This is a genomic window from Shinella sedimenti (genome assembly GCF_022601905.1).
GTDB lineage: Bacteria > Pseudomonadota > Alphaproteobacteria > Rhizobiales > Rhizobiaceae > Shinella > Shinella sedimenti.
Map to the genome: position 1 here is coordinate 1 of NZ_JAKVIN010000006.1, position 55367 is coordinate 55367.

General features: G+C 63.0%; 58 protein-coding genes (1 of these 58 running past the window's edge). 17 read left to right on the forward strand and 41 right to left on the reverse strand.

What is annotated here, in order from left to right; all coding sequences use genetic code 11:
• The first annotated feature begins 213 nt into the window (after positions 1-213).
• Positions 214-774 carry a DUF2793 domain-containing protein gene (locus tag MKI86_RS14315; RefSeq protein WP_241601597.1) on the forward strand — a complete coding sequence of 187 codons (561 nt, stop codon included), beginning with the start codon at positions 214-216 and terminating at the stop codon, positions 772-774.
• Positions 775-987: 213 nt separating this feature from the next.
• On the opposite strand, the gene MKI86_RS14320 is transcribed toward MKI86_RS14315, so the two are convergent.
• From MKI86_RS14320 to MKI86_RS14345, 6 genes are all read right to left on the reverse strand, one after another.
• Positions 988-1710: an ABC transporter ATP-binding protein gene (locus tag MKI86_RS14320; protein WP_241601598.1), complete on the reverse strand. Its 723-nt coding sequence runs from the start codon at positions 1708-1710 to the stop codon at positions 988-990.
• Position 1711: 1 nt separating this feature from the next.
• Positions 1712-2473 (reverse strand): ABC transporter ATP-binding protein, encoded by a 762-nt coding sequence (locus MKI86_RS14325; protein ID WP_241602502.1) that lies wholly within the window; start codon positions 2471-2473, stop codon positions 1712-1714.
• A 2-nt stretch (positions 2474-2475) separates the two neighbouring features.
• Positions 2476-3450, reverse strand: a complete 975-nt coding sequence (locus MKI86_RS14330) for a branched-chain amino acid ABC transporter permease (RefSeq protein WP_241601599.1) — start codon at positions 3448-3450, stop codon at positions 2476-2478.
• Positions 3447-4325: a branched-chain amino acid ABC transporter permease gene (locus tag MKI86_RS14335; protein WP_241601600.1), complete on the reverse strand. Its 879-nt coding sequence runs from the start codon at positions 4323-4325 to the stop codon at positions 3447-3449. The genes MKI86_RS14330 and MKI86_RS14335 overlap by 4 nt, the downstream gene beginning before the upstream one ends.
• Positions 4326-4420: 95 nt before the next feature.
• Positions 4421-5548, reverse strand: a complete 1128-nt coding sequence (locus tag MKI86_RS14340; protein WP_241601601.1) for an ABC transporter substrate-binding protein — start codon at positions 5546-5548, stop codon at positions 4421-4423.
• A gap of 219 nt (positions 5549-5767) precedes the next feature.
• A complete protein-coding gene (locus tag MKI86_RS14345; protein WP_241601602.1) occupies positions 5768-6667 on the reverse strand; it encodes an NAD-dependent epimerase/dehydratase family protein in 900 nt (299 codons plus the stop codon).
• A gap of 187 nt (positions 6668-6854) precedes the next feature.
• Between MKI86_RS14345 and MKI86_RS14350 the strand changes: the two genes are divergently transcribed.
• Positions 6855-7913 carry a Gfo/Idh/MocA family protein gene (locus MKI86_RS14350; RefSeq protein ID WP_241601603.1) on the forward strand — a complete coding sequence of 353 codons (1059 nt, stop codon included), beginning with the start codon at positions 6855-6857 and terminating at the stop codon, positions 7911-7913.
• Positions 7914-8001: 88 nt separating this feature from the next.
• Here the strand turns inward: MKI86_RS14350 and MKI86_RS14355 are convergent, their stop codons facing one another.
• Positions 8002-9903, reverse strand: a complete 1902-nt coding sequence (locus MKI86_RS14355; protein ID WP_241602506.1) for a bifunctional sugar phosphate isomerase/epimerase/4-hydroxyphenylpyruvate dioxygenase family protein — start codon at positions 9901-9903, stop codon at positions 8002-8004.
• A 110-nt stretch (positions 9904-10013) separates the two neighbouring features.
• On the opposite strand from MKI86_RS14355, the gene MKI86_RS14360 reads away from it, so the two are divergent.
• On the forward strand, positions 10014-10697 hold the full coding sequence (locus MKI86_RS14360) for a TetR/AcrR family transcriptional regulator (protein ID WP_241602508.1): 684 nt from the start codon (positions 10014-10016) through the stop codon (positions 10695-10697).
• A gap of 9 nt (positions 10698-10706) precedes the next feature.
• Here the strand turns inward: MKI86_RS14360 and MKI86_RS14365 are convergent, their stop codons facing one another.
• From MKI86_RS14365 to pcaD, 5 genes are all read right to left on the reverse strand, one after another.
• Complete coding sequence (locus MKI86_RS14365) at positions 10707-11771, reverse strand: 3-carboxy-cis,cis-muconate cycloisomerase (RefSeq protein ID WP_241601604.1); 1065 nt, start codon at positions 11769-11771, stop codon at positions 10707-10709.
• Positions 11772-11882: 111 nt separating this feature from the next.
• On the reverse strand, positions 11883-12503 hold the full coding sequence (pcaG, locus tag MKI86_RS14370; RefSeq protein WP_241601605.1) for a protocatechuate 3,4-dioxygenase subunit alpha: 621 nt from the start codon (positions 12501-12503) through the stop codon (positions 11883-11885).
• 1 nt (position 12504) lies between these two features.
• Complete coding sequence (gene pcaH, locus MKI86_RS14375) at positions 12505-13245, reverse strand: protocatechuate 3,4-dioxygenase subunit beta (protein WP_241601606.1); 741 nt, start codon at positions 13243-13245, stop codon at positions 12505-12507.
• Entirely contained in the window at positions 13242-13661 is a 420-nt protein-coding gene (pcaC, locus tag MKI86_RS14380; RefSeq protein ID WP_241601607.1) for a 4-carboxymuconolactone decarboxylase, read from the reverse strand. Before pcaC ends, pcaH begins: the two co-directional genes overlap by 4 nt.
• Positions 13658-14461: a 3-oxoadipate enol-lactonase gene (pcaD, locus tag MKI86_RS14385; protein ID WP_241601608.1), complete on the reverse strand. Its 804-nt coding sequence runs from the start codon at positions 14459-14461 to the stop codon at positions 13658-13660. The genes pcaC and pcaD overlap by 4 nt, the downstream gene beginning before the upstream one ends.
• Before the next feature lie 87 nt (positions 14462-14548).
• Between pcaD and pcaQ the strand changes: the two genes are divergently transcribed.
• From pcaQ to MKI86_RS14415, 6 genes are all read left to right on the forward strand, one after another.
• Positions 14549-15487 carry a pca operon transcription factor PcaQ gene (pcaQ, locus tag MKI86_RS14390; protein ID WP_241601609.1) on the forward strand — a complete coding sequence of 313 codons (939 nt, stop codon included), beginning with the start codon at positions 14549-14551 and terminating at the stop codon, positions 15485-15487.
• 96 nt (positions 15488-15583) lie between these two features.
• Positions 15584-16375, forward strand: coding sequence for a shikimate dehydrogenase family protein (locus MKI86_RS14395; RefSeq protein WP_241601610.1), 792 nt, complete (start codon positions 15584-15586; stop codon positions 16373-16375).
• A gap of 7 nt (positions 16376-16382) precedes the next feature.
• A complete protein-coding gene (locus MKI86_RS14400) occupies positions 16383-17195 on the forward strand; it encodes a sugar phosphate isomerase/epimerase family protein (RefSeq protein WP_241601611.1) in 813 nt (270 codons plus the stop codon).
• 163 nt (positions 17196-17358) lie between these two features.
• Positions 17359-19173 carry an FAD-dependent oxidoreductase gene (locus tag MKI86_RS14405; protein ID WP_241601612.1) on the forward strand — a complete coding sequence of 605 codons (1815 nt, stop codon included), beginning with the start codon at positions 17359-17361 and terminating at the stop codon, positions 19171-19173.
• On the forward strand, positions 19151-20899 hold the full coding sequence (locus tag MKI86_RS14410) for an FAD-binding protein (RefSeq protein ID WP_241601613.1): 1749 nt from the start codon (positions 19151-19153) through the stop codon (positions 20897-20899). The genes MKI86_RS14405 and MKI86_RS14410 overlap by 23 nt, the downstream gene beginning before the upstream one ends.
• A complete protein-coding gene (locus tag MKI86_RS14415) occupies positions 20886-21497 on the forward strand; it encodes an NIPSNAP family protein (RefSeq protein ID WP_241601614.1) in 612 nt (203 codons plus the stop codon). The genes MKI86_RS14410 and MKI86_RS14415 overlap by 14 nt, the downstream gene beginning before the upstream one ends.
• A gap of 62 nt (positions 21498-21559) precedes the next feature.
• Here the strand turns inward: MKI86_RS14415 and MKI86_RS14420 are convergent, their stop codons facing one another.
• From MKI86_RS14420 to MKI86_RS14435, 4 genes are all read right to left on the reverse strand, one after another.
• A complete protein-coding gene (locus MKI86_RS14420) occupies positions 21560-22354 on the reverse strand; it encodes an IclR family transcriptional regulator (protein WP_241601615.1) in 795 nt (264 codons plus the stop codon).
• Between the two features lie 143 nt (positions 22355-22497).
• Entirely contained in the window at positions 22498-23703 is a 1206-nt protein-coding gene (pcaF, locus tag MKI86_RS14425) for a 3-oxoadipyl-CoA thiolase (protein WP_241601616.1), read from the reverse strand.
• A 13-nt stretch (positions 23704-23716) separates the two neighbouring features.
• Positions 23717-24406: a CoA transferase subunit B gene (locus tag MKI86_RS14430; RefSeq protein ID WP_241601617.1), complete on the reverse strand. Its 690-nt coding sequence runs from the start codon at positions 24404-24406 to the stop codon at positions 23717-23719.
• Positions 24403-25110 carry a 3-oxoacid CoA-transferase subunit A gene (locus tag MKI86_RS14435; RefSeq protein WP_241601618.1) on the reverse strand — a complete coding sequence of 236 codons (708 nt, stop codon included), beginning with the start codon at positions 25108-25110 and terminating at the stop codon, positions 24403-24405. The genes MKI86_RS14430 and MKI86_RS14435 overlap by 4 nt, the downstream gene beginning before the upstream one ends.
• A 136-nt stretch (positions 25111-25246) precedes the next feature.
• Here MKI86_RS14435 and MKI86_RS14440 point away from each other — a divergent pair, with 136 nt between their 5' ends.
• Positions 25247-26008, forward strand: a complete 762-nt coding sequence (locus MKI86_RS14440) for an IclR family transcriptional regulator domain-containing protein (protein WP_241601619.1) — start codon at positions 25247-25249, stop codon at positions 26006-26008.
• Here the strand turns inward: MKI86_RS14440 and pobA are convergent, their stop codons facing one another.
• The 3 genes from pobA to MKI86_RS14455 all read right to left on the reverse strand — a co-directional run bounded on the left by pobA (position 26009) and on the right by MKI86_RS14455 (position 28752).
• Positions 26009-27175, reverse strand: a complete 1167-nt coding sequence (gene pobA, locus MKI86_RS14445; RefSeq protein WP_241601620.1) for a 4-hydroxybenzoate 3-monooxygenase — start codon at positions 27173-27175, stop codon at positions 26009-26011.
• Positions 27176-27194: 19 nt separating this feature from the next.
• Entirely contained in the window at positions 27195-27761 is a 567-nt protein-coding gene (locus MKI86_RS14450; RefSeq protein WP_241601621.1) for an NIPSNAP family protein, read from the reverse strand.
• A 91-nt stretch (positions 27762-27852) separates the two neighbouring features.
• The gene (locus MKI86_RS14455) at positions 27853-28752 is read right to left on the reverse strand and encodes a helix-turn-helix domain-containing protein (RefSeq protein WP_241601622.1); all 900 of its coding nucleotides are present in this window, start codon (positions 28750-28752) and stop codon (positions 27853-27855) included.
• Between the two features lie 117 nt (positions 28753-28869).
• On the opposite strand from MKI86_RS14455, the gene MKI86_RS14460 reads away from it, so the two are divergent.
• Genes MKI86_RS14460 through MKI86_RS14470 form a run of 3 tightly spaced genes read left to right on the forward strand, consistent with a single transcriptional unit; the run spans position 28870 to position 32112 of the window.
• Entirely contained in the window at positions 28870-30582 is a 1713-nt protein-coding gene (locus tag MKI86_RS14460; protein WP_241601623.1) for an FAD-dependent oxidoreductase, read from the forward strand.
• Positions 30579-31358, forward strand: a complete 780-nt coding sequence (locus MKI86_RS14465; protein ID WP_241601624.1) for an SDR family NAD(P)-dependent oxidoreductase — start codon at positions 30579-30581, stop codon at positions 31356-31358. Before MKI86_RS14460 ends, MKI86_RS14465 begins: the two co-directional genes overlap by 4 nt.
• Positions 31351-32112 carry an SDR family NAD(P)-dependent oxidoreductase gene (locus tag MKI86_RS14470; protein WP_241601625.1) on the forward strand — a complete coding sequence of 254 codons (762 nt, stop codon included), beginning with the start codon at positions 31351-31353 and terminating at the stop codon, positions 32110-32112. Before MKI86_RS14465 ends, MKI86_RS14470 begins: the two co-directional genes overlap by 8 nt.
• On the opposite strand, the gene MKI86_RS14475 is transcribed toward MKI86_RS14470, so the two are convergent.
• The 6 genes from MKI86_RS14475 to MKI86_RS14500 form a co-directional block, all read right to left on the reverse strand.
• Positions 32109-32834 (reverse strand): aspartate/glutamate racemase family protein, encoded by a 726-nt coding sequence (locus MKI86_RS14475; RefSeq protein ID WP_241601626.1) that lies wholly within the window; start codon positions 32832-32834, stop codon positions 32109-32111. The genes MKI86_RS14470 and MKI86_RS14475 overlap by 4 nt on opposite strands.
• Before the next feature lies 1 nt (position 32835).
• Positions 32836-33558 carry an ABC transporter ATP-binding protein gene (locus tag MKI86_RS14480; RefSeq protein ID WP_241601627.1) on the reverse strand — a complete coding sequence of 241 codons (723 nt, stop codon included), beginning with the start codon at positions 33556-33558 and terminating at the stop codon, positions 32836-32838.
• A gap of 3 nt (positions 33559-33561) precedes the next feature.
• Complete coding sequence (locus tag MKI86_RS14485) at positions 33562-34344, reverse strand: ABC transporter ATP-binding protein (protein WP_241601628.1); 783 nt, start codon at positions 34342-34344, stop codon at positions 33562-33564.
• Positions 34341-35312, reverse strand: a complete 972-nt coding sequence (locus tag MKI86_RS14490) for a branched-chain amino acid ABC transporter permease (RefSeq protein ID WP_241601629.1) — start codon at positions 35310-35312, stop codon at positions 34341-34343. The genes MKI86_RS14485 and MKI86_RS14490 overlap by 4 nt, the downstream gene beginning before the upstream one ends.
• Before the next feature lie 4 nt (positions 35313-35316).
• Positions 35317-36186, reverse strand: coding sequence for a branched-chain amino acid ABC transporter permease (locus MKI86_RS14495; protein WP_241601630.1), 870 nt, complete (start codon positions 36184-36186; stop codon positions 35317-35319).
• A 92-nt stretch (positions 36187-36278) separates the two neighbouring features.
• Positions 36279-37466 (reverse strand): ABC transporter substrate-binding protein, encoded by a 1188-nt coding sequence (locus MKI86_RS14500; RefSeq protein ID WP_241601631.1) that lies wholly within the window; start codon positions 37464-37466, stop codon positions 36279-36281.
• A gap of 222 nt (positions 37467-37688) precedes the next feature.
• On the opposite strand from MKI86_RS14500, the gene MKI86_RS14505 reads away from it, so the two are divergent.
• Positions 37689-38387 (forward strand): GntR family transcriptional regulator, encoded by a 699-nt coding sequence (locus MKI86_RS14505; RefSeq protein ID WP_241601632.1) that lies wholly within the window; start codon positions 37689-37691, stop codon positions 38385-38387.
• A gap of 28 nt (positions 38388-38415) precedes the next feature.
• On the opposite strand, the gene treY is transcribed toward MKI86_RS14505, so the two are convergent.
• The 3 genes from treY to treZ all read right to left on the reverse strand — a co-directional run bounded on the left by treY (position 38416) and on the right by treZ (position 43311).
• Complete coding sequence (gene treY / locus MKI86_RS14510) at positions 38416-41022, reverse strand: malto-oligosyltrehalose synthase (protein WP_241601633.1); 2607 nt, start codon at positions 41020-41022, stop codon at positions 38416-38418.
• Between the two features lie 77 nt (positions 41023-41099).
• Positions 41100-41471 (reverse strand): CBS domain-containing protein, encoded by a 372-nt coding sequence (locus MKI86_RS14515; protein WP_306424463.1) that lies wholly within the window; start codon positions 41469-41471, stop codon positions 41100-41102.
• Between the two features lie 67 nt (positions 41472-41538).
• The gene (gene treZ / locus MKI86_RS14520; RefSeq protein ID WP_370879979.1) at positions 41539-43311 is read right to left on the reverse strand and encodes a malto-oligosyltrehalose trehalohydrolase; all 1773 of its coding nucleotides are present in this window, start codon (positions 43309-43311) and stop codon (positions 41539-41541) included.
• 211 nt (positions 43312-43522) lie between these two features.
• On the opposite strand from treZ, the gene glgX reads away from it, so the two are divergent.
• Positions 43523-45604: a glycogen debranching protein GlgX gene (gene glgX / locus MKI86_RS14525; RefSeq protein WP_241601635.1), complete on the forward strand. Its 2082-nt coding sequence runs from the start codon at positions 43523-43525 to the stop codon at positions 45602-45604.
• 101 nt (positions 45605-45705) lie between these two features.
• Here the strand turns inward: glgX and MKI86_RS14530 are convergent, their stop codons facing one another.
• The 4 genes from MKI86_RS14530 to MKI86_RS14545 all read right to left on the reverse strand — a co-directional run bounded on the left by MKI86_RS14530 (position 45706) and on the right by MKI86_RS14545 (position 46934).
• Positions 45706-45978, reverse strand: a complete 273-nt coding sequence (locus tag MKI86_RS14530) for a DUF2934 domain-containing protein (protein WP_241601636.1) — start codon at positions 45976-45978, stop codon at positions 45706-45708.
• An 84-nt stretch (positions 45979-46062) separates the two neighbouring features.
• On the reverse strand, positions 46063-46326 hold the full coding sequence (locus tag MKI86_RS14535; RefSeq protein WP_241601637.1) for a DUF982 domain-containing protein: 264 nt from the start codon (positions 46324-46326) through the stop codon (positions 46063-46065).
• Positions 46323-46715: a CBS domain-containing protein gene (locus tag MKI86_RS14540; RefSeq protein ID WP_241601638.1), complete on the reverse strand. Its 393-nt coding sequence runs from the start codon at positions 46713-46715 to the stop codon at positions 46323-46325. Before MKI86_RS14540 ends, MKI86_RS14535 begins: the two co-directional genes overlap by 4 nt.
• A gap of 12 nt (positions 46716-46727) precedes the next feature.
• On the reverse strand, positions 46728-46934 hold the full coding sequence (locus MKI86_RS14545) for a hypothetical protein (protein ID WP_241601641.1): 207 nt from the start codon (positions 46932-46934) through the stop codon (positions 46728-46730).
• A 134-nt stretch (positions 46935-47068) separates the two neighbouring features.
• On the opposite strand from MKI86_RS14545, the gene MKI86_RS14550 reads away from it, so the two are divergent.
• Positions 47069-47851: an SDR family oxidoreductase gene (locus tag MKI86_RS14550; RefSeq protein ID WP_241601643.1), complete on the forward strand. Its 783-nt coding sequence runs from the start codon at positions 47069-47071 to the stop codon at positions 47849-47851.
• Between the two features lie 12 nt (positions 47852-47863).
• On the opposite strand, the gene MKI86_RS14555 is transcribed toward MKI86_RS14550, so the two are convergent.
• A complete protein-coding gene (locus MKI86_RS14555) occupies positions 47864-48712 on the reverse strand; it encodes a LysR family transcriptional regulator (RefSeq protein ID WP_241601644.1) in 849 nt (282 codons plus the stop codon).
• Positions 48713-48843: 131 nt separating this feature from the next.
• On the opposite strand from MKI86_RS14555, the gene MKI86_RS14560 reads away from it, so the two are divergent.
• On the forward strand, positions 48844-50031 hold the full coding sequence (locus MKI86_RS14560) for a cyanate transporter (RefSeq protein ID WP_241601647.1): 1188 nt from the start codon (positions 48844-48846) through the stop codon (positions 50029-50031).
• Positions 50032-50074: 43 nt separating this feature from the next.
• Here MKI86_RS14560 and MKI86_RS14565 read toward each other — a convergent pair whose 3' ends face one another.
• From MKI86_RS14565 to thiO, 8 genes are all read right to left on the reverse strand, one after another.
• Positions 50075-50911 carry a bifunctional allantoicase/(S)-ureidoglycine aminohydrolase gene (locus MKI86_RS14565; protein WP_241601649.1) on the reverse strand — a complete coding sequence of 279 codons (837 nt, stop codon included), beginning with the start codon at positions 50909-50911 and terminating at the stop codon, positions 50075-50077.
• Positions 50912-50985: 74 nt separating this feature from the next.
• Positions 50986-51654 (reverse strand): ankyrin repeat domain-containing protein, encoded by a 669-nt coding sequence (locus MKI86_RS14570; RefSeq protein WP_241601651.1) that lies wholly within the window; start codon positions 51652-51654, stop codon positions 50986-50988.
• Positions 51655-51837: 183 nt separating this feature from the next.
• On the reverse strand, positions 51838-52284 hold the full coding sequence (locus MKI86_RS14575; RefSeq protein ID WP_241601653.1) for a pseudoazurin: 447 nt from the start codon (positions 52282-52284) through the stop codon (positions 51838-51840).
• Positions 52285-52418: 134 nt separating this feature from the next.
• On the reverse strand, positions 52419-53126 hold the full coding sequence (locus tag MKI86_RS14580; protein WP_241601655.1) for a fumarylacetoacetate hydrolase family protein: 708 nt from the start codon (positions 53124-53126) through the stop codon (positions 52419-52421).
• 108 nt (positions 53127-53234) lie between these two features.
• Positions 53235-53840 (reverse strand): thiamine phosphate synthase, encoded by a 606-nt coding sequence (locus MKI86_RS14585; RefSeq protein ID WP_241601657.1) that lies wholly within the window; start codon positions 53838-53840, stop codon positions 53235-53237.
• The gene (locus tag MKI86_RS14590; protein WP_241601659.1) at positions 53837-54610 is read right to left on the reverse strand and encodes a thiazole synthase; all 774 of its coding nucleotides are present in this window, start codon (positions 54608-54610) and stop codon (positions 53837-53839) included. Before MKI86_RS14590 ends, MKI86_RS14585 begins: the two co-directional genes overlap by 4 nt.
• A gap of 1 nt (position 54611) precedes the next feature.
• A complete protein-coding gene (gene thiS, locus MKI86_RS14595) occupies positions 54612-54809 on the reverse strand; it encodes a sulfur carrier protein ThiS (protein WP_241601661.1) in 198 nt (65 codons plus the stop codon).
• A protein-coding gene (gene thiO, locus MKI86_RS14600; protein ID WP_241601663.1) for a glycine oxidase ThiO crosses the window boundary here: on the reverse strand, positions 54806-55367 show its 3' portion. The gene runs 419 nt beyond the window's last position; only the last 562 of its 981 coding nucleotides appear in the window; the start codon falls outside the window, past its right edge — the gene reads right to left on this strand; it ends in the stop codon at positions 54806-54808. The genes thiS and thiO overlap by 4 nt, the downstream gene beginning before the upstream one ends.

Consider the following 55367-nt stretch of genomic DNA (forward strand, 5'->3'; position numbering starts at 1 on the left):
AGGCCGCAGGTTCAAATCCTGCCCCCGCAACCAAATCAAAAAGCCCCGCAGGCGTAAGCCGCGGGGCTTTCTCGTTTGGGGCTGGAAAGCGCCACCGCATGTCTTCGTCAGGCAAGACAACCGTTTCTTCCCCCGTAACGAAAACAGCGCGGTATCGTCCCCGTGTTCGGCAGCGGCCCCATAATCGTTCTCCCTGAAACAGGAATGGACGACATGGACAAGACCGACAACCTCAACCTCCCCTATATCCTGCCTTCCCAGGCGCAGAAGCACGTCACCCATAACGAGGCCATCCGCGCGCTGGACGCCGTGCTGCATCTGGCGGTGCTCAGCCGTGCTCTCGCAAACCCGCCCGAAAACCCCGCCGGCGGCGACCGCTACATCGTGCCCCCGGGCGCCACAGGAGACTGGAGCGCAAAGGAAACAAGCGTGGCGGCGTGGCAGGACGGCGCCTGGGCCTTCTATGCGCCGCGCGAAGGCTGGCTCGCCCATGTCCTCGACGAAAACCGTATCCTCGTGTTCAAGGCCGGCAGCTGGAGCCCCGCCGCCTTTGCCGTCGCCATTCCAGACCAGGTCGGCATCAACACCTCCGCAGACGCAACAAACCGCCTCGCCGTCGCCTCCCCAGCCTCCCTCTTCACAAATGAAGGCGCAGGACACCAGATCAAGATCAACAAAGCCGCAACCGCCCACACCGCATCACTCCTCTACCAAACAGCATGGTCCGCAAGAGCAGAATTGGGACTCGCTGGGAATGGGAGAAACCTCTGTTGATGCTGCGGCGAAACCCTCCTTCTCTGTGTGAATCATCACGTAACGAAATTCACGGCGCCGTGGGCGCAAAGAGTAGGGACCGGGCGATGTGCCGGTTTCCTTCAAATTGGACTGTTTCAACGGGCCAAGTCGCCGGAAAGTCCGCGTAATATACGACAAGGCCCGGCAGGTGGTCCTGCCGGGCCTTTCACGCATTGCGCCTGCGGAGGAGCGTCAGGCGGCGTCCTCGATGTGGCCGCCGAGGAAAAGCTGGCCGACCCGGGGATCCTTCAAGAGCGCATCGGCCTTGTCGAACATGCGTGTCTGGCCAAGTTCCAGCACCAGGCCGTAGTCGGACATGGCGAGCGCCGCCTTGGCGTTCTGTTCGACCATGAGGATTGTCACGCCTTGGTCCCGCAGGCGGATCAGCGTCTGGAAAACCTCCTGGACGAGATTGGGCGATAGGCCGATGGAGGGCTCGTCGATCAGGATCAGCTTGGGGTCTAGCAGCAGCGCACGTGCGATTTCCAGCTGCTTCTGCTGGCCACCGGACAGTTCGATGGCCTTCTGATCCTTCCGCTCGCGCAGCATCGGGAACTGGTCCATGACCTCGCCCATGCGCCGTTTCACCTTGGTTTGGTCCTTGGACGTGATGCCGCCGAGCTCGAGATTGTGCAATACGGAAAGCTGCGGCACGACATTGCGGCCCTGCGGCACGTAGGTGACACCCCGGGCGATCATCTGGGCTGGCGACTTTCGCGTCACCGTCTCTCCGTCAAGCCGGATTTCTCCCGACTGGATGTTCAGCAGGCCGAAAATGGCCTTGAACACGGTGGACTTGCCTGCGCCGTTGGGGCCGATCACGGTGGTGATCGACGCCTTGGGAATGGCGAAGGACGTGCCGTTGAGAATGGTGATCCGGCCGTAGCCGCCGGTGATGTTCTTCAGTTCCAGCATGTCAGCCTCCGAGATAAGCGTCGATGACCATCTGGTTCGACCGGATCTCGTCCGGGCTCCCCTCGGCAATGATCTCGCCCTGCGCCAGCACGATGATGCGCGTGCACAGCGACATCACGAACTCCATATTGTGCTCGATGACGACGAAGGTCGTGCCGTGCTCGCGGTTGTAGGTGATGAGCCGTTCCTTGAGATGGCCAAGCATGGTGAGGTTCACGCCGCCTGCCGGCTCGTCGAGCAGCACAATGCCGGGCCCGGCCATGAAGGCCATCGCGGCATCCACGAGCTTCTGCTGGCCGTAGGACAGCGAACCCGCCTCCGTATCGCGGTAGGGCGTCAGGCGGAAGAACTCGATCAACTGCTCGGCTTTCTCCGTGAGCCCCGCATCGGATTTGCCGAAGAGGCGTGAGAGCATCGATCCCTCATGCTCCTGGCCGGCAAGGATGATGTTGTCGAGCACAGACATTTTCGGGAAAACCGAAAGCTGCTGGAAGGTGCGCCCGACACCCATGAGGGAAAGGTCAGCCGGGCGCACGCCATCTGTCGATTGGCCGTTGATCTCGCAATGGCCTTCCGTCGGGCGCAGCTGGCCGAGGATGCAGTTGAACAGTGTGGACTTGCCGGAGCCGTTCGGGCCGATCAGTCCGAGGATCTCGCCGCGCTGGACATCAAAACTGACGCCGTTGACGGCGCGGATGCCGCCAAATTGCTTGGAGATGTTGCGGACCGAGAGGATGGGGCCGTTGTGGTGCTTGGTGGGCATGTTCACAGCTGGGCTCCCTGCTTGAGATCCCGACGGGCTTCGTGTTTCGGCTTGAACGTCTCGAACAGCTTATGCCCAAGGCCGATCAGGCCGTTTGGCGAATAGACCATAAGAACGATCACGAGGAAGGCGTAGATGATGAGGTAGTAGCCCTCGGTGAAGCGCAGCACTTCCGGCAGCAGGATGACAACCGCTGCCCCCAGCATCGGTCCGAAGAAGAAGCCCGCACCACCGACGACGACCATGAGCAGCAGCTTCAGCGAATGCATGAGGGCGAAGCTCGACGGTTCGATGAACTGCACCAGCGGCGACTGGAGCGCACCGGCGAGACCGCCGAAGGCCGAGCCGATGGCAAAGGCGAGCAGCGTCTGGCGGCGGACCTTCAGGCCGAGGCTTTCGGCGCGGATCGGGTTCTCGCGCAAGGCCTTGAAGGCGCGACCCCAGGGCGAGCGCAGGATCCACCACATCGAAAAGGCGGCGATCAGGAAGCAGACCAGTGAGAAATAGTAAAAGGCGAGGTTGCTGTCCGTCGACAAGCCGAAGAACGACGGGCGCTCCATGCCGCTGAGGCCGAAGGAGCCGCCGGTAATGTCTTCCTCATTGCGCAGCACCAGGAACAGCAAGGTATTGAAGGCAAGGGTTACGAAGGCGAGGAAGTGATGCTGGACGCGCAGGGCCGGATAGCCGAGCAGCAAACCGACGGCAAAGCTGGAGAGGATCGACGCGATGACCGCGACGCCCCAGTGCATGCCGGCAAGCGTCATCAGCGCGGTGATATAGGCGCCGATGCCCATGAAGCCGGCCTGGGCCAGGCTGACCTGGCCGGCATAGCCGAGCGTCAGGTTCAGCCCCATCGCGGCGATGGAAAACAGGAGCCACGAGCAGAGCGTATAGACGATGTAGTTGCCTTGGCCGATCGGCGCCAGGATGAGTGCCGCGACGCCGGCGAGGAGAAGAAGGGGGCGAAGGCGGGTCATACAGTTCTCCCTTCCGAGGTGCCGAGCAGGCCCTGCGGGCGCAGCAGGATGATGACGATGAGCAGGATGAGCGGCATGGCCGAGCGATACTGGGCGGAGATGTAGACCGCCGAGAGATTGTCGATGACGCCGATAAGCAGGCCGCCGACAAGGGCGCCGCGGATCTGGTTGAAGCCGCCCACGATAGCCGCAATGAAGGCGACGAGGCCGAGCGTTTCACCGTTCGAGAATTTCGCCAGATAGATAGGCGAGATCAGAACGGAGGCGATGGTGGCGAGCGTCGCGTTGATAAGGAACGTGTAGAGCACCATGCGCTTGACGTTGACGCCGAGGATTTCCGCGACGGCCGGATTCTGCGCGCTCGCCTGCATGCAGCGGCCCGTTCGGGTGCGGCTGAGGAAGAGCTGCAGGCCACCGATGGCAAGCATGGAGACGACGAGATTGCCGATATCCTGCACGGAAACGCTGGCGCCCGCGATGTGGTAGACATCCTGCGGGAAGATGGCGGGGAAGGGCTGGGCGGTCGCGCCGTAGAACTCCTTCACGCTTTCCTTCATCAGAAGGCCGAGCGCGATGGTGGCGATGACCAGCGGCAGCGTGCCGTGCGGCAGCATGGGCTCGACGATCAGCCGCTTGAAGGCGACGCCGAGAATGAGGAGCGAGAGCACTAGCGCGAGGATGACGGACGTCCACATCGGCAGGCCGAGCATGGTCATGCCGATAAGGACGAAGAACGCCGGCAGCATGACGAACTCGCCCTGGGCGAAATTAATCGTCTGCGACGCCTGCCAGAGCAGCGTGAAGCCGACGGCGGCAAGCGCGTAGATGGAGCCTGCGGCAAGGCCGGAGATCAGGATTTGGAGAAGCTCGGCCATGATGAAGTCCTCAAGGGCTGGTGGTCGGCTTGGCGATGTTGGATGGGCATGCCGGTGGCGCAATGCGCCACCGGCGATGGGACCGGTCGTGCCGGTCAGTTCGCGGGCAGGATGGCCTCGACGACCTGATTGCCGTTCTCGACCTTCACGAAGAAGCTCTCGCGCGACATTTCACCCGTTTCGTCCCAGCTCACATCCATCAGGACGCCAGGATATTCAGAGGCCTTGAGGGTGAGGCCATGCATTTTCTCGGCGATGGCCTTGCTGTCCGGCGAGCCGACCATTTCGGTAACGTATTTTAGCGTCCAGGCGGCAGTATAGCCCTTGAAGGCGTTGTGGTCCGGCGTGTATTTGAACTTGGTCTTGAAGCGCTCGACCATGTCCTTCAGGGCGGGCACATCGGCATCCGGTGTCAGTCCGACATGGCCCATGGCGCCGTTTGCGGCATCGCCGGCAAGCTCGATCACCTTGTGACCGATGAGGGTGGTTTCGCCGATCAGCGGCTTGTCGATGCCCTGCTTGCGGGCCTCGCGCAGGAAGCGCGCGCTTTCCTCTTCGGTGTAGTAGACGAAGAAGGCATCGGCATTGGAGTTCTTGAGCTTCAGCACGTCGGCGGAGAAATCGGCCTGGGCCTGTTCGGAAGGAACGTCCACGACGATCTCGAGGCCGGCCTTGGCCGCTTCATCGATAAAGGCCTGATGGCCACCCTTGCCGAATTCGGTATTCGCCCAGGCGACGCCGACTTTCTTCACGCCCATTTTCTCGACCATGTACTTCACCATTTTCGGTACGCCCTTCTGCGAACCGAAAGCAGTGCGGAAGATATAGGGGTTGCCCTTGGCGGTGATCGACGGGGCTTCGGAACCGGTGAACTGCGGAATGCCATACTGCTTGGCGACGATCATGTTAACGACAGTCGAAGACGAGAAGACGGTGCCCATGATGGCGTAGACTTCATCGTCGATCGCCTTCTGGACCATGGCGCGGGACACCTGCGGATCAGTCTGGCTGTCATATTCGATAACCTTGACCGGCTCCTTGAGGATGCCGCCCTCGGCATTGATTTCCTCGAAGCCCATATTCACGCCATCACGGAAATTCGTGCCGGCGGCAGCGCCGGGGCCGGACAGCTCGACGATCGAGCCGACCTTGAGATCTGCCAGCGCGGGTGCCGCGCCAAGCGCCAGCACCATTGCGGTTGCGGAAAGCAGTTTCTTGATCATCGTGTTCCTCCCTTGAATGATCATATGCCGAAATCCGAAAGCGCACCCGAATGGCTCGTTTTCGAAACGCAGTCTCCAGGTCTCCTCCCCGGCAGGCCGCGATTTGTCTTCCTCCTGTCACCCTATGTCCGCGCGCGACGGTTCGTCTTGTCCGGCGGGCTGTCGGCTTGATGATTGACAAGACCATGCGAACGGTAGCGGGGAAATGGACAATGGGGGTTAAACATTGGATGATTCCGCATCGCCTGTGCCGGTGATTTCGGCAAGCGACAAGCGGATGCCGGTCTTGATATCGGTGATCGGCTGGGCACCAAGCAAGGCCGGGACCGGGTCCGAGGCGAGATCGGCGGGGATGCGCAACGGTGGTCCATCAATGGTGATGTCCGACCAGCCGGTCTGTATCGACAGTTCGGTCACGAAGTCTTCCATCTCGGCGGTATCGCCGGCTATCGTCAGCGCGGTCGCACCCGCCAGCGGCGCCGTCATCGCTGTGGCAAGCAGGCGGGCGACATCATCGACGAAGACGAACCCAACACGGCCGGAAAAGCGGATCTGCGCCGGTTTGCCGTTCGCAGCAGCCGCAAGGGCGATGGACGGGCCGGCGGCGATGCCCGCGCTGATGCCCGGCCCGTAAACGATGTAGGGACGCAGGCCGAGGCTCGGCACGCCATGGTCGAGGAAGAACGCACGGGCAGCTCCTTCCACCGCAAGCTTGGTCGCGCCATAGATGGTCATGGGCTGCGGATGGATTGCATCTTCCGGCCCGAACACGCCGGCCGTCGAGAGATAGGCGACCGGAAGACGGCTGGGTTTTGCGGCCTCGAATACATTGAGGCTGCCGATAAGATTCACGCGCGCGCCAAGCACCGGGTCGCGGGCACAGTCCACCGTCATAAGCCCGGCAAGATGGACAATTCCATCACAGCCATGCACTGCCTCGATAACGGAGGCGGTATCGGTTATATCGCCCGAGACGATTTCCACATCGAGCCCCGGCGGAAGCCGTTCGGGGCGGGGTGCGAGATCGAAGACGCGCACGGAATGGCCTGCGGCCGCGAGGGCCGCGGCAGCGCGCGCCCCTACGAAGCCGGTCCCGCCGGTCAGGAGGATGTGGCTCACGTCCGCTCTCCAATATGTCCGACGTGGCAGAGTCCGGTAACCCGTTCTGTTCCAGAGTGCTGCATGCGGTCTCCTACTACTCTATCGATCTTGATCATTGCAAAAAATGGAATGACGTTCAATATTAAACTTGAATTCCAATTTATTTTTGTTCTGTTACGTTTTTGGAATGGCCAGGGAGGACCTTATGACAAAGAAGATCGGCATCGCCGTGATCGGTGCGGGCGTTATCGGCAAAACGCATATCGATACATTGGCGCGTATGGACGGTGTGCAGCTTTCGGCGATTGTCGACCCGGCACCCATGGGGCGCGCGCTTGCAGAGGCCCATGGTGTGCCGTGCCTGCCCGATGTCGCCGCGCTCATCGATGCCGGACTGGCACAGGCTGCCATCGTCGCAACGCCGAATGAAACGCATCTTCCGGTATCGGAAACTCTCATGCGGGCCGGCATTCCTGTGCTCCTGGAAAAACCCGTTGCCGAAAGCCTTGCCTCGGCCCTGCAGCTTATTGCGGTGGCGGAGGAAACCGGAGTGCCGCTTCTCGTCGGCCATCACCGCCGCCACAATCCGATCATCCGTGCCGCCCATGCTGCGATCCATGCCGGCCGGATCGGCGATCTCGTCATGGCGACCGTCACCTGCGCGCTGGCAAAGCCCGCCTCCTATTTCGAGGCGGGATGGCGGCGCGCGCCCGGGGCCGGCGGGCCGCTTCTCATCAACCTCGTTCACGAGATCGACCTGATGCGCCATTTCTTCGGCGAGATCGCCACCGTGCAGGCGATCGCCAGCAACGCGCGGCGCGGCTTTCCGGTGGAGGATACGGCCGCGGTGGCGCTGACGTTCGCGCGCGGCGGGCTTGCCACGCTGTGCATTTCCGACGCGGCGACGGGTCCCTGGGCCTGGGACCTGAGCGCAGGCGAGAACCTTGTGCGTTTCCCGGCCCATCCCGTCAGCGCTCATCACTATTCCGGCAGCCGTGCGGGGCTTTCCCTGCCCGACCTCACGCTGTGGGAGCCCGATGGCGAACCGGACTGGACGCGCAAGCTCACGCCATCCGTCCTGGCGGTCGAGGCCGCAGACCCCTACGAGGCGCAGATCGCGCACTTCGCCACGCTGGTCCGCGAAGGTGGTGCGCCGCTCGTTTCCGCGCGTGACGCCACCGCAAACCTTATCGTTCTCGATGCGATCCGTGCGGCCGCGCAAAGCGGCAGGACTGTCGCGGTCGATCTCTCCGCGCTGGGCTGACGCGAACCCGGGCGTCGGATCTGGAACAGGAGCAGGCTCAGAAAAAACCGGGCCTGCTTCCGATCCTGCGCGCAGGCTCGCGCATTGCTCAGCTCTTCGGCATGCCGTCAGGGCGCAGGAGGCGCCGTTGGGCTGCGATGCGAAACGGCGCATTCAACGCGCCGTAGCCGGCATAGGCGCCACGCCGTTCCACGACCTCGAAGAAGAAGCCCTCGCCGAAGGTGCGGCTGTAGATCTGGAAATATTCGCCGTTGTCGTCGCGGTCGTAGAGGATACTTGCCTCCCGCAGCGCGTCGGAGAATTCGGGTTCGAGGCCGAAGCGGGCTTCCAGGTCGTCATAGTAGTTGCGCGAAATCGGCAGCGCCTGGAAGCCGCGGGCTTCGAGTTGCTTTGCCGTTGCGAAAATGTCGTCCGTCGCCAGCGCAATGTGCTGGATGCTGGTGCCGAAGCCTTCCGCCAGGAACTTGCCGGCAAAGGTCTTGCGGCTGTCGGCGCCGTTCATGGTCAGCCGGAAAGCCGGCTCGGGGACGCTTTCGATCGCCTGGCTGCGCACGAGACCGCCCGGATCGACCACATCGACCATCGGCGTGCGCCGCGTCGAGAAGATCGACGTGTAGAACAGAAGCCAGGTCAGCATCTCGTCGTAGCGGGTCGTCTGGGCCAGATGGTCGATGCGGGTGAGGCCGGCGCCGGCTGCCTCGGATTTCTCGTCGATCGCAACGAACTCGTTGTCCCAGATGCCTGACAGCGCCGGCGTGTCATCGAGAAAATAGACCACTCCGTTGCCGACGCCCTGAATGGCCGGTACGGCGGCCTCACCGGGCTGGCGTGGCTCCGCGAAGGTCGGTGCGCCGAGCGCAGCCGCACGCTTCAGCGCATCGGCGGCATTCTCGACCTTGATTCCGAAGGCATAGGCATTGGTGCCATGCACGGAATAGGAGGCGCTGGCGAAGCTGTCGCTCTCCGTGTCGGTATTGATCACGATGCGGATGTCGCCCTGTGTGTAGAGATCCACGTCGCGGTTGCGGTGACGGGCCGAGCGGGAAAAGCCGAGTGTGGAAAGCAGGGCGCCGAGATCGTCCTTGTCCTCTGCAGCCGTGGTGAACTCAACGAATTCCACGCCCTGCGCGTGAATGCGGTCGGGCATGTCGGGTGCCGTGATGGCGATATCGGGCTCCAGCCGCCGAACCTGATCCATGATGTAGACAAGAGAACGATGGCCGTCTTCGGCGAGCGCGCGGGCCGAGCCGCCGCGGAACTGGTCGTTGAAGATTTCGAGCGAGAGCGGGCCGTTATAGCCGGTGGCGGCAACCGCGCGCATGAAGTCGACGACCGGTAGGTCGCCTTCGCCCGGCATGTTGCGGAAGTGGCGGCTCCAATAGAGCAGGTCCATGTCGAACAGCGGTGCGTCGGCCAGCTGCACGATGAAGATCTTGTCGCCGGGGATGGAGCGGATCGAGTTGGGGTCGATCTTGCGCGAGAGGGTATGGAAGCTGTCGAGGATGATGCCGACATTGGCGTGATCGGCGCGGCGCACCACTTCCCATGCGTCGCGGTGGTCGCTGACATGGCGGCCCCAGGCCAGCGCCTCATAGCCGACACGCACGCCGTGTCGCGCGGCCAGTTCGCCGAGTTCGTGAAAGTCCGCCGCGGCGCGGTCGATTCCGCCCAGCGAGATTGGCGAGACATTCGAGCAGATCAGGATGAGATCGGTGCCGAGTTCGCCCATGATATCGAACTTGCGCTGAGCGCGATCGAAAGCGCGGGCACGGTGCGGCTCCGGCATGCCCTCGAAGTCGCGGAAGGGCTGGAAAAGCGTGATGTCGAGCCCGTGATCGGCGGCCATCCTCGCCACTTCGCGCGGCGAGGCATCATAGGTCAGGAAATCGTTCTCGAAGATTTCGACGCCCGTGAAGCCCGCCTTGGCGATGGCCGCCAGTTTTTCGGGAAATTCGCCGCTGATGGAGACAGTGGCGATCGAGGTCTTCATTGCCGCGCGTGCTCTGGCTGTGTCGACGGGGGCCATATTGCCTTCCTTTCCGGCGTTATGTACGATTCAGTTAATAATGTGACATGCGCGGGCTTGGCCGGCAATGGATGATGATGAAACAGGGCGCTGCGACGAGAGAAGAAAAGCAGGTGCGGCAGGCCAAGCGCGATCCCGAGGGCGTGCGTCGCGATATTCTCGCTGTTGCGATGGAGGAATTCTCGCAGAACGGTCTTTCGGGCGCGCGCATCGACGAGATCGCGGCACGAACGCGCACATCCAAGCGCATGATCTACTATTACTTCGGCGACAAGGAAGGCCTGTACCAGCGCGTTCTGGAAGAAGCTTACGCGGAGGTGCGCGGCGGTGAGAGCGAGCTTGAACTCGATGGGCTCGATCCCGTCGCGGCGCTGGTGAAGCTCTGTCGCTACACGTTCGACCATCATCGCCGCAACCCGTCCTTCATTCGCATGGTGATGATCGAGAATATTCACCACGGCCGGCACATGCAGCTTTCGGAAAACATCAGGGGACTGAACCGTCTGGCGATCGAGGCGCTGGAAGCCGTGCTGAAGCGCGGGCAGGAGGCCGGCCTGTTCCGCAAGGGGCTCAATCCGCTGGAGCTGCACTGGCAAATCAGCGCTCTGTCCTTCTTCAACGTGTCGAATGCGGCCACCTTTTCCTTCATTTTCGGCGACGCGCTGTTTACGCCTGATGGTCAGGAGACGCTGTCCAGCCATGTCGCCGATATGGTGCTGCGCTACGTCAGGGTAGAGCATCCTCGTCCTGGAGCTTAAGCCGCCGTTTCAATCATGTCCTTCGCGGCCCAGCCGCTCGATCTGGCCGAGAAGCCGTATTGCCGTCGAAAGCGCGACGCCCGTCGCCGCCACCATCTGCGGCAGCACGAGCCATTCCAGCGTCCAGGCAGCGCCGGACCGCTCCTGTTCGTGCACCAGCGAGTGATGCATGGCAGAAAGCTGCACGGCGTTGAAGCGCGCGAGCGAGACGAGAAGTTCGGCTGCGACCGGATTTTGCTTGTGCGGCATGGCAGACGAACCGCCGCCGCCCGATAGGCGGATCTCGCCGCCGACTTCTGCCAGGAGCGCCACGTCCTGTCCGAATTTTCCGAGGCTTCCCGAAATGAGCGAAAGGATACCTGCGAACTCCGCCAGACCATCGCGCTGGTTGTGCCATTGCGGCCGGTTGGCAAGATCAAGCTTGCGGGCTAGTGCCGCCCTCACATCCGCGCCCTTGTCGCCAAGCTTTTCGAGGGTGCCGGCGGCCCCGCCGAACTGTACGGCAAAGCCTTCGGCACTGAACAGCGCCAGCCGCTGTGCTGAGCGATCAAGCGGCTCGCGCCAGCTTTGAACCCGGTCAGAAACGGTGATGGGGATCGCCGCCTGCATGCGGGTATGGCCCATCAGCGCGTTCTGGCCATCACGCCTCCGAACGGTGTCGAGGCCAGCGATCGTAGATGCTAGCCTCTTTGCGAGAAGGCCCGTTGCGGTCTTCAGCCTGAGCAAGAGGCTGGTGTCGATCACATCCTGGCTTGTCGCGCCGAAATGGACGTTTTTGGACGCGGCGCCGCCGACGGTTAGACGCAACTGCCGCACGAGTTCTGGAATGACGACACCGTCGTTTGCCACCCCGTTCGCCAGAGCTTCCATGTCGGGCTTGAAGTCCGACAGGGCGGAGGCGATGGATGTCGCCGCATCCGCAGGAATGATGCCGTGTTCCGCTTCCGCCTGCGCCAGCGCTATCTCGAAGCGCAGCATGGCGGCGATATCCGCCTCAGCTGAAAAGAGTGGCGCAATCTCGGTGTCGCCCATCAGGCCGGAGAGGAAAGGGTGCTCGAACGGTGTGAGGCTCATGAAGACCTTTAGAGCATTTACGGCCAAAGCAGGATCGCTTCGGCGTCGGACAATGCGGCAAAGACAAAAAGACAGGCCATTTCCGGTGAACCGGTGCTCACCGGAAATGGCCTAGATGTCGAAGAACACGGTTTCGCCGTCGCCCTGCAGGCGAATGTCGAAGCGGTAGGTGTTGTCGCCTTCCTTCTTCGCGATCAGCGTCGGGATGCGGTCCTTGTGCTCGATGCGTGCGAGAACCGGATCTTCCGCATTGGCCGTTTCCTCCTCGGGAAAGTACATGCGGGTATGCAGGCCGATATTGATGCCGCGGGCGACGATCCAGAAGGTGATGTGCGGCGCCATCCAGCGGCCGTCCTTGAAGGGAACGCGGCCGGGCTTGATGGTCTCGAACACGAATTCGCCGGTGTCCATGTCGCCGGGCGAACGGCCCCAGCCAAGGAAGTTCGGATCCGCCTCACCGCGCGTTTCGCTCGGGCTGTTGTAGAAGCCGGCATCGTCTGCCTGCCAGATCTCCACCAGCGCGTCTTTCAGCGCGTAACCGCCGCCATCATAGACGGTGCCGCGAATGGTGACACGGGTTCCGCGTGTCTCATTATTATAGAGCGCGCCGGAACCGAGATCCTTTTCGAAGATGCCGTGAATGCCGACGAAGTTCGGCGTGCAGCCGATATGGACGTAAGGACCTGCGGTCTGCGAGGCGCTTTCCTTGAGATAGCCAAGCGGTTGAACCATGTCAGTTGCCCTCCGGACGGTTCTCGAAGAAGGTGGAGCGGCGGCCTCGCAGCACGATGTCGAACTTGTAGGCGCGCATGTCCATGGGAATGGTCGCGTTCATGTCGAGCGGGGCGACGAGACGGCGGATCGCATCCTCGTCCGGTACCGTCTTGACGATGGGACAACGCCAGATCAGCGGGTCGCCCTCGAAATACATCTGGGTGATCAGGCGCTGCTGGAAGCCGTGGCCGAAGATCGAGAAGTGGATATGCGCCGGGCGCCAGTCGTTGACGCCGTTCGGCCAGGGATAGGGGCCGGGTTGGATCGTCTTGAACCAGTAGTAACCGCTGTCATCCGTGATGGTGCGCCCGACGCCGCCGAAGTTCGGGTCGACCGCTGCCAGATAGGTTTCCTTCTTGTGGCGGTAGCGGCCGCCGGCATTGGCCTGCCAGAATTCGACCAGGGCGCCCGGAACACCCGCACCACGCTCGTCCAGCACGCGGCCGTGCACGAGGATGCGTGGGCCGATCGGCATTTCGCCCGGCTTCGCATAGTTCAGGATAAGGTCGTTATCGAGCGGGTTGAGCATGCCGTGGCCGAAGACCGGCCCGGTGATTTCGCTCTTCGTACCCTCAAGAGAGATGAGCGCGCGCTGCGGTGAACGCAGGATGGAGGTCTTGTACCAGGGCGTGTAGGCCGGCGGATGAATGTCGCGGTCCCGTGCGAAGAAAGGCCCTGTCTCCGGCGGTTGATTGCTCATTTCACTCCCTCCTTCTCGGTGTTTTCGGCGCGCATGCCGGCGAGCGCCTGCTTGGCGATCTTGAAGGCATGGTTGGCCGCCGGCACGCCGGCATAGATCGCGACATGCATCAGCGCCTCGCGAATGTCTTCCTCCGTGGCGCCGGTATTGGAGGTGGCGCGCACATGCATGGCAACTTCCTCATCCTGCCCGAGTGCAGCCAGAAGCGCGATAGTCACCATCGAGCGCTCACGCTTAGTCCACTGGCTGCCTGACCAGACGGTGCCCCAGGCGGCTTCGGTTATCAGCGTCTGGAACGGCTGGTCGAAGGGCGTTGCATTGGCGCTCGCGCGGTCCACATGCGCATCCCCCAGCACGGCACGCCGGGTGGCCATGCCCTTGGTGTAGCGTTCGGACGGCTGGGTAGTGTCGGTCATGCTCGATGCTCCGGCAGGGATGTCAGGAAAGCGCGGACGGCGGCGCTGTAAGCGACCGGCTGCTCGACACAAGGAATGTGGCCGCAGCCGGGAATTTCGACAAAGGCGCTGTCGGCAATCAGGCCGGAAAGCGATCTCACCAGTTCGGGCGGCGTGGAGCCGTCCTGATCGCCCACGACGCAGAGAGTGGGAACGGCGATCCGTCCTGCGGCCTCGGTATAGTCGGCATCCCGAATGGCCGCGCAGGTTCCGCAATAGCCGTCCACCGGCTGACGTGCCAGCATGGTGCGGCAGCCGGCATATAGCGCATTATCGGCTGTGCGGAATGGCGGCGTGAACCAGCGTTCCATGATCGGGTCGATCATGCCCTCAAGGCCGTTGGCCAGGATGGTATCGATGCGCGTGTTCCACATGTCGGGCGTGCCGATCTTGTGGGCGGTGTTGGACAGGACCAGCGCTGCAACAAGGCCGGGGCGCTTGTCGTGCACCGCCTGCGCGACGAGGCCGCCGACGGAAAGGCCCCAGACGATCGTCTTTTCGATCTTCAAATGGTCGAGAAGCGCAATGAGATCGTCGGCATGGCGGTCGATCGAATAGGGTGGGGTGCCGGTGCCGGAAAGCCCATGGCCGCGCTTGTCGTGCAGCACATAGCCATAGGCGTCGCCCAACGCATCCATGACCGCATCCCAGATGCGGAAATCGGTGCCAAGCGAGTTGACAAAGGCAATGACGGGCTTGCCCTGCGCGATGCCCACGGTGCGGTAGTGGATCGCGGCATCGCCGACGTGCAGAAACTTCATGGTCGCGCTCCTCTTGATCTCAGGTCTAGCAATTATAAAACGGTTAAGTAAAATGAGATTTTCGGCTATAAATATAACCTGAGAGTTATGGTTTCACCAATCGACGCCCGGATCAAGTTTCGCCATCTGCAAGCCTTTCTGGAGGTCGCCCGTCAGAAGAGCGTCAACCGTGCGGCGGAGCTTCTGCATGTCAGCCAGCCGGCGGTGACGAAGACGATCCGCGAGCTGGAGGGCATTCTGGGCGTTGCGCTCTTCGAGCGCGACGGGCGCGGCATCCGCACCACCCGCCACGGCGAAATCTTCATGCGTCATGCCGGCGCGACCTTGACGGCGTTGCGGCAGGCCGTGGATTCCGTTTCGCAGGAGGCTGCCCTGTCCGGCCCTCCCGTGCGCATCGGCGCGCTGCCGACGGTCTCTGCGCGCATCATGCCGCAGGCGATGAACCGCTTTCTTGCCGGGGGAACCGTTGGTCCGGTCAAGATCGTGACGGGTGAGAACGCCGTTCTTCTCGAGCAATTGCGGGTCGGCGACCTCGATCTTGTCGTCGGCCGTCTTGCTGCCCCGGAGAAGATGACCGGCTTCTCCTTCGAGCATCTCTATTCGGAGCGGGTGCTGTTCGTTGTTCGCACCGGCCATCCGCTCCTCGATGCGCGTGCCAACGCCTTCGATCGGCTCGGTTCCTATCCGGTGCTGATGCCGACGCGTAATTCCGTCATCCGTCCTATTGTCGAGCAGTTTATGATCGCGCACGGCATGCCCGCGCCGCCCGTGCAGATCGAGACAGTTTCCGATGCATTCGGCCGCGCCTATCTGCGCATGAGTGACGCGGTCTGGATCATTTCGGAAGGCGTGGTGGCTGGCGATATCGCCGATGGCGTGCTCGCCGCCTTGCCGCTGGAGACCGTGGAAACGCGCGGCCCCGTGGGTTTGACGATGCGTGCAGAGACGCCGCCGTCGCTTCCGCTCTCCCTGTTGATGCAGGCCATCCGAACCGCCGCGGCGGAGATTGCGGCGGCAGGCGTGTAGCCCACCCGGCGCTTCGAGGCCTGCGATTTCCTCTGGACCTGATAATAGTGGATGTGTATTCCATAATAGAATATCATTCAGTTTTATGGAGGGATCATGAATCTGGAACTCGACGGCGCATCGCGCCTCCATTTCGTGATCGGCGATCCGATCGCGCAGGTGAAGTCGCCGGCGGGCGTCAGCGAGATGCTGCAGGCACGCGGCCATAACGCGCTGTGCATTCCGGGCCATGTCGCCCCGCAGGATCTCGATGTGCTCTGGGCAGGGCTGAAAACTCTGAAGAATCTCGACGGTGTGATCGTCACCGTGCCGCACAAGATCGCCGCCGTGCACATGGCCGACCGGCTGTCGGAACGTGCCGCGTTCCTCGGCGTCGTGAATACGCTCCGGCGCACGCAAGCGGGCTGGGAAGGCGACATGTTCGACGGTATCGGCCATGTCTCGGCGCTGCAGAAGGCCGGTTGCGTGTTGGAAGGCAAGCGCGCCGTTCTTGCCGGCGCAGGCGGCGCGGGCAGCGCCATTGCGCATGCGCTGGTGCTGGCAGGCGTTTCCGAGCTTGCCATCCATGAAACGGACGAAGTCAGACGTGAGGCGCTCATCGCGCGTCTCTCCTCGCTCGGCATGGCGAAGGTGTTTGCCGGAAGTGCCGATCCGACCGGCTTCGACGTGGTCGTGAACGCCACGCCATCCGGCATGAAGGAGGGCGATCCGCTGCCCTTCTACGGCGACAAGCTGACGCCGGACATGTTCATCGGCGAAGTCATCACCAAGCCAGCGGTCTCGCCACTGGTCGAGCGCGCGCGGTCGATCGGCTGCCGCGCGATTACCGGTGTCGATATGTTCGTCGAAGTCCGCGACCTGATGGTCGATTACCTGAGCGCGAGGTGAGCCCACCATGGACAGACAGTACGCACTTGCCTTTCTGACCCTGCCAGATGTGGCGCCTGCCGAGGCGATCCGCATCGCTGCCGAGACCGGATATTCCAGCGTCGGATTGCGCCTTTTGCCGGCCGCAGCGAGCGGGGAAAGGCCCTACCCCATCATGACGGACAAGGCGGTGCTTGCCGAGGCCCGCGCCGCGCTGGCCGAAACCGGCATGCGGGTCGGTGATGTCGAGATCGCACGGCTGAAGCCGGAAACGAAGGCCACGGACTTCAGGGCTTTCCTGGATTGCGCGGCCGCGCTAGGGGCTGCCAACATTCTGGTGGCGGGCGACGATACGGATCATGCGCGCCTTGCACAGACCTTCGCAGCCTTTGCCGAGCTTGCGGCGGCCTACGGCCTGACCGCCGACCTTGAATTCATGCCCTGGACCGGCGTGCGCAATGCCGCGGAGGCCGTGGCGATCGTCAAGGCGGCCGGTCAGGCGAATGGCGGCGTGCTGGCCGATGCCCTGCATTGGGATCGCACGGGCGGACGTATCGAAGACCTCGCGCTCATCCCGCCGGAAACGATTCACTATTTCCAGCTCTGTGACGCACCGGCCGAATACGATCCGAGCGACGTCGGGCTCATAGAGATCGCGCGGGGCGGTCGCCTGCTGCCGGGGCAAGGCGGCATCGATCTTCGGGCATTCGTCCGGGCGTTGCCTGAGACGGTGCCGGCCAGCATTGAGATTGCGAATGTCGGTTTCAATGCCAGCCTTTCACCGCGTGCGCGGGCTGTGCAGGCGCTCGCCGCCGCAAAGGCAGTTATCGCCGCGCTTTAAAATGGAATGAAATTATTATTTTGAATATAATTCCATTTTGTGTATAGCTGGTCGTCGGAAGCGCCGAGGCGCGTGAACGACGGCCAGCGACACCTTCCAGACACGTCAGGATGCCGCCGCCCCGAAAGGACGGGCGGGTCGTTGCGCCTTTGAGGAGGCAAGAATGCAGGCAATGGACGCGCGGTCCGATGATCACCGGCGTGCCGATGAGGCCGGGCCTCGTGCCGAGACACCACGCCATGCGCAATGCGATGTGCTGGTGATCGGCTCCGGTGCGGGCGGCCTTGCGGCTGCCGTGGCTGCCGCGCATCACGGCCTTGATGTGATCGTGGCCGAGAAGGCTGCGGCCTTCGGGGGAACCTCTGCCTTCTCCGGCGGCTGGCTTTGGGTGCCCAATGCGCCGCATGCGGTTGCGGCGGGCAAAGGAGAGGACCCGGAAGGACCGCGGACCTACCTGCGCCATATTCTCGGCAACCGATACGATGCCGGCATGATCGACGCCTATCTAGAGGCGGCGCCGCGCATGCTGGATTTCTTCGAGAAGAATACGGCCGTGCACTTCCTCCCGGGCAGCGGCATGCCGGATTTCCATGGCAATCTGCCAGGTGCCGCCAAGGGGTGGCGTTCCGTCGTCGCCGCGCCCTATGATGGAAGAGCACTTGGCGGGCTCATCGGACGTCTGCGTCAGCCCATTCCCGAGACCACGCTGCTCGGCATGGGCATTGGCTCGGGCGTGGACATGCGCATGTTCCTGACGGCGACCCGTTCTCTGCCGGCCTTCGCCTATGTTACCGGCCGCATGCTCAAGCACGCGCGCGATCTCTTCTTTCATCGCCGCGCCATGCAGCTCGTCAACGGCAATGCACTCGTCGGCCGTCTCCTGCGTTCCGCCGCCGACCGGCGCGTTCGGCTTTGGCCCAATGCTGCGGCCCATGACCTGCTTCGTGACGGTCCCAGTGTAAACGGTGCCGTTTTGAAAACGGCTGACGGCCCCGTCCATGTCGTTGCCCGGCGCGGTGTCATTCTGGCGACGGGCGGCTTTCCGAACGATGCTGATCGCCTCCAGGCCCTTCTGCCGCATGTGCAGGCCGGTACGCCGCATTACTCAGCGGCACCTGTCACCAATAGCGGCGATGGTTTGCAGCTCGCGGAAAGTGCGGGTGGTCACGTATCGCGCAGCATGGTCGACGCCGCTGCTTATGCGCCGGTCTCGCTGGTGCCGCGGCCCGATGGTAGCCTTGGGCGCTTTCCGCATCTTGTCGAGCGCGGCAAACCCGGCATCATCGCCGTTATGGCGTCGGGCCGGCGGTTCGTCGATGAGGGCGGGCCCTATCACGACTATGTGCGCGAGATGATCACCGCGACCGCGCCGCAAACGCCGGCCGTCTCTTGGCTGATCTGCGACCGCCATTTTCTTCGCCGCTACGGCCTGGGCGCCGTGAAGCCGGCTCCAGTCCCCTTCGGCCGATGGCTGCGCAACGGCTATCTCATAGAGGCGCCAACCATCGTGGATCTCGCGAAACGTTGCGGGATCGACCCTGCCGGGCTTGCCGCAACGGTCGATGCGTTCAACCGCAACGCGGCGCGCGGCGAAGATCCGGAATTTCATCGCGGCACGACGCCATATCAGCGGGCCCAGGGCGATCCCGATCATCGGCCGAACCCCTGCCTCGCGCCCATCGTCAAAGCGCCGTTCTACGCCGTGAAGGTCGTGCCCGGCAGCCTCGGCACCTTCGCCGGTATCGAGACCGATGCGAAGGCGCGCGTGCTGGATGGAGCACAGCGCCCGGTGCCCGGGCTCTATGCGGTCGGCAACGACATGAACAGCGTCATGGGCGGTTATTATCCGAGCGGTGGCATCACCCTTGGGCCGGCCATGACATTCGGATTCCTGGCTGCCGAGACCATCGCCGCGGGCGATGCGGTGCACGGCGAAAGACATGAAGGAGAGCAAGATGCCGTCCGATCGCAATCCTGATGATCTTGAGGAGGTCGATCTCCTCGTCTGCGGCGCCGGGGCAGGTGGGATGACGGCGGCTCTCGTCGCGCAGCTGGAAGGGCTTGATGTGGTCCTTGCGGAGAAGACCGCGCAGGTGGGTGGCACAACCTCGACATCCGGCGGCACGACATGGGTGCCCGGCACGCATCTTTCGGAGCTGGCCGGGGTGCCCGACAGGGTGGAGGACGCCCGGGCCTTTCTGGAGTCCGTCGTCGCAAACCGTGGCGGTGCGCGGCTGCGCGAGGCCTTCCTCACGTCCGGCCGCGCTGCCATCGAGGAACTCGACCGCAAGACCGATGTGAAGTTTGCCGCCGCTGCGGCTCACCCCGATTATCTCGACGGTCCCGGTGCCGCCTATGGCGGCCGGGCGCTTGGCCCGATCAATTTTGACGGGCGTCTGCTCAGCCGGGAGGATTTCGAACGGGTGCGTCCGCCGCGCGGCGAATTCATGGGGCTGGGGGGCATGATGGTAGGACGCGCCGAGGTTGGCGCCCTGCTCGCGCCCTTCGCATCGATCGCCAATCTCCGCAGCGCCATCGCCATCGTTGGCGGCTACATGCTCGACCGGCTGCGCTACAGGCGCGGCACGCGGCTCCTCATGGGTAACGCGCTGGTTGCCCGGTTGCTCTACAGCCTGCGCAAGGCGAAGGTTCCGATCCTGTTCGAGAGCGGCATGAAGGAACTGATCGTCGAGAACGGGCGCGTCGTCGGCGCCGTTTTGGAGGGACCTGCAGGCCTTCGCCGCATTCGCGCGCGCAAGGGGGTGGTGCTGGCCACGGGTGGCGTGTGCTGGAACAAGGCGATCCGCGAGAGGCTGTTTCCGCAGGGAACGCGCGACTATGCGCTCGGGCCGGTCACGAATACCGGCGACGGTGCCGATGTGGCGAAGGCCATCGGCGCACGCTTCGAGGATGGCGGCGACAGCCCCGCCCTGTGGATGCCCTGCTCGTCCTACCGTCGGCCTGATGGAACGCTTGCTGTCTGGCCGCACATCATTCTCGATCGCGCCAAGCCCGGATTGTTCGCCGTTGATGTGCGGGGCCGGCGGTTCGTCAACGAGGCGAATTCCTACCATGACTTCGCCATGGGCCAGATCGCCACGGGTGCCATTCCGGCGCATCTCGTCTGCGACGCCGCATTCATGCGCCGCTATGGCATGGGCATGATCCTGCCCGGCGCCAGGAACCTCAGGGCGATGGTGAAGGCCGGTTACGTCATCGAGGCGAGCACGCTCACGGAACTGGCCAGCAAGATCCAGTGTGATCCTGCAGCGCTGGCCGCCACGGTTGAAAGCTACAACCGCGCTGCCGCATCAGGCGTCGATGATGAATTCGGGCGCGGATCAAGCGTCGTGAACCGCTTCAATGGCGATGCGGCGTCGGGCAGCAAGAACCCCTGCCTCGGTGCGGTTGGCGCGGGGCCCTATTACGCCATGGCGGTACGTCCCGCCGACCTTGCCTCAAGTGCGGGCCTTTCGGGCGACGAATTCGGCCGGGTGCTCGATGAAGACGGCGAGTCGATCAGCGGCCTCTATGCCTGCGGCAACGATCTCGCTTCGATCTTCCGCGGCACCTATCCCGGCCCGGGCACGACGCTCGGCCCCGCCCTGGTTTTCGGCTGGCGTGTAGCAAAGCACGCTGCCGGCAAGCTGGCCGACAGCGCCGGCGCAACGACGGATGAAAGGAAACAACATGCAACGCTATGAAATCGCGACACTCTCGACCACGATGGGCGCTGCGGCGAAGGCTGCACCCGCCATCGAAGCCTTTGCCGGTGAAGGCAACGGCAGGCTGCTTGGCATCTTCTATGCCGATATCGGCGTGCTCAATCGTGTGCTCGTCCTGCGCGGCTTCGACACCACGGCGGATTATGATGCGGAGCGCGAGCGCACGCTCAGGGCATCGAACCCCTTCGGTTCTGCCGAGTGGCTGACGGGGCTGGAGCTGGAGGGATATGCACCCTTCCCATTCCTCCCGCCGGTTGAGACCGGCAGCTTCGGGCCGGCCTACGAGTTCCGCACCTATGTCCTGAAAACCGGCGGCTTGGAGCCGACGATCCGGGCATGGGAGGCAGCCGTTCCGGCACGCACCGAACTGTCGAAACTGACGATCTGCATGTACGGCATCGATGGTAAGCCGCGCATGACGCATATCTGGCCCTTCAGCTCGGTCAACGAGCGCGGGCAGGTGCGTGCGGATTCCGTTACGCAGGGTGTGTGGCCGCCAAAGGGTGGACCGGACTGGCTGACGAGGGACATGCAGTCCACCATCGCTTTCCCGACGGCAAACTCGCCGCTGAAATGAGGATTTGATTCCAGCGAAAAGCGCCCCTTTCGGCAGGAGAGGGGCGTTGTTCGTTGCAGGCGTCAGGCTTGCTTGTGCAGCCCGGGGAAATAGCGCGAGCCGGTGGCGGACATGCCGATTTCCCGCGCTGCCTGTTCCAGATCCGGCGCAAGCTCCTTCATGCGATCCGGTGTCATGCGCACGGCAGGGCCGGCAATCGACAGGCAGCTGATCACCCGGTCGCCGCCGAAGACCGGCACTGCCATGGCCGCCATGCCGACAATATAGCTGTCGATCGACACGGCGTAGCCGCGCTTGCGGGTTTCGGCCAGCACGGTCAGCAGCTCGGCGATCGTTTTCGGCGCGCCCGGTCCGGTGGGTTTGGAGGAATCGATCAGCCCCTGCCGCGAGACCCGCTCCAGCGCTTCCTCGTCGCTCATCGCCGATAGCCATGCCTGCCCGCCGGCGCTGGAGGCGAGGTGTACCACCACGCCCTGTTCCTGGCCCGGGTCATAACGCAGGCCGCCCGTCGCACCCTGCGCCACGGCCACCCAGATGAGGTCGTCGCCGTCGATCACGGAAAGACGAATGAGTTCGCCGCTGGCCTGGGCAAGCCGGTCGAGAATAGGCTGCGCGACGTCGCCGACACCGGTCCGACCCAGGAAGCCCACGCCGAGGGCCGCAAGCTTCATGGTGAGCGCATAATCGCCCTGGTCCTGCACCTGGCGGACATAGCCGAGCCGTATCAGCTCATTGAGCGTGCGGTGCACCCCGCTTGCAGGCTGGTTGACCTGACCCGCGATGGAGGAGACGGATAGGCCGCCCGGCTTGGCAGCCAGCAGCTCGATGATATTCAAGGATTTTTCAAGCGTGCTCATACTCGTTCCAATATGGATTGTTATTCCATTTTGACCCTGCGCGTCGTGCAGTCAAGGCCTTTCAGCGAGGGAACGCCAACACGGAAAGGCCGCCCGCGGAAACCGCGTGCGGCTATCGATAAAACGCTGTTGGAAACGACGGCTCAGACTCTCTCGAGAGCGATTGCGATACCCTGGCCGACACCGATGCACATCGTTGCCAATGCCTTCGACTTGCCGGTGATCGAGAGTTCGAGGGCTGCGGTACCGGCGATGCGTGCGCCGGACATGCCGAGCGGATGCCCCAGCGCGATCGCTCCACCGTTCGGGTTCGCGCGCGGATCGTCATCGGCGATCCCGAGCTGGCGGAGCGTTGCAAGGCCTTGGGAGGCAAAGGCTTCGTTGAGTTCAATGACGTCGAGATCGCCGGCCGTCCAGTTGATGCGGTTCAGCAGCTTCTGCGAGGCCGGTGCCGGGCCGATACCCATGATGCGCGGGGGAACACCCGCCGTCGCGCCCCCGACGATGCGGGCAATCGGAGTGAAACCATATTTCTTCGCCGCCGCTGCCGAGGCGACGATGAGCGCCGCTGCGCCGTCATTGACGCCGGAGGCGTTGCCTGCGGTGACGGTCGCGCCATCCATGCGGTTTACCGGTTTGAGCTTGGCAAGCGCTTCCAGGCTGGTGGCACGCGGATGCTCGTCCTGTGCCACGGTCAGCGGATCGCCCTTCTTCTGGGGGATGCTGACGGGCACGATTTCCCTGGCGAGACGGCCATTGGCCTGTGCAGCGGCGGCCTTCTCCTGGCTGCGGACGGCAAAGGCATCCTGATCCTCGCGCGAGACCTTATAGTCGATGGCGACGTTGTCGCCGGTCTCCGGCATGGAATCGAGGCCATAGAGCGCCTTCATGACCGGGTTGACGAAGCGCCAGCCGATGGTGGTGTCGTGTATCTCCGCCTTGCGCGAAAAGGCCGCGTCGGCCTTGGGCATAACGAAGGGTGCGCGGCTCATGCTTTCCACGCCGCCGGCAATCATAAGCTCGGCTTCGCCGGCCTTGATGGCGCGCGCGGCGATGATGACGGCATCCATGCCCGAGCCGCACAGGCGGTTGACGGTCGTGCCGGTAATGGAGACCGGCAGTCCCGCCAGAAGCAGCGACATGCGGGCGACGTTGCGGTTGTCTTCGCCCGCCTGGTTGGCGCAGCCGAACACCACGTCGTCGACAGCCTCCCAGTCGACGGACGTGTTGCGCTCCTGCAGGGCCTTGAGCGGGAGGGCGCCAAGATCGTCGGCGCGCACGGAGGACAGGGCACCGCCGAAACGGCCGATGGGCGTGCGGATATAATCGCAGATGAAGACTTCGGTCATGGTTTTGGTGTCCTCACAGTTCCGGGGCGACGAGATCGGCGACGGGGCCATCGGTGTGCAGCTTTGCGCCGGTCTTTGCCTGGAGATCCTCGAAGGAGAGGCCCGACAACTTTTCCCGCAGCACAAAGCGGCCGTCCACGATGTCGATCACGGCAAGGCTGGTGTATACGCGCGTGATGCAGCCGACGCCGGTCAACGGGAAGGTGCAGGCTTCCACCAGCTTGGGTTTGCCGTCCTTGGTGACGTGTTCGGTGATGACGAAGACCTGCTTTGCGCCATGCACAAGGTCCATCGCGCCGCCGACGGCAGGAACGCCCTTGGAACCGACGCGCCAGTTTGCGAGATCACCGTTCTGGGCCACCTGATAGGCGCCGAGAATGGCGACATCCAGATGGCCGCCGCGCACCATGGCGAAGCTGTCGGCGTGGTGGAAAAAGGAGGCGCCGGGCTTCAGCGTCACGGCCTTCTTGCCGGCGTTGATCAGGTCCCAGTCCTCTTCGCCCTCGGCCGGCGGTTCGCCGAAATCAAGAATGCCGTTTTCCGTATGGAAGATGGCCTGCCGACCGGGCGGCTGGTAGCGCGCGACCATTTCCGGGAAGCCGATGCCGAGATTGACATAAGCACCGTCCTGGATGTCCTGCGCGGCGCGCCAGGCGATCTGGGCGTTGGAAAGCTTGAGGTCTTCTGTGGTTTCGACGGTCATGCGTAAACGGCTCCCGACCGGATGAGGACTTCTTCCTGTTGCGGATTGGCGATCTCGACGACGCCATCGACGAAAATACCCGGTGTCACGACATGCTCGGGGTCGATGCCGCCGAGCGGCAGGATCTTGGAGACCTGCGCGATGGTCTTGGCCGCGGCCATGCACATCAGCGGATTAAAGTTGCGCGCAGCCTTGTTGTAGGTGAGGTTGCCGTGGATATCGCCGACATGCGCCTTCACGATGGCGAAATCGGCCTTGAGCCAGCGCTCCTGCACATAGGCGCGGCCATCGAATTCGGCGATGACCTTGCCCTCGGCAAGTTCCGTGCCGTAGCCCGTCGGTGTGTAGAAGGCGGGAATGCCCGCGCCGCCGGCGCGGATGCGCTCGGCGAGCGTGCCCTGCGGCACGAGTTCCAACTCCACCTTGCCGGCGAGATAGGCTTCCGTGAAGGCGCGGGGGTCAGACGAGCGCGGGAAGGAGCAGATCATCTTCTTCACCAGCCCGGCATCAATCATCGCGGCGATGCCGATGCGGCCGTTGCCGGCATTGTTGTTGATGACGGTCAGCCCCTTCGGGCCCTTGTCGATCAGGGCGTGGATCAGCTCGATGGGCGCGCCCGAGCCGCCGAAGCCGCCGATCATGACCGTCGCGCCATCGCCGATCCCGGCGACGGCCTCGGCCGCACTCGCGATTGTCTTGTCCATGTTTCAAACCTCCATGCGACGGCTGATCTATGAGCCGCCGTTTTCGGTTGGGACTAAAGGCGCAAAAGCGTTCGACGACAACCAATTTGTGCGTTATATAACTTTTGTTCGAATATCGCACAAAATGGGGCGCCTAATGACGGTGAAAGAACGGGACATGATGGGCGGGCTCGCCAAGGGGCTGAAGGTGATCGAGGCCTTCAGCGCCGAGCGTCCGCGTCTTTCCATTGCCGAGGCGGCCGACATCGCCGGGCTCGACCGCGCGACGACGCGCCGCTGTCTGCTGACGCTTTCCGAACTCGGCTATGCCGCCTATGACGGCAAGTTCTTCACCGTCACCCCGCGCATCCTCCGGCTGGGCACCGGCTGTCTTGCCACCATGCCGCTGCCGCGCATCGTCCAGCCGACGCTCGACCTTCTGTCGGAAGAGATCGGGCAGAGCACGTCGGTATCGATCCTCGACGAGTGGGAAATCGTCTATGTGGCCCGCGCCGCCCAGCAGCGCGTGATGTCCATCGCGCTGATGCCCGGTTCCAGACTGCCGGCCTATTGCACGTCGATGGGCCGCGTGTTGCTGGCCGCGCGTGCGGAAGAAGAGGCGCTGGCGCTGCTCGAGGCCTCCCCGCGCGTGGCCCGGACCGAGCGCACGGTGACGGAGTTGCCCGCGCTTATGGCGGCCTTGGCGGATGTACGCCGGCTCGGCTTCGCAACCATCGATCAGGAGGTGGAGACGGGGCTGCGCTCCATCGCCGTGCCGTTGCGCACGTCGCGCGGCAAAACCATCGCTGCGCTCAATGTAGGCCTTGCCGCCACCGCGGAACCGATGGCGGCCATTGTCGAACGCTATCTGCCGGCGCTGTTGAAGAGGCAGGTCGAGCTTGCATCGATGCTGGCCTGATCAGTAGGGCAGGCCGACATAGTTTTCGGCGAGCGCCGTCTGCGCGGCCGTCGAACCCGCGAGATATTCGATTTCCGCCCCCTGCATGCGGCGAAGGAATTCCCCTTCGTCCGGGAAGGTGTGCAGCATGCGCGTCATGGACCAGGAGAACCGCGAGGCCTTCCAGACGCGGGCGAGTGCCGTGGCGGAGTAGGACGTCAGGTGGCCATCGTCGCCGGCATAGTGGGCGATCAGCGCTCGCGAAAGGTAATAGACATCGGAGGCGGCAAGGTTCAGGCCTTTTGCGCCCGTCGGTGGCACGATATGAGCCGCATCGCCTGCCAGATACAGCCGTCCCCAGCTCATGGGCTCGTAAATGAAGCTTCTGAGCGGCGCGATGGATTTCTCGATCGAGGGTCCGGTTTCCAAGGTGTCCGCCAGTTCTGCGGGCAGTCGACGGCGCAGTTCCGTCCAGAAGGCCTCGTCGCCCCAGTCCTCCGTCTTGTCGGTCAAGGGTACCTGCAGATAGTGGCGGCTGAGACGGGCATTGCGCATGGAGCACAGCGCGAAGCCACGATCCGAGCCGGCATAGACCAGCTCGTGTTGAAGCGGTTTCGTTTCCGAGAGAATGCCAAGCCAGCCGAACGGGTAGACGTGCTCATATTCGCGGCGTGTCGTTTCGGGGATGGTCCTGCGGCTGACGCCGTGGAAGCCGTCGCAGCCGGCGATGTAATCGCAGTCGATGCGATGGCTCGTTCCACCATGGGTGAAGGTCACATAGGGCGCGCCACCATCGGCCCCGTGAATCTCGACGCCTTCGGCCTCGTGGTAGATCGGCGCTTCGGTGCGCTCCAGTTCCTCATAGAGGTCGCGCGTCACTTCCGTCTGGCCATAGATCGTCACCGAGCTGCCGGTCAGGGCCTTGAAATCGATATGGACCTGCTTGCCATGTGCGGCAAGCAGCGTGCCGTCATGCACGAAGCCCTCGGCATCAAGCCGCTTGCCGACACCCGCCTCGCGCAGCATGTCGCAAAGCCCCTGTTCCAGCACACCGGCCCGGATGCGCGCGAGCACATAGGCGCGCGCGCGCTGTTCCAATACGACGGCATCCACACCCTTGCGGCGCAGAAGAAGTGACAGCAGCAAGCCCGAAGGCCCGCCGCCGATGATGACGACCTGATGACGCATGGTGCGTTCGCTCCCGAGATTACAGCGGTGAAAAGGCAAGCGGGCGCAGCACGATATGGCTGCTGCCCCCCGCCAGAGGGATGGACGGAACGGGATCGGGGCTGCGAGGCAGAAGCGAGAGGGTGCCCGCCGCCCGGCCGGAAAGCACCGTCCATGTCGCAACCGCGCCGTCGATCGGCTCGCCGGACACGAGCGCGGCGCAGGTCGGCGCAAAGAGCGGCTTGCCCGCCGCCCGTCCCGGATGCGGCTTTCGCCTGTCCGCAACGATTGCCTCGAAGGCAGCGGAGGATGCGACCGTTTGAAGGAAGCGGTTTTCCTGCTCCTCCACCAGCGCGAAGGCCTTGGGAATGAAGCCTTCAACCCAGGCCGCCGCGGTGGCGAGCGAAGCGCGGCAGGCCTCGCGCTCGGCCCAGTCGGCATAGGACCAGAGGTGGTGGATTGTGTTGAGCGGACCGGTTTCGCCAAGCCAGTAGCCGGCAAGGGGCAGGTGCCGCGTAACCAGCGGCAGCCCCTCGTCGGCGAGCAGCGCAAGGTAATCGCCGGCCGCGCCGGGCTTCAGGCGGTAGCTTCGCCACTCATGGATCATGTCGGTCTCCCATGGTGCGCAAACTGACCATAGGGACCGATTTGGGAAATGGACGGAGCGTCGGAAAGATTGGACGATACCCGGTGGGCCGTCAGCTATCGTGATGCAGCGCCTGTTTTCGGAAGGCTCCGGGCGAGACGCCGACGCGCTGGGTGAAGAAGCGGTTGAAATAGGCGGGATCGTCGAAGCCCGTGAGATGGGCCACCTGCGCCACGCTGCTTTCCGTATAGACGAGGTAGCGTTTCGCCTCGATGACAATGCGCTCATAGAGGAGGTCTGAGGCCGTCTTGCCGGCCCTGGCCTTGCAGGCTGCGTTCAGGCGCGCCTGGGTGACGGCGAGATCGCCGGCATAGAAGGCCAGCGAACGTTCATTGCGGAAATGATCCTCAAGCAGGGCACGGTAACGAACGAGAAGATCGTAGTCGCGGTCAGGCGCGGCAATACCAGGATCGTCATGCGACACATTCAGCCTGAGCACGACGACGAGGACGCGCATGAACTGCGCCATGATCGCCGTGCGCCGCCCGGGCGCCGACCAGATGAACTCACGGTGCATCCACTCGAAGGTCTCCATGACGGCTGGGATGGAGACGCCGGTCCCTTCCAGCGGATAGACCGCCGGTCGTTCCGATGCCTGCGCCAGGCGTGCATCGGAGGCCGAGGCGGCCTTGAGGCAGCCGAGCGCGGCGGTAACGACAAAGCCGTCGGTGCCGGGGTTGAAGTCGATCTGGTGCACGATCCCGGCGGGCACGACGAGGATGCCCGGGGCGGGGATCTCCAGGACCTGTTCTTCCATGCGGATGGAGCCGCCCCCGCTTTTCACCAGCAGAACCTGCATGTGATCGGGATGGGAATGCGGACGAATTCTCCAATCGTTCGGGCCGCTGCGGTCGCGGATCGGCTCGACATGGAGGAAGTCGAGTTCGACGTCTGCGCCTTGATCGCCATAGAGATAGTAATGCGGAATGCTGCGCCCGGCCCCGTTCGCCATTTCTTCTCCCCGGTTTCTCACAATCGAATTGTGCAATAATTCCACGGGTGCGTCCATTGGTTCGGCTTGGCCCGCGGCTTAGCAAGATGTCCTGCCATTCATGACAGGGAGGATCCGATGGAGCGGCTTGAGGAGAAAGAGCGCGTCTGCGACGTGCTGGTCATAGGGTCGGGTGCTGGCGGTCTCGCCACGGCCATCGTCGCGAAGAAACACGGTCTTTCCGTCATCGTCATCGAGAAGGAACCGGTGTTCGGCGGAACCACTGCTTTCTCCGGCGGCGTTCTCTGGATACCCGGCAATCGCCATGGCAAGGCCAACAATCCTGCCGATACGCGCGAGGCGGCACGCCGCTACATGAAGGCGGAGACGGGAAACTGGTTCGATGAAAGGGCCGTCGATGCCTTCCTCGATGCCGGCCCCAAGATGCTCGACTGGTTCGAGACGCAGACGGACGTCAAGTTCGTGCCGACGCTCTATCCCGATTACCACCCGACGGTGGATGGCGGCGCCGATGTCGGCCGCTCGGTGCTTGCCGAACCCTTCGACACGAGTTCGCTCGGTGACAACCTGAAACGCCTGCGTCCACCGCTCTCGACCATCACCTTCATGGGCATGATGTTCAATTCGTCCAATGCGGACATCAAGCACTTCTTCAATGCCACGAAATCGCTGACGTCGTTCGCCTATGTTCTGAAGCGACTTGCGGCCCATGCGGGCGAGGTGGCGCGCTATGGACGCGGCGTGCAGGTGACGAGCGGAAACGCGCTCGCCGCCCGGCTGGCGAAGAGCTGCTTTGATCTTGGGATTCCGATCCTGACGGAAACGCCGGCGCTGCGTCTCGTCAAGGAAGGCGCCCGCGTGAGGGGGGCTGAGGTCGGTGGCGCCGAGCCCGGCACCATCACCGCGCGGCAAGGTGTGGTGCTGGCCTGCGGCGGCTACGCGCAGGATCTTGCCCGGCGGGCTGATGTCTATGCCCATCTCAAGTCCGGCAAGGCGGGGCATTATTCTCCGGTGCCGGAGGGCAATACCGGTGACGGTATTCGCCTTGGCGAGGCGGCGGGTGGCGCCTTCGATGCGGAATTTCCACAGCCGGCGGCCTGGATGCCGATAAGCAGGGTACCCGGACAGGGTGTTTTTCCGCATCTGCTCGACCGTTACAAGCCGGGCATGATCGCCGTGCTCTCCAACGGCAAGCGCTTCACGAACGAGAGCGAGAGCTACCACGACGTGGGTGCGGCGATGATCACTTCCGGTGAGGGCGCGGCGTGGTTGATCTGCGATCACCGCACCATCCGCAAATACGGTCTCGGCCATGCCAAGCCCGCGCCGATGCCGCTCTCTCTGTGGCTGCGCAGCGGCTATCTCAAGAAAGGCGGAACGCTGGCGGAGCTCGCGCGGGCCTGCGGCATCGAACCCGCCGCACTCGAAGCAACGGTGGCCGACTTCAACCGCGGCGCAAGAGTGGGGCGCGATGAGGCGTTCCATCGCGGCGAGACGTCGTTCAACCGCTATCTTGCAGATCCCGAAAACAAGCCGAACCCCTGCGTGGCGCCCGTCGAACAGGGACCGTTCTATGCGGTGAAGCTGGAGATGGGCGATCTCGGCACCTTTGACGGCCTGAAGACCACCGTGCCCGGCGAAGTGTTGGATCGTTCGGGCGGCGTCATCCCCGGCCTTTTCGCCGTCGGCAACGATCGGGCGTCGATCATGGGCGGCAACTATCCTGGAGCGGGCATCACGCTCGGTCCGGCCATGACCTTTGGCTGGATCACCGGCCGCTATCTTGCGGGCATCGCGCCCGATGCGAAGAAGAGGGAGGAAGCCGCATGAGCTGGCTTGGACTGGATGGAAAGACTGTCGTCATCACGGGCGCGGGAGGCGGGATCGGCCAGGCCTTGGCGCGGGCCTTTGCCGCAGAGGGTGTGCGTGTCGTCCTGCTCGATCGCACGGAAGAGCGTACCCGGGCGCTGGCGGACGAACTCGGCAACGGTGCCTTCGTGCTGTCCTGCGACCTCTCCAAGAGCGATGAGATCACCGCCGCTGCAACGGCGGTGGAGGCGCAAGGCGGGGCCGACATTCTCGTCAACAATGCCGGCATCCTGCGGCCAGGACCGCTCGAAAGCGTGAGCGAGGCCGACTGGTCGGCCATGCTCTCGGTCAATCTCAATGGCTATCTCGCGGCCGCGCAAGCTTTCGGCAGGGGTATGATTAAGCGCGGCAGCGGTACTCTCGTCCATGTGGCGAGCATCGCCGGCACGCATCCCCAGCCGTCAAGCGGCGCCTATTCGGCCTCCAAGGCGGCGATCCTGATGCTGTCGCGCCAGCTTGCCTATGAATGGGGTCCGAAGGGGATCCGCTCCAACACGGTCAGCCCCGGCCTCGTGCGCACGCCCCTTTCCGAGCCGTTCTATCGCGATGCAGAGGTAAAGGCGAAGCGGGAGGCTATGGTGCCTCTTGGGCGGATCGCCGAGCCGAAGGACATGGCGGACGTTGCGCTGTTCCTCGCCTCGCCTCGCGCGTCCTATGTGTCCGGGCAGGACATCGTGGTCGATGGCGGTCTGTCGCAAACCCTCATGGGTCTGGTGCCGAGACCTGGCTATGCGTGACGTAAAACACGCACTCGTCACCGGCGGTGCCGACGGGATCGGGCTTGCCATCGTGCAGGCCCTGGCGAATGCCGGCTATCGCGTCACCATCGCCGATCTCGATGGCGAGAAGGCTTCAGCGCGGGCTTTGGAGCTTGGCGAAGGCCATCGCGGTCTCGCCTGCGACATCACCGATGAGGCGCAGGCGATCGCGGCGGCGTCCGCGGCGCCCTTCGACGTTCTGGTCAACAATGCCGGCATCGGCGACAGCCACCTACCTACGCTGGAACAGGGGATCGATGCCTTCCGCAAGGTGCTCGACGTGCATCTTGCTGGCACCTTCCTGATGTCGCGCGAGGTTGGCCGAGGCATGGTTGCGCGCCAATCGGGCGCCATCGTCAACCTATCCTCGATTGCGGGACTGACGGGATTGCCGAAACGCAACGCCTACGGCGCCGCCAAGGCCGGCATCGTTGCCATGACGCGCGCCATGGCCTGCGAATGGGCGGGCAGGGGCGTGCGGGTCAATGCGGTTGCACCGGCCTTCGTGGAAACGGCGCTTGTCCACAAACTCGCCGATGCGGGGCGCATCGACCTGCCGACGTTGCGCCGTCGCACGCCGATCGGCCGATTGATCGCCGCGCAGGAAGTGGCGTCCGCCGTGGCCTTTCTCGCGTCGCCCGCAGCGTCCGGCATTACCGGTGCCGTCCTGCCGGTCGATGGCGGATGGACCGCCTTCGGTGATTTCGGGGATGCGTGGCGGGATGACGCCTAGCCGGCCACGGCGGGGAAAACACCCGCAAGTTTGGCAGGCGGCGGTGGAGCATAACCGCCGAGGCGGGAGGTGCGGATGTTGAGGCCGGCCATCGCTTCGGCCAGCTTCACTGCGCAGGACACGCCGTCGAGAACGGGTAGCCCGTGTTCGGCGGCGAGATCCGCAGCAAGGCTCGCCATGCCCGCGCAGCCGAGCACGATGGCTTCGGCGCGGTCCTCGCCGATGGCAAGACCGATCTCGGCACTGATCTTCTGGCGGGCGTTGGAGCCAGGCTGTTCCAGTTCCAGCACGGCGACTTCCGAGGAACGCACGCGGGCGCAGCGCGCATCGAGCCCGTAGCGGGCAAGATTGTGTTCCAGCGCCGGCACCGAGCGGGCCAGCGTGGTCACGACGGTGAACTTGTTCGAGATCATCGAAGCGAAGTGATAGGCGGCCTCGCCGATGCCGATCACCGGCTTGTCGGTCAGGCAGCGGGCGGCATCAAGGCCCGTATCGTCGAAACAGGCGATAACGACGGCATCGCAATCCGGGTTACGGCGGATTGCGTCGAGCAGGCCGGCAAGGCTCATCGCCTCATCGAAATAGCCCTCGATCGAAACAGGGCCATGGACGGGATTGATTGCGGTCACCTGCGTGCTGGGAGAGGCGGCGGCACGCGCCGCCTTCCCGATATGCGCCGTCATCGAGGCGGTTGTGTTAGGATTGATGACGAGGATTTTCATGTCAGAGTTCGCCTCCGAGGTAGGCAGCCTTGATGCGGTCGTCGTTCATCAGTTCCTTGGAATTACCCGACAGCGCGATAGACCCGGTGGAAAGCGCATAGGCGCGGTTGGAGATGGACAGAGCCATGCGGCTGTTCTGCTCAACGAGAAGGATGGAGACCTTCTCGTCGCGGCTGATCGCGACAATGGCGCGTGCGATGTCCTGCACGAGCTTCGGGGCAATGCCGAGCGATGGTTCATCCAGAAGCAGCAGCTTCGGGCGTGCCATCAGAGCGCGGCCGATCACCATCATCTGCTGTTCGCCGCCGGACATGGTGCTGGCCTGCTGGTGATAACGCTCGCGCAGCCGCGGAAACCGCGTCAGCACGCTTTCCAGCGTCTGTTCGATTTCGGCTTTATCGGTGCGTGTAAACGCCCCCATCAGGAGATTGTCCTTCACCGACATCAACGGAAAGGCGCGGCGCCCTTCCGGCACCATGGAAATGCCCCTGCGGACGATATCCGATGCCGATGTGCCGTCGAGCCGCTCGCCCTGATAGAGGATCCGCCCGGACTTGAGTGGCCGAAGCCCCGTGATCGCCCGCAGGATCGAGGACTTTCCCGCACCGTTCGCGCCGATCAGCGCGACGGTTTCGCCTTCCGCCACATCGATGGACACGCCTTTCAGCGCATAGATGTGGTCGTAATAGAGTTCGATGTTCTCAACGCTCAATATGTTCGTCATGGCTTACATCCCGATCGCCGCATCTTCGGAGCCGAGATAGGCCTCGATGACCTGCTCGTTCTCACGGATTTCCTGGGGCGTGCCTTCGGCGATCTTCTGGCCGAAATTGATGCACACGATCCGGTCGCTGATCTTCATGACCGCAGGCATGTCATGCTCGACCAGGAGCACGGTGACGCCGCGCTCGTCGCGCAGACGCCGCACGAGCGCGACCATCTTCATGGTCTCGTCATGGTTCATGCCGGCAAAGGGCTCATCCAGCAGAATGACCTTCGGATCGGTGGCAAGGCCGATTGCCATGCCGAGTGCGCGCAGATGTCCCTGCGGCAGGTTGGAGGCGAGTTCGTTGCGGATGGCCTGAAGGCCGAGGAAATCAACGATATCGTCGGCCGAGGCAGCGAAGGCTTGCTCGTCCTCCTTCGCCTGCTTCGTGCCGAGGAAGAAGCCGAGAAGGCTCGCTTTCGAGCGCAGGTGATGGGAGACGATGATGTTTTCGCGCACCGTCATGGAGCGAAAGATCGTCGTTTCCTGGAAGGTTCGCACGACGCCCATGCGGGCCACCTTGTGCGGGGCAAGGCTCGATATGCGCTCGCCGTTGAAGATGACCTCGCCGGATGTCGCCGGCACGAAGGAGGAAATCAGCTTGAAGAGCGTCGACTTGCCGGCGCCGTTCGGACCGATCACCGAGAGGATTTCGCCCTTGCTGACGTCGAAGGAAACGTCGTTGACCGCTGTCAGGCCGCCGTAGCGTTTGGTGATGTTGCGAATTTGCAGGATCGGGCTCATGCGCGGCCCTCCTTCTTGTCGAGAAGGCTGAGGACACCGTTCGGCAGGACAAGCATCAGCAGGATCATGATGCCGGAGTAGATGAGAAGCTGGTACTCACGGGCAATCGACAACAGGTCCCAGCCGAAATAGAGCAGCAGCGTGCCGAGCATCGGGCCGAAGACGTAACCGAGGCCGCCGAGGAAGCAGTAGAGCATGAAGTTCACGCTGTCTGCGACCACGAAGGAGGACGGGTAGATCGACTGGGCGATGGAGGCGAACATGGCGCCCGCGATGCCGCCGAAGAACGACGAGATCGCATAGGCGAGCACCCGCAGATAGGGCGTGTTGACCCCGATCGACGCCGAGAGCTCCTCGTTCTGCTGGAGGCTGCGGCAGAGGTGGCCGAGCCTGGAGTTCACGATGCGCCAGAGGACAAGATAGGTGATGGCCATCAGCACGACGGCCATGACGTAGAAGCCGAAACGCGGATTGGCGAGCGAGCCGAAGGCCGGGATGAGGGTGATGCCGAAGAGCGAGAGCTCACCCGGTAACGGGATGGAGGTGATGCCCTTTGCGCCATTGGTAATCGGCAGCGCCAGGGCAGTGAGGCGCGCGACTTCGGTGAGCACGAGCGTCACCATGGCGAAGTAGACGCCGCGCAGACGCAGGATCGGCAGGCCGATCAGGACCGAGATCACCGCGCAGAACAGGCCCGCGAGCGGCAAGGTCAGCCAGAAGGGGACGCCGGCCTGCGTGACGAGGATGGTCGAGACGTAGCCGCCCACCAGCGCATAGGCACCCTGGCCGATGTTGATGCGGCCGATATAGAAGGTCAGCCAGACACCGGCCGCGCCGACGGAGAGAAGGGCCACGGATGTAAGCGTGTAGTAGAAATCCGACCGTCCGGTCGCCTTGATGATGAGCGGCACCAACACGAAGACGGCGAGAAGGAAGGCGGCAAAGCCAAGGAGTTTTTTCGCGTTCATGATCTTAACCCCACGGCTTGCCCATCAGCCCCTGCGGGCGGACGGCCAGGAACACCATCAGCGTGGCGAAAATGACGAGATAGGTGATGTCGCCGTAGGCCGAGAGCACGGTCAGGCCCACGCTTTCCATCATGCCGAGGATGAAGCCGCCGGCGATCGCGCCCGAGATCACGCCGGCGCCGCCGATCATGATCATCAGGAAGGCCTTGACCGAAGTGGGGCCGCCCATGCCGAGATTGACGCCGGTAATGGTGACGAGCAGGCCGCCGACGAGACCGGCGAGCATGGCGCCGAGCGCAAAGCCGATCATGGAATAGCGCGCGACATTCACGCCCATGAGCTGGGCGGCCATCTTGTCCTGTGCCAGGGCGCGCATGGCGCGGCCGGTTCGCGAATAGTTCATGAAGCCGATGAAGACGACGATGAGCAGGATGGCGAGGACGCCGATCAGGATGCGGTCGTAGGGCATGATGATGCGCATGTCCCAGTTGAACACGCCGTTCACGATCTTCGGCACGCCGCGCTGTTTTTCTCCAAAGGCGAGCAGAATGACGGCATCGAGGAAAAAGGCGATGCCGGCCGCGAGCAGCATGGTCGACTCATCGCGCTTGGAGCGTCGTATGACCGGCGCGAAAAGGAACTTCTCGATGGCGGCACCCATGATCGCCAGCACGAGGGCTGAAGCGAAGAGGCCGACGACGAAGGGCAGACCGAGCTGGACCACGACCGTATACGTAACGAAGCCGCCGAAGACGTACATCTGCCCGTGGGCGAAGTTCAGCACGTTCATCAGCGAGAAGATCAGGGTCAGTCCGAGGGCGATCAACGCATATTGCGCCCCGAGATAGAGACCGTTGGCGATTATCTGTTCCATCGTGAGCCTCCAATGGAAGGTTCAGGCAAGGTGGGACCCGGCCGGACTGCGCGTGCGTTCCGGGCCCCGTTCAGCAAATGCCTGGGCTCTGGTCAGTCGACCTGGCCGACGAACAGCGTTTCGAACTTGCCGCCCTTATACTCGTTGACGACGAGCGGAACGGAGACCTGACGCTTCTGGCCGAAAGAGGTCATGCCGACATATTTCAGCTTGGCATCCCCCTTCATGAAGGGGTTGGCGGCTTCGAACGTGTCAATGGTCTTCTTGTATTCCTCGACATTGTCGATTGCCGCAGGGTTCGCCTTCAGCGTTTCGATGATGTATTCGAGCGCATAGACCTTGGTGTTGGACTCGTCGTTGTATTCGCCGAACATCTTGGTGTAGCGTTCGACGAACTCCTTCATCGTATCGCTGGCGAGTTCCGGTGTGGATGCGCCGCCGACCGAGATGAAGCCCTCGGCAAGTTCGCCGGCACCTTCCTGCAGAACCGTCGCATCCTGCCCCGTTTCCGTGGAAATGAAACCGGTATAGCCAAGCTCGCGGGCCGAGCGGATGAGCTGCGGAGCGTTGGCGGGCGAAACGCCCGAGAGAACGAGCAGGTCGGGCGAGGCCTGGATGACGGGCAGCAGCACCGGCGTGAAGTCTGTGGTGTCCACCTGATACGTCACGTTGCCGGACACCACTTCGAGGTCCAGCGCCTGCGCGGCCGCGATGCCGGATTCACGCTGGCTGAGCGGGTCGGACTCGTTGGCCGCGACGAAGGCCACCTTCTTCACGCCCTTGTTTTCCTTGAGATATTTGTAGATGGCCGGGCCAGACTGATAGTTTGCGACCATGCCGAGGATCGCGTTGGATGCCGGCGCGGTGAAGAGCTCCTTGGGGAAAGCGTAGGGGAAATACATGATGCCGTTCTGCTCGGCGACCGGGCGAACGGCGGCCGCGCCGTCATCGACGTTCGGGCCGACGACATAGTGCACACCGTCCTGGGCCATCTTTTCCATGCCGGCGATGGCGCGCTTTGGGTCCTTCTGGTCATCGAAGGGCACGATCTGGATATTGTAGGTCTTGTCGCCGATCTTCACGCCGCCAAGTTCGTTCAGCCAGGCTGCGCGCGTTTCCATGGAGCGCTGGTTGGAAATGCCCCAGGCCGCGGCCGGGCCGGAGGTGACGCCGACGAAGCCGATCTTCAGGGTGGCGTTTTCGGCGTGGGCCATCAGCGGCATCGACAGGACGGTCGCTGCGGCGAGGGCGGAGAATTTCAGGAATGTACGCTTGTGCATGATGTTCTTCCTCTGGGCCATTGATTATTTTCTATCGGCAAGCGGGCCGCTAATGGCGGTCATGCTCAGCCTTGGCCCAGTCATTGAGCGTATTGTTAACAATCTTGTCAAGTGGGTGTAAACAAATCAACGAGCGCCGTGTCGACGAAATGGGCGCTTGTTGGTGAACCAAATCGGACCTATTTAGTGATATGCGATCCCGAGGCGCATGAGGTGAATTCGGTGGTGAATGTAGACAGGGACGACCTGGTCGAGGCGGACGAGAGCGATATTGTCGATCGCATTTTCGAAGCGGTGATCGAGCAGAGATTGCCCCCGGGCACGAAGCTTTCCGAGTCCGCGCTGTGCGAGGCGTTCGGCGTCGGACGCATGCGCATTCGCCGCAGCCTGCTTCTGCTGGCAAGCCGCGAAGTCGTGGAACTGCACGCCAATCGCGGCGCCTTCGTTGCCTCTCCGACCGCCGAGCAGGCGCGCGAAGTCTTCGAGGCGCGCCTGGCTCTGGAGCCCAACATTGCCCGGCTTGCCGTCCAGCGAGCGACGGACGAAGACATAGCCCAGCTCAACCGGCATCTCGAAATGGAATATGTCGCCCATAAGGAGCGGCACCGGCACGATGCCATCCGCCTGTCCGGTCAGTTTCATACCCTGATGGCGCAGATCGCCGGCAATGCCGTTCTCCTGCGCACGATGAAGGAGCTGGTGACGCGGACGTCGCTGATCATTGGGATCTTCGGGGCGCCCGGTGTCAGCAACTGTCGCGACGACGACCACGCGGCCATTGTCGGATCTTTCCACACAAGGGACGCCGAAAAGGCGGCGTGGATGATGACGCTTCACCTGCGCCATATCGAAAGCCATCTCCGGCTTGGTTCCCCAGAGACCGGTGCGGTGGATCTTGTCCAGCTTTTTGCAAAGGGCTGAGCCGGTCACAAGGCCGGTAGCGGTTGCGCTATGCCGAAAGCAGAAGCGCCACCGGATCCGTCCGGAAGATCTCCGAAAGCGGTAACGAACTGCCCAGCGTGAAAGTCCTGTCATCGAGGGCCGAGCGCACCGTGCGGCCTTCGAATACGCGTGGAATCGTAAGCGATAAGTCTCGGGTCGCCGCTTCTGACAGGCACAGTGTGTCCATGTCCATTTTCCCAAAAACAAGGCGCGGGACCACGGTGATGGCAAAATCGTCCGTGTCTCCCCGCAGGAATGCCAAGGCTTGATGTCGGCCATTAGAGAGCGCGAGGGCTTGGTAGGGGCCGTTAAAGACCTCTGCGGACTGGCGCCGGCAGGCAAGCACCTTTGCCGTCAGCCATTGCTTGTAGTTGGAAAAATGCGCTCGCGACGGAGCGGGCTTAGCGGGTATCCGCAGGGATTCTGTCGCGAGGGTTGCCCTGTTGTCTGGATCGACCAGCGAGAAATCGCTGCGCTCGCTTCCCTGGTATATGTCGGGAACGCCCGGCGCCGTCAGCTTCACCAGGGTCTGGGCGAGGGCGTTGGACAGGCCGGCATCGATGAATGGCGAAAGCGTCCGGGTGAAATCGTCGATAAATGCCTTATCCGATAGCAAATCCTCCACAAAACCGGTGACGCTGGCCTCGTACTCGCGATCCGGCTCGCTCCAGTTCGTCTGTCTCTTCGCTTCACGAAGCGCCTTCTCGACATAGGCCTGCATGCGTTCCGGCAGCGCGTCCATTGCAGCACGGTCACCGCATCCACCGATCGGCCACGCGCCGGCAAGAGCCTGGTAGATCAGCCATTGCGTATCGGCAGCCGGTGCTTCTCGTCTTGCCCGGCCTGACAGAGCGTGCCAGCGCTGCGTCGCCGAAATCCACGCTTCGGGTGCCTCGTTCAAAGTGTAGAGGCGGGCGCGCGCATCTTCGCCGCGTTTTGTATCGTGCGTGGAGGTCGCCGAGAGGCCGAAAGGCCAGTTTTGTGCGCGATCCTGCATCGCGGTGTGGAATGCAGCCGGTCCGCCAGGAGGATGCCCCGGATCGCCGCCAACCTCGTTGAGGGCGATGAAGGCATTTTCGCGGTAGAATAGGGTGTCCTCAAGTGCCTTGGCCATGATGGGGCCGGTCAACTGCTGGAAACGCGTGCGGAACTCGGTGCATTCAGGTATCTTCTCGCAAGTCTTGTCGTCGGTCAGCAGCTCCCAGATGAGGTCGATCGCCTCGCGCACCTCCGGTCGCACCCGCGCCTGCGCTTCGCAACGCGCCGTTGCCAGGATTTCATGATCGCGCCGGTCGATACTTTGCCCGGATGCGAGATAGGTGCGATAAACCGGGAGGGCGATGATAACGGCGCAGATGGCCTCGGTCAGCGCGCTGCGAGAGAAATCGGCGCTCAGGCAGTCGGCCACGCGCTTGGCAAACCCGCCAAGGCGGCGCACTTCCCCACGGAAATTGTCCGCCAGCATCTGCCGCTTGCAGGCGTACATCTCATCCGAATAGGCATGACGATCGTCGTCGCCCTTTAACGCGTTGAAGGCTGCCGTCAGTCTGCCCTCTTCCTTTTCATCGGCAAAGGCGTCGGCGAGTGCTGCGATGAATTCGTATCCCGTCGTGCCGGCGATCGGCCAGTCGGACGGCAGCTGCTCCTGTCTTTCCAGGATTTTCTCGACAAGGATGATGGTCTCCGGCCCGACTGCCGCGCGCAGGCGCTCAAGATAGCCCTGCGGATCCGCAAGGCCGTCAATATGGTCGATCCGCAGCCCGTCGATGGTGCCGTCTTGCACGAGTTCGAGGATCAGGCGGTGGCTGTCCGTGAAGACGCGCTCATCCTCGACGCGCAGGCCAGCGAGGCCTGCGATCTCGAAGAAGCGCCTGTAGCTGAGGTTCTCGCTCGCCGTCTTCCAGTTCACCAGTCGCCATGGCTGCGCATCGTGAATTGCGGCGATGCGGGAGGGGGCGGATGAGATGTCTGCCAACTGCGTCTCAAGATAGACGCGGGCCGTCTCCGGTGCGAGGGCGGCAGAAAGGATCGCGCGACCTTGCGGGTCTGTTGAAGCCGTGGAGTTCGTGAAGAATACGTCGGTTGCTTCGAGCACATCGCGGTAGGTTCCGGGATGAAGCGGGTAATAACTGTCGTGGTAGCGAATTGCCAAGGCATCGAAGCCAGGCTCCAGCGCGAGCGATATCGTTCCATTCGCCAGTTCCTCGGCAAAGTCGTTGCCAAGGAAGGGGAGGGTGAGCTTCTCAGACCAGTCGATGTCGAAATGATGCGCAAAAGGGCTTTCTGATCCCCAGACGACGACGCTTCGCCACCATGGATTTTCCAGGCTTGCGGCCATGTGGTTCGGCACGATGTCGAGGATGAGACCCATGCCGTATGCACGAAGTTCGGCTGCCAGCTGCCGCAGGCCCTCGATACCGCCGAGCGCCGGATCGATTTCGTCAACCCGCGTGGCATCGTAGCCATGTGTCGAGCCGCTGACGGCCGTCATCAAGGGTGACGCGTAAAGATGGCTGATGCCGAGTGCATGGAGATAGGGCACGAGCCTAGCGGCTTTGCCGAAGGTCATGCCGTTGCGAAACTGGAGGCGATAGGTCGATAGAAGGCGGGTCATTCTGTCCTTGATCGCCGATGTGAACGCCAGATTGGCGGCGTTAAACGCGTGCAGGACCGCTTTGTTCCGTTCGCCTTTTAAAGGTTGTGTCGAGCAAAATCCGACCGCGAAACGACACCGGTCAACCGGTTCTGACGGTCGAGGACGGCGATCCGGCGCAGGTGTAGCGCCAGCATGTTGGCCAGCACCGTGCTCGCCGACTCGTCATCGAAACAATAGGTGATATCCGTGGTCATGATGTCCGAGACGAGTGTGGTTTCCGCATTCAAACCGGGGGCGACAGCGCGCAGGATCACGTCGCGGTCCGTCAACGTGCCCACGAGGCCGCTCGCATCGACGACGGGCAGAAATGCGACGTCACGCTCCGCCATGATGGCCGCGGCCGACTGCAAGGTTTCCTCCGGCCGTACAAGGTGGATGTGACGACTCATGATCTCGTGGATGTGCATTGCGGCCTCGCGATCGAACTCCCGACATAAACAAACAGATAAACGGCTGATTTTGTTCCACGACCCTTCATGTCTGACGGATCGAGATGGCAATGGAGGGACCGGCACCGTTTACCGCCGGAATCTCGAAAATCGTCTCGCCGGACAACGGTGGCCAGGTCCCGGTGCCGTGTGTGAGGTTTGCGCGAATGGAAAGGGTCTGTTCGGCAAAGCGCCAGTCAATGGCAAGAATTCCCGGCTCTGCAGCCAGAATCCGCGGCTCAGGCGCCTCGCCCACCATGAGCAGTGGTCTGATCTTGTCCTGTCGAAGCCGAACGAGGGAGCGCACGAACTCGGAATGTCGCCGCCCTTCTGGCGACGCGGCATGTTCCCAGTCGAGCTTGGAGGCGAGGAATGTCGTCTCGTCGTTCGGGTCCGGCAGGTCGTCTGCTGTCTTGCCTTCCGGCAGGCCGCCGAATTTCTTGGCCTCGTCGATGCGACCCGCCCGTGTGGCTTCGGCAAGCTCGCCATCGAAATCCGCAAAGAACAGGAAGGGGCGGCTCTCGCCGAATTCCTCGCCCATGAAGAGCATCGGAACAGGTGGCGCGAGAAACAGAAGGGCACTCATGACCCGGTGCAGTACGGGATCGGTCAGCGTGGGCAGGCGCTCGCCGAAGGCTCGGTTGCCGACCTGGTCGTGGTTTTGCAGGAAATTGACATTGACCTGCTGCGGCAGCGGCTTTTGCGGCAGCGGGCCGGTCCCGTCGCCTTCCCGATCCTCCGCGACGAAACCCCGGGCCGTCGCACGACGCAGCACGTCATCCGTGTCCTCACTATACCTGGCATAGTGGCCGCTTTCTTCCCGTGTAGCGATGATGTGCAGCGTGTGGTGGAACACGTCATTCCAGCCCGCCGTATAGTAACCGGCATCGCCGCTGTCGCGGTTCAGCAGGCTCTTGCGTTTCGTCTGGTCCTCTACGACGAGATGGACCTGTCGATCGGTGACGGTCTGCCGGATGGTGGTCGCCATTTCGAGAAGGACATGGTCTTCACTGTCGTCGATAATCTCTTCGGTGGCGTCAAAACGCAGGCCGTCGAAGCGATAGTCGATCAGCCAGTGCAACGCGTTATCGATGAAGTAACGTCGCACCGCCTCTCTTTCGAAAGCGAGCGCCGCGCCCCAGGGCGTGTGTCGTTCAGGGTGGAAGAAGGGAGGAGCGATGCGGTGCAACATGTTTCCGATCGGACCGAAGTGATTATAGACCACGTCCAGCAGAACCATGATGCCGTGGCCGTGCGCCGCATCCACCAGGGCCTTCAAGTCGTCGGGCGTGCCATATGCAGGGTGCGGTGCGTAATGCAGCACACCGTCATAGCCCCAGCCGCGTGTGCCTGCGAAGTGCGCGACCGGCATGATCTCGATGGCCGTGATGCCGATATCGTGCAGATGCGGCAGGCGTTCGATCGCTGAACGAAAGGTGCCCTGCGGCGTGAACGTGCCGATATGAAGTTCATAGATGACGGCATCCTCCCAGGGCCGTCCTCTCCAGCCTGAATTACGCCAGACGTAGCTTTTGTGGTCCACGACAACGGAAGGGCCTTCGATCTCTGCCAGCTGTGCATGGGATGCCGGGTCGGCTATTTCGGTGTTGTCTGGGAGACGGTAGAGGTAGGCTGATCCCGGTCGAACGAGGTCGGTTGCTACCTCGTGCCACCCATCCGCTTGCGCATGCATGGCTATTTCCTGCTCGCCCGCAATCAGTGTGACCGTATCCTCAGCAGGGGCCCATAGTCTAAACCGTACGCTGCCATCCTCCGTTATGCTCGGCCCCCATGTTCGTCGCGTCGGTGATGGTGTCATCGCTGCCTTCCTCTTCGGTTCAGAGCACGGATGCAACCGGGGCCGGCGTCAAATGTTCCGGAACAATCCGGCTCTTTTCGCGTTGCACCATCGCTCTTCCGACTGCCTCCAGCACCGCACACGAGCACATTTTAAATTTCCTCGGGACTTCGCGCTGGGCGGCAACTGACTCCCCCGCGATGCCGCCGGCCGAATGAAGGGGACACACGACATGAGTTATTCGTTTTCCGAGCTCGATTTCATGAAACCCGAGCTTGGTGCCGCTTTTACGGGCGAGGGCACGCATTTTGCAGTCTTTTCCGCCCATGCTGAACAGATCGAACTCTGCCTTTTCAGCGATGACGGAAAAGAGGAGACCGCGCGTCTGGCGCTGCCGAAGCGCGAGGGTGATATATGGTCCGGTTACATCGCAGGGCTTCAGCCCGGCACGCTATACGGATATCGGGCCCATGGGCCGTACGATCCGAAGGCCGGGCACCGCTTCAACCCCAACAAGCTGCTGCTCGATCCCTATGCCCAGCAGGTGACGGGTGAACTTCAGTGGGACGATGCGCTCTACGGCTACAAGGTCGGTGATCCGCAAGAGGACTTGTCCTTCGATGATCGCGACAGCGCGCCCTTCATGGTGAAGGGGGTGGTGCAGAACCTTGAGTTCGACTGGGCAGGGGACGCTGCCATTCGTCGGCCCTGGACCGACACCATCATTTACGAAACCCATGTGCGCGGCCTGACGATGACCCATCCCGGCGTACCGGACGAGCTGCGCGGCACATTCCTCGGCATGGCAAGCGATCCTGTCATCGAGCATCTTGTCGATCTCGGCATCTCCGCCATCGAACTGCTGCCGATCCAGTACTTCCCTGATGACCGTTTCCTCCTGGAAAAAGGCCTGCGCAACTATTGGGGCTATCAGACGCTCGGATTCTTTGCCCCGCAGCCGCGCTTCCTTTCGTCGGGCGCCGTCACCGAATTCAAGACAATGGTGAAACGCTTCCACGCCGCCGGCATCGAGGTGATCATGGATGTGGTCTACAATCACACAGCCGAGGGTTCCGAGCGGGGGCCGACCTTGAGTTTCCGCGGCCTCGACAATCTCAGCTACTATCGCCTTTCGCCTGATGATCCGCGTCACTCCTACGATACGACGGGGACAGGCAATACGGTCAACGTCTCGCATCCGATGGTGTTGCGCATGGTGCTGGACAGCCTGCGCTACTGGGTTGGCGTGATGCATGTCGACGGATTCCGCTTCGACCTCGCCAGCACGCTCGGCCGCACGCGGCATATCGAATTCGACCGTGAAGGCACGTTCTTCGATGCGATCCGGCAGGACCCGATCCTGTCGGGCGTGAAACTGATCGCTGAACCGTGGGACGTCGGCGACGGCGGCTATCAGGTCGGCGGCTTTCCCCATCCGTTCCGCGAATGGAACGACAAGTGTCGCGACGACATCCGTCGTTTCTGGAAGGGGGACGGCGGGCTCGTGCCCGGTGTCGCTGCACGCCTCACCGGATCAGCCCAGCAGTTCCACCATTCCGACCGTGGCGCAACGTCGTCGGTCAATCTCCTCAGCGCCCATGACGGTTTCACCCTCATGGACACGGTTTCCTACGACCAGAAGCACAATGATGCGAATGGCGAGGACAACCGCGACGGTCATTCCGACAACCACTCGCACAATATGGGCGCGGAAGGCCCGACGGACGATCAGGATATCCGAGCCGCCCGCGACCGTCGCCGGCGCAACATGGTTGCGACGCTGATGCTCAGCCAGGGCGTGCCGATGCTGCTTGGCGGCGATGAACTCGGCAACAGCCAGGGCGGCAACAACAATGCCTATTGCCAGGACAACGAGATCGGCTGGACCGACTGGAGCGGCTTGGACGATCCATTCCTGGCATTCTGCAAGGGTGCAATCGCCTTACGCAAGGCCCATCCCGCCCTTCGGCAGGAGCGGTTCCTGACCGGCGAACCCGCAGAAGACGGCACAGTGGAGATCGGCTGGTACCGGCCGGACGGGGCAAAGATGGACGATGCCACTTGGCAGGATGCCGAACTTCGGACGCTCGGGCTCTTTCTTTGCAAGTCCGTGGATGGCGATCGCGCTGATCAGCTCTTCCTGGTGTTCAACGCCGGCGGGGACTGCGAGGTCAAACTGCCGGATGTGAACGGCATCCAGCAATGGAAGCGGGTGCTGGACACTGGCGCGACAGAGGAAGGCTTTGCAGAACATCCCGCTGAAAGCCCCGCTATGGTCTATGGCGCCAGTGTTGCAGCCTTCGAACCCGCCTAAGCGTTCGAAGGAAAGAAAGACCTTATTTCACATTTAGACCGGACATAAAAACACCGACTGCAGCCTGCCGCAGTCGGTGTTTTTTATCGCTAACGGATGAATTAGACAGCGTTGCCGCGGTCAGCGGCGGGCCTGGATTTTCTTGTCGGAGCAGCGGTCGTGTTGCGTGTGCCGTTGATGGCCTTTCGGGTCGCGTCGTCCACTTCGCCCGATCCGCTCCTCTTGAGATGATGGGGGAGGGCGATCCGCTCTAGCTCGTCACGTTCCCGTGTTGCCTGTTCCCAATGTTGCTGGTCGTGACCATGCTCTCGACCGTGCTGTTCCCAAAGGCTGTAGGCGCGTTTGTTGATCCATTCCTGGCGTTCTTCGTTCACGAACTTGTTCCTTCGGATGGCAATGATTTGGATGATGTATGCTCGTCAGTCTGCTGCGGATTATGCCTCCGCCTTGCTGCGTCTTTATGTCGTCCAGGAATTGACGCGGAAGCCGGCTTCCTTTGCCGCGTCTATCAGGGCTTGCCGCGCGCGTGTCGGATCCTCATCGCTCTGCAACCCCTGTTCACACGCACTCATGGCCGCCGACACGGCATCTGTGCGGTCGATGGGCCAGTGGTTCTTGAGGCACAGCAGCGCGTCGCGTGTGCTCTGAACGCGCAACATCTGCCTGTCGCCTTCGAGCACGACGGCTTCATCCCACAGTCGGTCGATGGGGAAGATCGTCATTGCCATTTCTCCTTCTCGGGTTCGTCCGAGGAAAGATCGACAAGGCTCACGATGCCGACCACGCGGTGGTCTGCGTTCACCACCACGAGGCGGCGCACGCCCCGTTCGCGCATGCGATCGGCAACGGCGTCCGTATCGTCCTGTTCGTTGCAAACCTCGGGCGAGACGGTCATGAACTCTGCAATTGTGGTTGAGGTGGACAGTCCGCGGGCGAGAACCGAAAGGACGATATCGCGATCCGTGATGATGCCGACGATGGCGCCAACACCCGGGACTTCGACGGGCAGAGCGCCCACGTCGGTTTCAAGCATCAGCCGAGCAGCCGATTGCGCCGTGTCGCTGGGCGAAACGGTGACGATCTGCGCCGACATGACGTCCTTCACCTTCATCTGCACGCCCTCTCAGTGACGGCCGCTGATGAGGCTCTTGCCGGTCACCATGGCGGGCACGATGACTTCGTCCCTTTCCGGCCGAGCGAGCGGTATGTCGGAGCGATGCGGCATCATGACTTGTGGTTCGAGCGCGTTGCGCCTTGCATACGCCTTGCGCGGGTCCGTCTCACGATCAACCTCGGGTCTACGGGCGAGCGGCTTTTTCTTCTGGCGCACGGTGCACTCCTGCCAAATGGTTGGTGACGGATCTTAACGCGATGCGTTCGGCTTGGTTCCGCGATAATTCCGGGAACCCACCAGCCCGCGAGGCATTGTGCCTCATGTTACGTTTTTACGGAAAGGAATAGCCGATGCTTTTTGCCGACAAGGTCGCCCTGGTTACCGGCGGTGGATCCGGCATCGGCAGGGCATCTGCCCGTGCCTTCGCGCGCCATGGCGCCAGCGTGGGCGTGCTTGGGCGCACGCCCGAAGAGCTCGAGAGCGTCGCGGCCGAGATTCGTTCGCTTGGCGGATCTGTGCTGCCGCTCGTTGCCGACGTGAGAGATGAGGCCTCTATGCGCGGTGCGGTCGAGGCCCTCGTCGATGCTTTCGGCGGCGTTGATATCGTCGTCGCCAATGCTGGCGTGAACGGCGTGTGGGCGCCGATTGACGATCTGAAACCCGCCGAGTGGGACGAAACCATTGCCATCAATCTGCGCGGCACCTTCCTGACGCTGCATCTGACGGTGCCGCATTTGAGGAAGGCAGCTGAGGGCGCCATCATCGTCGTCTCCTCGATCAACGGCACCCGCACCTTCACGACGCCCGGCGCACTTGCCTATTCTGCGACCAAGGCGGCACAACTGGCCATGGTACAGCAGCTGGCGCTGGAGCTCGGCAAGGACGGTATCCGCGTTAATGCCGTCTGCCCCGGGGCCATCGAAACGAGCATCGATGACAACACGGATCAGCGTGCGGCAGGAACGTCGGGCATTCCGGTGGTCTGGCCCGAAGGCGATATTCCCGTTTCGCGCGGCAAACCGGGGACGGCGGATGACGTCGCGGACTCCATCCTGTTTCTTGCCTCTTCCAAGGCGCGCCACATTACCGGCACGCTTTTGTGGATCGATGGCGGGCAGGGCCTGCTGCGGTAGCCTTTTACGGGATCACGGGCGTAGAAAATGTCGCTCGAGGATATCCAGGACCTCGTGAGCGAGTTCGCCCACGATGCCGGTGCGTTCCCAGGCATAGAGCGAGGCGACGACCGGCGGCTCCGGTCCGATATCGGCGATCTGTTCCACGCGCCATCCCTTCGTCGCATCAATCGGCAGAAGCGAGAGGCCAAGCCCGGCTTCAACCGCCATCAGCACGTTGCGCAGGCTTGCGGAGGTGAAGGCGACGTACCAGCGCCGGTGCTCGCGCTCCAACCGTTCGAACATCGCATCACGATAGAGCCCGCCCGGCGGGAAGGTGACAAGCGCCACCGGATCGGATCGCTCGGACGGCGCGTCGCTTGCGGTGAACCAGGCGATGGGTTCGACGAAGCTTGCCCAGCTGTCTGGACTGGGCGTGTCCTCCTTCAAAACAACGATATCCAGTTCACCCGAGCGGTAGCGCCGCGTCAAATCCGAGCGCAAGCCCGTCGTGACATCGAGGCGGGCCTCCTTGTGACGCCTTGTAAAGGCGGCGAAAGCGCGCGCCATTTCGGGCGTCGCGATATCATCAGGCATGCCGATGCGCACGGAGGTCGTGCCAGATGTCTCCGCCACCAGCGTCAGCGCTTCCGTTTGCAGCGTCAGGATGCGCCGGGCATGGCCCAGCAGGCGCTCGCCGGTGACGGTGAGGCGCACCGGCCGCGCACCGCGATCAACCAGCGGGCGGCCGACGGCTTCCTCGAGACGCGCGATCTGCTGACTCATGGTCGACTGGGTCATGTGCAGCCGGTCGGCTGCGGCCGTGAAGCTGCCGGAATCGGCGATGGCCACGAAGGCCCGGAGAAGGCGCGGATCAAGCATAGCATCTCCATCGCAATCGAGAATGATATCTATCTGAACATCTAATTTGCGCATGATTCAAGCGAATGATAGCGCTGTCCGATATGCCGGGGACATTCCCCTGATGTATCCTTCCGTACGAGAAACCAGACATGACGCAGCCACGCCCCGGACTTGATATACCCATGCTGGTTCTGGTGGTTCTTATCGGTCTCAATCTGCGGCCATTTCTTGCTGCGCCGGCCCCGCTGCTTGCCGATATCGTTGCCGATACCGGTCTCGGCTACGGTGGCATTGCCATGCTGACCCTGCTGCCGATGCTGCTGATGGGGCTTGGCGCTTTCGCCGCGCCGGGCCTTCAGGCGCGGATTGGAACACGCCGTGGCCTGCTGATTGCGCTCCTCGTTCTTCTTGCCGGCTCTGCATTGCGTCTCGGTGCCCAGGATGGCATCTCGCTTATCCTGACGGCGGCGCTGTGCGGTATCGGCGTCGCCTTCATACAGGCGGCCTTTCCGGGCATCATCAAGGCGTCCTTCCCGGCGAGCGTGCCGGTCGTCACGGGTCTCTACTCGGCGATGATCATGGCGGGCGGCGCCTTCGGGGCGCGACTGATGCCGGTCTTCATGCAGGCAGGCTACAGCTGGCGGATAGCGCTCGCCTGGCTTGCGGTGCCGGTCGCGATCGCTCTTGCCGCAGCCTGGCGCATCCTGCCGGACGTGCGCTCGCGCAAGCCGGACGCCGCGCTCACGCAGCATTTGTTGAGACGGCCTCGCACCTGGCTGCTGATGGCGGCTTTCGGCCTCATCAATGCTGGCTATACCTCGATGATCGCCTGGCTCTCGCCCTATTATCAGGCGCAGGGCTGGACGAGTGGCGACAGCAGCAGCCTCGTCGCTGTCATGGCTGTGTGTCAGGCCGTTGCCGCGCTGGGGCTCCCGGCGCTGGCGCGAAGCAATGTCGATCGCCGCGGGTGGCTCTTTCTCACCATCGCTTTGCAGGCCGCGGGGTTTGCCGGTCTTTCCGCCATTCCCGCCGCCGCACCGGCTGTCTGGGCTGGCTTGTGCGGTGCGGGCCTTGGTGGCGGTTTCGCGCTGGCCATCGTTGCGGCACTCGATCATCTGCCGCGGCCCGAACAGGCCGGCGCTCTGGCGGCGCTGATGCAGGGCGGCGGCTTTCTCATCGCAGCGCTCGGGCCTTACGCAATGGCGGTTCTGCACGACTGGACGGGCGGATTTGCCGCCGGCTGGGCGCTGCATCTTGGCTGCGTGCTGGTGACCGCCCTGCTTTACCTGCGCCTCGATCCGCGATCCTACCCGCAGGCCATGCCGTCAACGTCATGAAAGCCCGCGCCGGGAGGCGCGGGTGGGATCGGATGCCTCGACGTTAGCGGCGCAGGCCGCCGGGACGGAGCGCCATGTGGCGGTTGACGTCCTTGTAGAGGAGATAACGGAACGGGCCGGGGCCGCCTGCATAGCAGGCCTGCGGGCAGAAGGCGCGCAGCCACATGAAATCGCCGGCCTCGACCTCCACCCAGTCCTGATTGAGGCGATAGACAGCCTTGCCCTCCAGCACATAGAGGCCATGCTCCATGACATGCGTTTCGGCAAAGGGGATGACGGCACCCGGCTGAAGCGTGACGATCGTCACATGCATGTCGTGGCGCAGGTCGGCGGGGTCGACGAAGCGGGTCGTCGCCCAGCCGCCGTTCGTGCCGGGCATCGCGTTGGGTGTAACGTCCTTGTCGTTGAGGATCAGCGGTTCGGGATGGGGCAGGCCTTCGACGGCCTCATAGGCCTTGCGGATCCAGTGGAAGCGGGCATGTGCGCCCGAGCGGTTGTGCAGCGACCATTTGAGGCCCGGCGGCAGAAAGGCGTAGCCACCCGGCTGGAGAACATGCTTGCCGGAGGGCAGCGTCAGTTCCACCGCGCCGTCGACGACGAAGAGCACGCCTTCGGCGTCCGGATCCTGCTCCGGCCGGTCGCTGCCGCCGCCCGGTGCCACTTCCATGATGTATTGCGAGAAGGTCTCGGCGAAGCCGGAAAGCGGGCGGGCAATGACCCAGAGACGCGTGTCGTTCCAGAAGGGCAGGTAGCTCGTGACGATGTCCTGCATCACGCCCTTCGGGATCACCGCATAGGCTTCGGTGAACACGGCGCGCCCGGTCAGCAGGTCGCTTTGCGGCGGATGGCCGCCGAGAGAGGAATAGTAGTTGCGTTGCATCGTCGTTTCAGGCCCCTGGCTTCAAGTGTGTTCAGTCTTGCCGCGAATATCGCTTTGGCGGTCTCACGCAGCCGTCAAGTCGCGCCGGCTTTTTCCAGCAGCGCCACGATGGCGCCATAGCCGCGGCTGCGGGCATGGGCGAGCGGCGTCACGCCGTCATTGTCGGCAAGATCAACATTCGCCCCGGCCTTGATCAGCAGGTCGACGATATCGACATGGCGCTGGCCGCCGTCGCTGAGGATGATCGCCTCCAGAAGCGCCGTCCAGCCGAGGCGGTTGATGTGGTCGACATCGACGCCGGCCTTGATAAGTGTGTCGACCGTCTCGACATGGCCGCGTTCGGCGGCCGGGATGAGAGCGGTGCCGCCATAGCGATTGATGCTCTTGAGGTCGGCGCCATAGGCGAGCGTCAACTTCAGAATGTCTAGATGGCCGCGCGCGCCTGCATACAGATAGGGGCTGTCGCTGATCTCGTCCTTGGCGTTCACATCGGCACCGGCCTCGATGAGGGCTCGTGCGGCATCCACCTTGTTGCCGTGCGTCGCCACGAGCAGTGGGGTTGCGCCGCTCTCATCGCGTGCATCGATCTCCGCTCCCTCTTTCAGAAGCGCTGCGATTGCCGCGGCGTCGTTGGCGGCGGCAGCTTTATGAAGGTCGGAGGTCATGGCGTTTCCGGCGGCGAGAAGGGGATGGCAAAGCGCTGCAAGAAAAAGCCAGGCGAAGAGCAGGACGGATTTCAGCATGCGCTATCCTGTTGACGTGTCTGTCGGAAAGCTAGCAGGCACACGGGGCATTAGAAAATTAAATATATAAATCCCCATCATTCGAATTGTGAAAGTTCTCTCACCCGGACGCTGTGTCCTTATATAGAAAACCCGGCACGGATTGCTCCGCACCGGGTCCAGCCCCCGCCGCAAAGGATTTTTTCAGAGACCCGCCGCAGCGATCTCCGCATCAAGCCGCTCGCGTGCCTTCTTCGGAAGCTTACCGTTCTTGATCGCGTCGAGATTGGCTGGCGCGTCGCCGACGACCACGAGGCCCACCATGCCCATGCCGACATGCGGCGTGCACTTGACGCCATAAGCGCCGGCCTTGTCGAAGGTGACCTTGTAGGTCTCGTTCATCTTGCTCTTGAAGGCTTGAGCCCCCTCAGGGATCATGTCCTTGATCGTTTCGACATTGTGCCCCTTGTCGGTCGGGATGAAGGTGACCGTGTCCCCCGGCGCGACCTTCACGAAGGCCGGCTCGAACACCATGGCGCCCGCGGTCCCCTTGTTGAGCATGTGCACTTCGAAATCCGCCGCCGCTGCCGGAAGCGCCAAGGCCAGGATGACCGCTGCCGTGCTGACGATGCTCTTTGCCATGATACGCACTGGAATTCTCCTTGATGACGAACGTCTCTCGTTCATGCCCAAGAGGTACTGCCGCGCGAGATCGTCTTCTTTGACGTTGATCAAACGAGCGGGAGGTCTCGGGCGTGGCGTGCTGTCGCAGGAGATGCCTTTTGTCAGATCACCGTGACGACGATATCGTCCAGTCCATCGATGTGCGCGGCCATGACATCGCCCCTGCTGATGGCGCCCACGCCAGCGGGCGTGCCGGCAAAAATCAGGTCACCAGGCTGGAGGGTGAAAAGACGGGAGAGATAGGCAATCATGTAAGGCGTCTTCCAGATCATCTGGTTGAGGTTGCCGTTCTGGCGCGGCGCACCGTTTACCGTGAGTCGAATGGAGCCGTCGGCCGGATGGCCGATAACGTTGACGGGATGAACGGGGCCGCAGGGCGCCGAATGCTCGAAGGCCTTTGCGACCTCCCACGGCCGGCCGTGCTTCTTGGCCTCCGCCTGCAGATCGCGGCGGGTCATGTCGAGGCCGACGGCATAGCCGTAGACGCAATCCAGCGCGCTCTCCGGCGAGATGTCCGTGCCGCCGCTCTTCAGCGCTATGACGAGTTCGATTTCATGATGAACGTCATTGCTGGCGGAGGGATAGGGAAAGCCCTGTTCCGGGGCGCCCAGCGTATCCGGGTTCTTTTGGAAGAAGAAGGGCGGCTCCTTGTTCGGGTCATGTCCCATCTCGATTGCATGGTCGGCGAAGTTGCGGCCGACACAATAGATTCGGTGCACGGGAAAGCGCGTGGTGCTCCCCTTTATCGGCAGGCTGGGCACCGTCGCCGGGGTGAACGCATAGGTCGGCTGGTCTGCGCTGTCCTGCATGATCGTGGTCTCCTGCATTCCCCTGGATCGTAACGTGCGGGCCAGTGCCGCAACCGTCATGGCTTTAGCATGCCGGTCGGCTGTCCCGCCAGTTAACTCAGAGGGCGATCAGCGCCGGCGTGCCGTGCGTTCGATCCATTCGCGTGTGCGTGCTTCGGGGTCTGCGTTCAGCGTGATGTCGGTAACGACGGCCGCGATATCCGCGCCGTTGTCGAAGACGGCCGCGAGCCGGTCGGGGTTCAGTCCGCCGATAGCGACGAGCGGCATTTCCCCGATGCGCGCCTTCCATGTCTTCAGCCGTTCCACGCCCTGTGGCGCCCATTTCATTTTCTTTAGGATCGTCGGCCAGACGGGGCCCAGTGCGATGTAATCCGGCTTTGCGGCGAGTGCGGTTTCCAGCTCCGCTTCGTCATGGCTCGACAGGCCAAGTTTCAGGCCGGCGGACCGGATCGTTGCAACATCGGCATCGGCCAGGTCTTCCTGCCCGAGATGCAAGAAGCCGCAGCCTTCCTCGATGGCGATCTGCCAGTAGTCGTTGATGACCAGAACGCAGCCGTGTTCGGTGCAGACGGCTTTGGCGCGGCGAATGTGTTGCCGCAGATCGTCCTCAGCCACATCTTTCATGCGCAACTGCACGAGCTTCACGCCGATAGGAACGAGGCGCTCGATCCAGTCGGCGCTGTCGACGATCAAGTAGAATGGATCGAGTTTCATGCGAAGACAGCCTTTCCGATAACGGGGGTGGAGGGAACGGCCATATCGCGCGGTTCGAGCGGGCCGGCTGCGTACGCGAGCCGGCCCGCATTGAGCGCAAGCGCGAAGGCCTCGGCCATGCCGGCCGGATCGCCGGCGTTCGCAACCGCGGTGTTGAGTAGGACGGCATCGTAACCGAGTTCCATCACCGCTGCCGCATGTGATGGGCGACCGATGCCGGCGTCGACGATCAACGGCACGTCTGGGAATTGCGCCCGGAAGCTGCGCAGCGCCATCGGATTGACGGGCCCCATTGCCGAGCCGATTGGCGCGCACCAGGGCATCAGCACGCGGCAGCCGGCTTCCAGCAGCTTTTCGGCAACCACGAGATCATCTGTCGTATAGGGAAAAACCTGGAACCCTTCCGCCGTCAGGATGCGTGCCGCCTCGACGAGGCCGAAGACATCCGGCTGTAGCGTGTCGTGATGGCCGATGACCTCCAGCTTGATCCAGTCGGTGCGGAACACGTCGCGCGCCATCTTCGCTGTCAGCACGGCTTCTCGCACGCTGTGGCATCCCGCCGTATTGGGCAGAACGCGAACGCCAAGCGCGCGGATCATCTCGAAGAACGCGCCTCCCGCCTTGCCTCCCGCCGTCTCGCGGCGCAACGATACGGTGACGATCTCCGTCTTCGAGCGCCGCACGGCTTCGGCAAGAATAGCGGGCGAGGGGTAGCGGGCCGTGCCCAGCAGAAGACGGGACTGGACGGTGACGTCGTAGAGTGTGAGCATGTCAGCCTCCCTGCATGGGGGAGAGGATCTCGATCCGGTCACGCTCGCTGAGCGTGAAAGCTGCACGATCCTCGCGGTGCACAAGCTCTCCGTTCACCGCTGTCGCAAGCCATTCTCCCTCGTATTCGAGGACATCGAGCAGCGCTGCGAGCGTCGTCGCCGATACGTCCTGTTCCTCGCCGTTGATGATGACGGTCATGATGCCAGCCTTTCCGGTTGCGGGGCCTCCGCCAGCAGGCGCCGCGCCACCTCGCCCGCCATGGCGGGCGCCAGCAGAAAGCCGTGGCGATAGAAGCCGTTGACATGGATGGTGTCGCCGAACGCCGTGACGCGCGGCAGGTTGTCAGGGTAGGCGGGGCGGATACCGGCGCCGGTTTCCGCCACGCGCGCCTCGCCGAATGTGGGATGCAGCGCATAGGCGGCGTTCAGCAGTTCCATCATCGAGCGGGCCGTCACCGGGCCGGCATCATCCGTCTCGATCATGGTCGCGCCGACCATGAACCGGTTTTTCTCGCGCGGCACTATGTAGATCGGGTGGCGCGGATGGAGGAGACGGACGGGACGGGAGAGGTTTATCTCTTCGGTCTCGAGATAAAGCATCTCACCGCGCACGCCGCGCAGGTCCGGCAGCTGGCCGATACGGCCTGCGCCGGTGCAATCGACGATACGGTCGAAAGCGCCCTTGTCCTTGCTGTCGCCGAAGAGGAAGCGCATGCGCGCCTCCTCAAGGGCGGCGGTCAGGCCTGAAAGTGCACGA

Coding starts and splice junctions, on each gene's coding strand:
- MKI86_RS14550 (WP_241601643.1), top strand. CDS start 47,069: ATGCTTTTTGCCGACAAGGTCGCCCTGGTTACCGGCGGTGGATCCGGC.
- MKI86_RS14570 (WP_241601651.1), bottom strand. CDS start 51,654: ATGCTGAAATCCGTCCTGCTCTTCGCCTGGCTTTTTCTTGCAGCGCTT.
- MKI86_RS14405 (WP_241601612.1), top strand. CDS start 17,359: ATGCAGGCAATGGACGCGCGGTCCGATGATCACCGGCGTGCCGATGAG.
- MKI86_RS14590 (WP_241601659.1), bottom strand. CDS start 54,610: ATGCTCACACTCTACGACGTCACCGTCCAGTCCCGTCTTCTGCTGGGC.
- MKI86_RS14480 (WP_241601627.1), bottom strand. CDS start 33,558: ATGACGAACATATTGAGCGTTGAGAACATCGAACTCTATTACGACCAC.
- MKI86_RS14330 (WP_241601599.1), bottom strand. CDS start 3,450: ATGACCCGCCTTCGCCCCCTTCTTCTCCTCGCCGGCGTCGCGGCACTC.
- MKI86_RS14365 (WP_241601604.1), bottom strand. CDS start 11,771: ATGAGCCTCACACCGTTCGAGCACCCTTTCCTCTCCGGCCTGATGGGC.
- MKI86_RS14350 (WP_241601603.1), top strand. CDS start 6,855: ATGACAAAGAAGATCGGCATCGCCGTGATCGGTGCGGGCGTTATCGGC.
- MKI86_RS14410 (WP_241601613.1), top strand. CDS start 19,151: ATGCCGTCCGATCGCAATCCTGATGATCTTGAGGAGGTCGATCTCCTC.
- MKI86_RS14440 (WP_241601619.1), top strand. CDS start 25,247: ATGACGGTGAAAGAACGGGACATGATGGGCGGGCTCGCCAAGGGGCTG.
- MKI86_RS14335 (WP_241601600.1), bottom strand. CDS start 4,325: ATGGCCGAGCTTCTCCAAATCCTGATCTCCGGCCTTGCCGCAGGCTCC.
- MKI86_RS14435 (WP_241601618.1), bottom strand. CDS start 25,110: ATGGACAAGACAATCGCGAGTGCGGCCGAGGCCGTCGCCGGGATCGGC.
- MKI86_RS14565 (WP_241601649.1), bottom strand. CDS start 50,911: ATGCAACGCAACTACTATTCCTCTCTCGGCGGCCATCCGCCGCAAAGC.
- MKI86_RS14560 (WP_241601647.1), top strand. CDS start 48,844: ATGACGCAGCCACGCCCCGGACTTGATATACCCATGCTGGTTCTGGTG.
- MKI86_RS14395 (WP_241601610.1), top strand. CDS start 15,584: ATGAATCTGGAACTCGACGGCGCATCGCGCCTCCATTTCGTGATCGGC.
- MKI86_RS14315 (WP_241601597.1), top strand. CDS start 214: ATGGACAAGACCGACAACCTCAACCTCCCCTATATCCTGCCTTCCCAG.
- MKI86_RS14450 (WP_241601621.1), bottom strand. CDS start 27,761: ATGATCCATGAGTGGCGAAGCTACCGCCTGAAGCCCGGCGCGGCCGGC.
- pcaF (WP_241601616.1), bottom strand. CDS start 23,703: ATGACCGAAGTCTTCATCTGCGATTATATCCGCACGCCCATCGGCCGT.
- MKI86_RS14470 (WP_241601625.1), top strand. CDS start 31,351: ATGCGTGACGTAAAACACGCACTCGTCACCGGCGGTGCCGACGGGATC.
- MKI86_RS14455 (WP_241601622.1), bottom strand. CDS start 28,752: ATGGCGAACGGGGCCGGGCGCAGCATTCCGCATTACTATCTCTATGGC.
- treY (WP_241601633.1), bottom strand. CDS start 41,022: ATGACCCGCCTTCTATCGACCTATCGCCTCCAGTTTCGCAACGGCATG.
- MKI86_RS14355 (WP_241602506.1), bottom strand. CDS start 9,903: ATGAAGACCTCGATCGCCACTGTCTCCATCAGCGGCGAATTTCCCGAA.
- pobA (WP_241601620.1), bottom strand. CDS start 27,175: ATGCGTCATCAGGTCGTCATCATCGGCGGCGGGCCTTCGGGCTTGCTG.
- MKI86_RS14500 (WP_241601631.1), bottom strand. CDS start 37,466: ATGCACAAGCGTACATTCCTGAAATTCTCCGCCCTCGCCGCAGCGACC.
- MKI86_RS14475 (WP_241601626.1), bottom strand. CDS start 32,834: ATGAAAATCCTCGTCATCAATCCTAACACAACCGCCTCGATGACGGCG.
- MKI86_RS14465 (WP_241601624.1), top strand. CDS start 30,579: ATGAGCTGGCTTGGACTGGATGGAAAGACTGTCGTCATCACGGGCGCG.
- pcaH (WP_241601606.1), bottom strand. CDS start 13,245: ATGAGCAATCAACCGCCGGAGACAGGGCCTTTCTTCGCACGGGACCGC.
- MKI86_RS14490 (WP_241601629.1), bottom strand. CDS start 35,312: ATGAACGCGAAAAAACTCCTTGGCTTTGCCGCCTTCCTTCTCGCCGTC.
- pcaC (WP_241601607.1), bottom strand. CDS start 13,661: ATGACCGACACTACCCAGCCGTCCGAACGCTACACCAAGGGCATGGCC.
- treZ (WP_370879979.1), bottom strand. CDS start 43,311: ATGACACCATCACCGACGCGACGAACATGGGGGCCGAGCATAACGGAG.
- MKI86_RS14320 (WP_241601598.1), bottom strand. CDS start 1,710: ATGCTGGAACTGAAGAACATCACCGGCGGCTACGGCCGGATCACCATT.
- pcaG (WP_241601605.1), bottom strand. CDS start 12,503: ATGGTTCAACCGCTTGGCTATCTCAAGGAAAGCGCCTCGCAGACCGCA.
- MKI86_RS14340 (WP_241601601.1), bottom strand. CDS start 5,548: ATGATCAAGAAACTGCTTTCCGCAACCGCAATGGTGCTGGCGCTTGGC.
- glgX (WP_241601635.1), top strand. CDS start 43,523: ATGAGTTATTCGTTTTCCGAGCTCGATTTCATGAAACCCGAGCTTGGT.
- MKI86_RS14495 (WP_241601630.1), bottom strand. CDS start 36,186: ATGGAACAGATAATCGCCAACGGTCTCTATCTCGGGGCGCAATATGCG.
- MKI86_RS14535 (WP_241601637.1), bottom strand. CDS start 46,326: ATGACGATCTTCCCCATCGACCGACTGTGGGATGAAGCCGTCGTGCTC.
- MKI86_RS14400 (WP_241601611.1), top strand. CDS start 16,383: ATGGACAGACAGTACGCACTTGCCTTTCTGACCCTGCCAGATGTGGCG.
- MKI86_RS14415 (WP_241601614.1), top strand. CDS start 20,886: ATGCAACGCTATGAAATCGCGACACTCTCGACCACGATGGGCGCTGCG.
- MKI86_RS14420 (WP_241601615.1), bottom strand. CDS start 22,354: ATGAGCACGCTTGAAAAATCCTTGAATATCATCGAGCTGCTGGCTGCC.
- MKI86_RS14485 (WP_241601628.1), bottom strand. CDS start 34,344: ATGAGCCCGATCCTGCAAATTCGCAACATCACCAAACGCTACGGCGGC.
- MKI86_RS14555 (WP_241601644.1), bottom strand. CDS start 48,712: ATGCTTGATCCGCGCCTTCTCCGGGCCTTCGTGGCCATCGCCGATTCC.
- MKI86_RS14580 (WP_241601655.1), bottom strand. CDS start 53,126: ATGCAGGACAGCGCAGACCAGCCGACCTATGCGTTCACCCCGGCGACG.
- MKI86_RS14460 (WP_241601623.1), top strand. CDS start 28,870: ATGGAGCGGCTTGAGGAGAAAGAGCGCGTCTGCGACGTGCTGGTCATA.
- MKI86_RS14360 (WP_241602508.1), top strand. CDS start 10,014: ATGATGAAACAGGGCGCTGCGACGAGAGAAGAAAAGCAGGTGCGGCAG.
- MKI86_RS14540 (WP_241601638.1), bottom strand. CDS start 46,715: ATGAAGGTGAAGGACGTCATGTCGGCGCAGATCGTCACCGTTTCGCCC.
- pcaQ (WP_241601609.1), top strand. CDS start 14,549: ATGGTTTCACCAATCGACGCCCGGATCAAGTTTCGCCATCTGCAAGCC.
- MKI86_RS14585 (WP_241601657.1), bottom strand. CDS start 53,840: ATGAAACTCGATCCATTCTACTTGATCGTCGACAGCGCCGACTGGATC.
- MKI86_RS14430 (WP_241601617.1), bottom strand. CDS start 24,406: ATGACCGTCGAAACCACAGAAGACCTCAAGCTTTCCAACGCCCAGATC.
- thiS (WP_241601661.1), bottom strand. CDS start 54,809: ATGACCGTCATCATCAACGGCGAGGAACAGGACGTATCGGCGACGACG.
- pcaD (WP_241601608.1), bottom strand. CDS start 14,461: ATGAAGTTTCTGCACGTCGGCGATGCCGCGATCCACTACCGCACCGTG.
- MKI86_RS14515 (WP_306424463.1), bottom strand. CDS start 41,471: ATGCACATCCACGAGATCATGAGTCGTCACATCCACCTTGTACGGCCG.
- MKI86_RS14325 (WP_241602502.1), bottom strand. CDS start 2,473: ATGCCCACCAAGCACCACAACGGCCCCATCCTCTCGGTCCGCAACATC.